This is a genomic window from Streptococcus halichoeri, from assembly GCF_009870755.1.
In the GTDB taxonomy this organism is placed as follows: domain Bacteria; phylum Bacillota; class Bacilli; order Lactobacillales; family Streptococcaceae; genus Streptococcus; species Streptococcus halichoeri.
The window spans coordinates 1-40662 of the sequence record NZ_WLZU01000019.1 but is presented as its reverse complement, the minus strand read 5'-3'; the positions used below and the strand labels follow the sequence as shown (position 1 = coordinate 40662).

Sequence of the window (40662 nt, the reverse complement as noted above, 5' to 3'; positions counted from 1 at the left end):
CTAGAAAAATCAATTCCTAGAGCTTTGTCTTCAATCTGAAATCGCTACTTAACGTGGCGATTTTTCTTTTTTGAGGGTTTGAAAAGCTATGATGGCTATGGAATAACTAACTACGGGAATGATTCATAAAAACTTCCAGCTTTCTAGGACAGTTATTTTTGCCTTAGTTCGACCTTCTTTGGTACAATAAAGCTATGCTAAATTTACAAGATTACGGAATAACCATGTGGGAAAAGGATAAGATTGCTGCGTTCAGGCGGACGCTTTTGCATTGGTACGACCAGGAAAAGCGTGATTTGCCTTGGCGACGAACGACCAACCCCTATCACATCTGGATTTCAGAGATCATGCTGCAACAAACCCAAGTGCAAACTGTGATTCCTTATTATGAACGCTTTTTAGACTGGTTTCCTCAGGTGGCTGACCTGGCCCATGCCCCCGAAGAAAAACTGCTCAAGGCCTGGGAGGGCCTGGGCTATTATTCGCGAGTCCGCAACATGCAAAAAGCCGCCCAGCAAATTATGGACGAACACCAGGGGCACTTCCCAAGTACCTACGAGGGCATTGCTAGCTTAAAAGGCATCGGCCCCTATACTGCGGGAGCAATTGCCAGTATTGCCTTTAATCTCCCAGAGCCAGCCGTTGACGGTAACGTCATGCGGGTGATGGCACGCTTGTTTGAAGTGGATTATGATATTGGCAATCCTAAAAATCGCAAGATTTTTCAGGCGATCATGGAAATCTTAATTGATCCAAAAAGACCTGGGGATTTCAACCAAGCCCTGATGGATCTGGGCACCGATATTGAGTCTGCGAAAAATCCTCGACCTGATGAAAGTCCCATTCGCTTTTTTAGCGCAGCCTATTTGCACGGCACCATGGATAAATACCCCATTAAGCTGCCCAAGAAAAAGCCACGACCCCTACACATTCAGGCCTTCATCATCCGTAACGAACAGGGACAGTTTTTACTAGAAAAAAATAATGCTGGTAGACTCTTAGGAGGCTTTTGGTCTTTTCCCATCGTTGAGACCAACCTAATCAGCAAGCAGCTCGATTTATTTGAGACGGATACTAACCACGTTCTTGAAACGATTTCTCAAAAGGCAGTTTTTCAGGATACCTATCAGCTAATGCCACAGTGGAGTGATGCGAGCTTTGGACCAGTCAAGCATACTTTTAGCCACCAAAAGTGGACCATCGAGCTTTTGGCAGGACACGTTAGTCAGCCAACGCTAAAGAGTGACCGGCAATTGGCCTGGGTAGCTCTAGCTGATTTTGACAACTATCCCTTTGCCACCCCGCAAAAGAAAATGGTCCAAGCCTACTTGAACCACCAAGAAAATGCCATAAAGTGAAGCTTAAACACTTCACTTTTTGTTTACCGTTAGGTTGATAAAAAGCTGGCAAGTTTGCTTTTAAAGCAGGCCTCAGCTTAAAAATAACACTATCAAAGTCCTTTAGACTAACTTTCTAAAGGCCCTCTTCTTCTCTGAGTATGAATCGAACAAAATCGGCTAAGCATCTAGCCTTCAAAACTTCAAGCACTCAAAAACCACACAGTAATTCTCACATCTTGATTGTTTTCAAGACAGAAAACCGCTGTGTGGTTTTATTTTGAAGCCCGTTTTTGCCCAGCCTCTTGAGATGAAAGACAAACCCTACTGAGTTTAGCTTTTTTACCCATTAACTTAATTCAGCGACAATGGCTTTGATTTGGTCTTTGGTGTGTACACCAGCGACTTGTTTGACCACTTCGCCGTCTTTTTTGAACATGAGTGTTGGGATGGACATGATGCCAAATTGCCTAGCAGTTTCTGGGTTTTCATCAACATCCATTTTAACAATTTTTAGCTGATCTTCGTCATACTCTCCAGCCAATTGCTCAAGAATGGGGGCTTGCATCAAACATGGACCACACCAGGTTGCCCAAAAATCAATTAACACAAGACCTTCTTTAGTTTCTGATTCAAATGTTTTGTCTGTAATAGCTTGTGCCATTTGCATTCTCCTTTACTATTTTATCGTATCCTTATTTTATGGGAAAATAGCCTATAAGGCAAATTTCTGCTACGGTATTTAGGCAACTAGCCTAGGTTAGCAATCGTGCAACCTGACCCACCGGCATTTTGAGGGGCATACCCAAAACTTTTAACATGCTTGTTGCGGCGCAGATATGTGATCACTCCCTCACGAATAACACCGGTGCCGATTCCATGAATAATATCGACTTGACTCATGTTGTTAACCAAGGCTTGGTCAATAAAGGCATCTAATGCCTGCATGGCCTCTTCGTAACGTTTGCCTCGCAAATCAAGGCGAGCCCGAGGTCCAGCTGATTGAGAAACTTTCTTGACAACAGACACTTGCTTCTTAGGTGCTTGCTTTTCTTGCTCTGGCTTAACCAGTTGAAATTCATCTTCAGTTAGGGTCATCTTTATCAGGCCGATCTGGGCCTCCCATTTATTATCCTTTAAGGCCTTAATCAAGGTCCCTCTTTGCCCATAAGCTGAGACGATGATATTATCCCCAAGCTGTGGGGCACGGGCCTTTTTGGCTTTTTTAAGCACCTTATTTTGACTCAAGTCTTGTTTAGGCACTAACTGTTTGAGCTGGCCTTTAGCCTCAATGATTTCATGTGGTTTTAATTGAGCCTTGGCATGCAGCTCCTTTAAAATCGCTTCGCTTTCTGATAGGGCCATATCGACAATTTCTTGTGCTTCGTCTCTAGCTTTTTGTAGTTCTTGGTCCCGTTCGTTGGCAAATTCCTTGTAGAGTTTTTTGAGTGCCCGGTTGAATTTGAGGTTCTCTTGTTCAACGCTTGTGATCCGCTCCAGCCGCTTGCGGCTCTCTTGAATCTGGCTCTCAAGCTGTTCAATAATTCGATTAACATCGCTATCAGTACCTGTCATCTGCTCAGCTTCTTGAACAATTACTTCTGAAAGGCCTAAGCGCCTAGCAATCTCAAAGGCATTGGAGCGACCTGGTACGCCCTGCATAAAATGGTAGGTCGGTTTTAGCGTCTGGCTGTCAAATGCCATGCTGGCATTTTCTACGTGAGGCGTCTCAAGGCCATAAGCTTTTAATTCGGGATAATGGGTGGTCGCCATCGTTTTGATTTGTGTTAAGCGCAGCTGCTCTAAAATGGCCATGGCTAAGCTAGCCCCTTCTTGGGGATCGGTCCCTGCACCAAGCTCATCAAAAAGCACCAAGGAATCCTGATCAGCCTTGTTTAGAATGGAAACGATATGCGTCATGTGGCTTGAAAAGGTTGATAGGCTTTGCTCAATAGATTGCTCATCTCCAATATCAGCAAAAATGCCGTTAAAAACGCTAACCACAGACCCTTGAGCTGCTAGTATCGGTAATCCCGACTGGGCCATGAGTTGGGCTAAACCTAGGGTTTTTAGCATGATGGTTTTACCACCTGTATTGGGGCCGGTAATGACGATGACGCTAAGATCCTGAGCAAAGTGAATATCATTAGGCACTGGTTTTTTTAACAAGGGATGACGAACGGCATATAATTGGATGGTTTTTGTCTGACTGATCGTAGGTAGACTGGCCTCGTGCTCAGCCATGTAGAGATACTTGCCCCGGACAAAGTCCAGATGTCCCAAGAGCCAAGCATTATTTGCAAGAACAGAGCTGTGCGGCCGTAGCATGTCTGATAAGTGGTGGAGGATCTGCATGATCTCATAGCGTTCATCAGCCTGCAACTGGGTTAATTCTTCATTTAGTTGAACCAGAGCCCGAGGTTCAATATAGATGGTATTGCCTGAGGCGGAAATATCGTGCACCACACCGGCAATACGGTTACGAAAGGTGTTTTTAACTGGTAAAACACTACGACCATTTCGACTAGCCACTAGGCTTTCAGAAAGGTAATCACGATGCTTTTTAACCATTTCTTGCAGCAACTGCCGGCTCTGCTGCTCATTTTTTGTAATCTGACGGCGAATTCGCTCTAGTTCTGGACTGGCAAAATTTTCCACAAAACCAGCTTCATTAATGGCCTGTAAGCTACCTTGGAGGTTAGGTATGGCCTCAAGGTTTTCAAAGAGCCGATCTAGTGCCTTGAGCTGCACATTTTCGAGCTGTTGGTAAAAACGCACAGCTTGTGCTGAAGCTAACAGGATCTGTTTTAGGTCTAAGAGTTCCTCGGTATTGAGATCAGCGCCTAGCTCCAGCCGCTTCACAGCTTGGCTAACATCGCTTAGCTGACCCAGTCCAAACTGATGATAGTCACTAAAAATCGCCTGCATATCGGCGATTTCAGCAAAGAAATGCCTGATCTTTTCTACTCGGTACTCAGGCTCAAGCTCCCACAGTTCCTTTTGCCCTGCTTCTGTTTGCAGGTAAGGTTGAAACTGTGCCTTAACCTTGGCAAATTCCAACTGTTCTAAAATTTTTCTTTCCATACTGCACATTATACCTTTTTTTCTGACTTGTTTCCTTATTGTGAGATAAAAAAGAGTGAGAGAGGACTCAAGACTGCTTTTTGAGTTCTCCTCACTTTCTAGCTAGATGCACGAGACTAACTGACAAAGGACTAGCTGTGTGGACCACCTCAGGCCTTCTTCGTGGCAATTATGCACCGCTTCAGCTAAGTCAGAGCTTCATTTCCCGTGACGTGATAAGGTCTGCCTGGCTTGATTTCCTCAACGCTTAGCTGCTGTTTTAGATAATGTTTGTTATCCACCATTTTTCCAACAAAGCTGTCATTAGGGGGCACTTATCAATCAAAAAGCGCGCCAGGAACTGCTGATGGAAGAGATTTTGAATTCTAGGCAAAGGAAGCGTTGCCAAAACAGATAGCACCATGCTCATGAACATCATCGAAACAAAGACACTGAGTAGTCCTGCTAGAAGGGCTGTTTTTGGGTTATCAAAGCGATGCACCGGCGCTAAATGTAAGACAAGGCCAAGCAAGCGAAGCAGAGCATAAGCCAGACAAAAAATCCCGACAAAAGCAACCCCAGCATAGTAGACCTTATCTAGATCAAAGAGACTGACTGACTTAAAAAAAGCCATTTGGGTCCCTTGCGCAGGGTTCACATAGGGCACCCAAAGCGCAATTTTTTGTGCTAAGTCTTGATAAAAATGCTTAGCGATAAATAAGCAAATCAGGGCCCCTACGAAATAGAAGCCTTGTAAAATCAGACCTCGACTATAACCAAGGTAAAACTGCCAGGCCATAATCAGGATAATTATTAAGGACAACATGATTACTCCTTATCCTCATTTGATTGCTTGGCTTTTTCTTGCAGCCCAATCACTGTTTTTTCTCTTAGTTCAGTGACTTCTTTTTCTAACGTTTCAAAAGCAATTTCACGATTTAATTGTACCGATAAGGTATTAATCGCCATTAATATAGCAATGGTTTCATCATCAGCCGCAGGGAGTTTTGCTTTAATAGCTTCATATTTCTCCCTTGCAACAGCTTCAACTTCTTCCATAAAAAGATTATCTTTGTCAGTCGTTAGGGTTAAGGTCTTTTCACCAAAGGTAAATTTATAACGGTTTTTACTATTCATAAGGACACCTCACCTAGCATTATACCTTAAATGAGAACTTTCGTAAAATAGGTAAGCTGTTAAGCTGCTTTTTTCATCCCAGCTTATCTGGAGCTACTTTAGATCAAAGAGCTAAGATTATTTGTCACCCAAATTTTGTATGCCTTATATGCCGAGGTCTGTTTGATAAGGCCATACTGACTTAGACATCATTTGGCTGAGCACTTGTTGGCAGATAACTTGGCTCAGCCAGCTTAGCCGATTGCATTAAGAAATGAAAAATCTCAAATGAACAGCCCTGAATGACTAAATAGCGGGCTGACTTTTACTCAGGAGGATGGCAGCTTTAAGCTATTTTTGGCCTCTAGTCCTGAATGTTTTCATCTGAAGATGGAAACAGAGAAATGCTTATCTCTTTGTTACTCTTTTTAATGACTAACTTTTGCCTTAGCTTTTTAAAACCGGACTTCCCCAAGAAAGAAATTTTGTGGTAAAATAAGCTTTATGAACACATCTGTTATCACCTGTTCGCCCAAAGAACTAAAAAGGCTTAGGCAGCAGCTAGAAGGTTATTTAATCGCAAACGCTAGCCCCTATGTCGCCTTTGCCGCAAAATATCAAGCGGCCACGATTACTGCCTATACTTCTGGCAAGGTTGTGATTCAGGGCAAAGCCACAGCCCAGATTGCCGCCGATTTGGGACTAAGTGCTAAAACCACAAGGACAGCTTCGTCTTCACTGGCAAGAACTTTTGACCAAGCCTGCCCACTGATTGGCAGCGATGAGGTTGGCAATGGCTCTTATTTTGGTGGGATTGCTGTGGTTGCAAGCTATGTCACTCCAACGGACCAAGCCTGGCTAAAGGAGATTGGCGTTGATGATTCCAAGAATCTCAATGACCAGCGCATCCAGCAGCTAGCTCCTCTATTAGAAGCAAGGATTCCGCATCAGGCTCTCTTATTATCCCCCAAAAAGTACAATCAATTGGTCGGAAAGGACAAGCCCTATAATGCTGTTTCCATCAAGGTAGCCTTACACAATCAGGCGATTTACTTGTTACTGAATAAGGGCTACACGCCGCAAAAGATTGTCATTGATGCTTTTACGTCGCAAAAGAACTACGAAAAGCATCTACGAGGTGAGAAAAATCATTTTCCCAATGCCTTAACCTTTATGGAAAAGGCAGAAAGTCAAGTACTAGCCGTTGCGGTCAGCTCGATTATCGCCCGCAACCTCTTTCTTGCTAATCTCAAACAATTAAGCGAGGAGCTCGGTTATCAGTTGCCTAGTGGCGCAGGCAAAGCCTCTGATCAGGTAGCTGCCGACCTACTGCGCGCCTATGGGATGGAAGCTTTGACCTACAGCGCCAAACAACACTTTGCCAACACCCGCAAAGCCCAACAATTAAGCAAATCATTTGATTAAACTAAAGGAGCACTATGAAAAACTTCATTAAAGAATGGGGATTCTTTATCCTCTTTGTTCTCATCTTAGGCCTCTCTCGCCTTTTTATCTGGCAACCTGTACGGGTGGATGGCCATTCTATGGACCCAACACTGGCTCATAACGAACGTTTAATTGTCATTAAACATGCTAAGATTGACCATTTTGATATTGTCGTCGCTAAAGAAGAAGAGCAGGGGCAAACTAAAGAAATCGTCAAGCGCGTGATTGGTTTACCTGGTGATACTATCACCTACAAAAACGACACTCTCTACCTCAATCATAAAAAAGTGCACGAACCTTACCTTGATCGCTTTAAAAAAGCCTTTAATAAAGATAAACTAGCCAGCACTTACGAATACAGTTCCCTCTTTCAAGAGTTAGCAGCTAATTCCAACGCCTTTACCACTGATAATCAAGGGCGCACTGAATTCACTGTGCATGTACCAAAAGGCGAATACTTCTTACTTGGTGATGACCGCATTGTCTCACGCGACAGTCGCGAAGTCGGTACTTTTAAAAAAGCTAACTTTGTTGGCGAAGTCAAGCTCCGGTACTGGCCGCTCCCTTCTTTTAAACTATTCCCTTAACCCCTAAGGCCTGCTGCTTAGCAGGTCTTAAACTATCTTCATTAGAAAGGTCTACCTATGGATTATTATTTTACCGGTACTGTTGAGCGAATTATCTTCGAAAATGCCAGTAACTTCTTCAAAATCCTTTTGCTAGAGCTTACCGACACTGATAGTGATTTTGCTGAGGCTGAGATCATCATTAAAGGCACCATGGCCGACATCATCGAAGGAGACGAGTACACCTTTTGGGGGCCGCTCATCCAGCATCCTAAGTACGGGCAACAAGTGGCCTTGAGTCGGTATGAAAAAGCCAAGCCCAGTGCTCAAGGCCTGGTTACCTACTTTGCCAGCAAACATTTTAAAGGTATTGGTCAAAAAACAGCTGAGAAGATTATTGCCCTTTATGGGAGCGATCCGATTGATAAAATCCTAAAGGACCCAAGCAAATTAGAAGCTATTTCTGGCCTTTCTAAGGCCAATCGCGAAGCTTTTTTAACTAAATTACGCATAAATTATGGCACCGAGCAGATTATTGCTGGACTGATTGAGCTTGGCGTCACCAACCGTCAAGCTTTTGACATTTATGATCACTACAAAGAAGAAGCCATTAAGCGCGTGACCAGCAACCCCTATGGCTTAGTTGAAGAGGTACCAGGCATTGGCTTTAAACTGGCTGATCAATTGGCTAAGTCCTTAGGAATTGCTAGTGATGCACCACAGCGGCTGCGCGCAGCCTTGTTACATACCCTATTAGAACGCTCACTTACACAAGGCAATACCTATATTGAAGCCCGCGATCTGCTCGAATACACGATTATCCTATTAGAGGAAGCAAGACCCATTGAATGTCAACCTGAAGCTGTTGCTTCTGCTTTGAACGAATTAATCCAGGAAGAAAAGGTCTATAACCGCGAGACAAGAATTTTTGATGCCAGTTTATTTTATGCCGAAGAAGGGATCAAAAACCACATCAAACGCTTACTGACCACGCCTTTAGACACAAGCTTTAGCCAGGACCAATTATCCAAGGCTATTGAGCATGTGCAAACCACTAATCACTTGGTCTATGACCAAGTCCAAAAAAACGCCTTGCTGCAGGCTCTTAACAGCAAAGTCTTTATCTTAACAGGCGGTCCTGGTACCGGCAAGACCACAGTCATTAAAGGCTTGTTGGAAGCCTATGCGCATCTGCATGACTTAGACCTTCACCAAAAGGATTTGCCCATCATCCTAGCAGCGCCTACTGGCCGGGCTGCGCGGCGGATGAATGAGCTAACGGGCCTTGCAAGTGCCACGATTCACCGCCACCTAGGCCTCAATGGTGACAATGACTACCAGGCACTTGATGAGTATTTGGACTGTGACCTACTAATCGTGGATGAATTTTCCATGGTGGATACCTGGTTGGCCAATCAACTGCTCGCTGCGGTCGCGTCAAACACCCAGGTCATTATCGTGGGCGATAGTGACCAACTGCCCTCGGTCGGACCAGGTCAAGTCCTAGCTGACCTCCTGCAGGTGCCAGCCATACCTCAGCTGGCTTTGCAGAAGATTTTCCGGCAGTCCGCTGACTCGACTATCGTTGAGCTGGCTAACCACATGCGCCAAGGTCACCTGCCCGGCGATTTCACCGCTAAAAAAGCGGATCGTTCCTACTTTGAGGCCCAAGCCGCCCACATCCCTGAGATGGTTACTAAGATTGTCAGCGCAGCCCTTAAAAGCGGGATTCCAGCTGAAGAAATCCAGCTCTTGGCCCCTAATTACAAGGGGTTAGCTGGGATCAATAACCTAAACAGTCTGTTACAAGAGCTGATTAATCCTTATGTTGCTGGTGATCAATTTACCTTTAATGATTTGACTTTTCGTAAAGGAGACAAGGTCCTTCATTTGGTTAATGACGCTCAGGCCAATGTTTTTAATGGCGATATTGGCTATATCACCGACCTTATTCCCGGCAAATACACCGAATCCAAGCAAGACGAATTGGTGCTGACTTTTGAGGGAGCCGAGCTAACCTACCCTCGGTCTGAGTGGCTGAAAATCACACTTGCTTACGCCATGAGCATTCACAAGGCCCAAGGAAGTGAATTTCAGGTGGTTATTCTGCCGATCACCCGCCAGAGCGGTCGGCTCTTGCAGCGCAATTTGATTTATACAGCAGTGACGCGCTCTAAAAGCAAGTTAATTCTGCTTGGTGAGTATCAAGCCTTTGCTTACGCAGTTAGTAAGGAAGGTGATAAGCGGCAAACTTATCTGGTTGAGCGCTTTCAGGCCCTAAAGGACCAAGAAGCAGCAAAGCCACAAGCTAAGAAAGGGACACCTAGGGAGCAAGCAAGCTCTCAGCAGCGCCCATTTGCCAAAGAAAGCCAAGACTACCGCCTCACCAGTGATAATCTGATGACGATTGATCCGATGATTGGGCTTACGGACGAAGATATTTTAAGTTTTTTTGAAAAAATATAAAATTGACTCCAATTTTAATGCGGACTATGTTATACTATTGTTGTATTATTACCATCAAACAATAATCGGAGGTTATTATGATTTCATACGAAAAAGTTCGCCAGTCGTTTCGCTCTCTAAATCTGGTTATTATTACCCTTGAGAGCATTTTTACGGCTTTGACCTTTTTGGGATTGATTTCCATCATTTTCTTAAAAACGAGTGGCGAGCTTGACACCAGTCAGATGAGCGCTGAGCAGGTCGCAGCCATCCAACAAAGCACGAGTCCCTTTACTATTTTTATTACAGTTGTGTCCTTGGCCTTGATGATTGCCATTATTGTTTTTGCGGCTCGCAACCTATCACGTCTCAAGAAAAATAGTGAGCTCATTTACCTGCCCTATTACCTTGGTTTTGGCCTGGTAGCTATTAATCTTATTTCAACGCTGGCTTCTGGACAAGCATTTAAACCAGCAGCTTTGATTGGCTATCTCATCCAATTGGCCTTTGTCGCGCTCTATTATTTTTCTTACAGCAAAGCCAAGACTCTAAATCATAAACCAGAACAAGCCTCAGAAGCTTAATCCTAAAAGAGCTGCCTTAGAAAAAGGACAGCTCTTCTTCAATCTTAGCTCTAAGACTAAAGGATACCTACGTTTGTCGGGTATCCTTTTTATAATTCCAATCGGATTGCTTCTATCGCCTCTTCGAGATTAGTGATGGTCACCCCGAGCAAACGGATACCTTTTTTAGTTTCATCAAGGCTTTGGTAAATGGCTTGCGCGACTTGTTCAATTTTATCTGTGTCTTGGGTGCTCTCTTCTAGTGTTATGCGCTTGGTTAGCGTGGAAAAATCACCATAGCGAACCTTTAGGACAATCGTCTTTCCCCGCTTATGCTGCTCTTTTAAGACTGCTGCAACCTTATTGGCATTTTTGCTGATCTCTAAGGTAATATCAGCATCAGCATACAAAAGCTTACCATAGGTCCGCTCACTACCGATTGACTTTCGAATCCGATTGGGCTTGACCTGAGCGTAACTGATGCCTCGCGCCTTTCGATAAAGATCAAAACCAAAACGCCCAAAGCGATCTATTAGTGTTGTCTCAGGAATTGCAAGTAAATCCTTACCCGTATAAACACCCATTTCATGCAATTTTGCCACTGATTTTTGCCCGACTCCATGAAACTTTTCAATGGGGAGCTTACTTAGAAAGGGCAGAGCATCTTCTGGTAAAATCAGGGTCAAGCCATGTGGTTTATCATAATCACTAGCTAATTTGGCCAGAAATTTATTATAGGAAACGCCGGCTGAACAGGTCAAGCCAAGTTCCTCCCAAATCGCCACCTGAATCAGCTTTGCTATTTTAATAGCTGATTTTAGCCCTAGTTTATTCTCAGTAACATCCAAGTAAGCTTCATCAATGGATACAGGCTCCACCAGATCAGTATAGCGTTTGAAAATCGCTCTTACTTGCAAACCTACAGCGCGGTACTTGTCATAATTCCCGGAAATAAAGGTAGCCTGCGGACAACGTTCAAAGGCTTCTTTTGAGCTCATAGCAGAGTGAATGCCATATTTTCGAGCTTCATAATTGCAGGTTGACACGACCCCGCGCCCGCCGCTTTCACGTGGATCACGACCGATAATCAAGGGATGCCCTTTTAAGGCTGGCTGATCGCGTTCTTCAACAGAGGCAAAAAAGGCATCCATATCAATATGGATAATCTTGCGTGATGTGTCATTTAATAATGGAAATACTAACATACCAGCCTCCCTCTCTCTATTATTATACCCTTTTAACACAGCATGGCCAAGAAAGGATCTTATGATACAGTTCACATCTGTTTTAAAAGTCTGTAATATAAAAGAATCTCATGCTTGTCAAGAAATATGCTTGGGAAAACGCTTTACCTGTGATACACTATAGGTGTAATGACAACAGATGGTCTTGTTACCACCAATATAAGGAGAGAGATTATGGCAACTGTAAAAACAAACACAGATGTTTTTGAGAAAGCTTGGGAAGGCTTCAAGGGTACTGACTGGAAAGAAAGAGCTAGCGTTTCACGCTTTGTGCAAGCTAACTACACCCCTTATGATGGCGATGAAAGTTTCCTTGCCGGTCCTACACAACGTTCCTTAAACATCAAAAAAATTATCGAAGATACTAAAGCCCAATATGAAGCCAGCCGCTTCCCTTATGATACACGGCCAACTTCTATTGCTGACATCCCAGCAGGCTACATTGACAAAGAAAATGAGCTAATCTACGGTATCCAAAATGATGAACTGTTCAAATTGAACTTCATGCCAAAAGGTGGGATCCGGATGGCAGAAACAACACTTAAAGAAAATGGTTATGAGCCAGACCAAGATGTGCACGAAATCTTCACCAAATATGTAACCACTGTTAATGATGGTATTTTCCGTGCCTACACCTCAAATATTCGTCGTGCTCGCCACGCTCATACGGTAACCGGTCTACCAGATGCTTACTCGCGGGGCCGTATTATTGGTGTATATGCGCGTCTTGCCCTTTACGGTGCAGACTACTTGATGCAAGAAAAGGTCAACGACTGGAATGCGATTACTGAAATTGATGAAGAATCCATTCGCTTGCGTGAAGAAATCAACCTCCAATACCAAGCTCTTGGTGAAGTCGCAAAACTTGGTGATTTATATGGCTTTGACGTACGTCGACCAGCTGAAAACGTCAAAGAAGCTATCCAATGGGTCAACATTGCCTTTATGGCTGTTTGTCGCGTGATTAATGGCGCTGCAACTTCCCTTGGTCGGGTGCCAATCGTCCTTGATATCTTCGCTGAACGTGACCTTGCCCGCGGCACCTTCACAGAATCAGAAATCCAAGAATTTGTTGATGATTTCGTCCTTAAATTACGGACAGTGAAATTTGCACGGACCAAAGCTTATGATGAACTCTACTCTGGTGACCCAACCTTTATCACCACTTCTATGGCTGGTATGGGAAATGATGGCCGCCACCGTGTTACCAAGATGGACTACCGTTTCTTAAACACCCTTGATAACATTGGTAACGCACCAGAACCAAACTTAACCGTCCTTTGGACTGATAAATTACCATATGCCTTCCGCCGTTATTGTATGACTATGAGTCACAAACACTCTTCTATCCAGTACGAAGGGGTAACCACAATGGCTAAAGACGGCTATGGCGAAATGTCTTGTATTTCATGTTGTGTGTCACCACTTGATCCTGAAAACGAAGAACAACGCCACAACATTCAATACTTTGGTGCTCGGGTAAATGTGCTTAAGGCTCTACTTACAGGTCTTAATGGGGGTTATGACGATGTTCATAAAGACTATAAAGTCTTTGATATTGAACCTGTCACTGATGAGATTCTTGATTTTGACACTGTTAAAGCTAACTTTGAAAAATCGCTTGATTGGTTGACTGATACTTATGTAGATGCCTTAAATATCATTCACTATATGACTGATAAATACAACTACGAAGCTGTCCAAATGGCCTTTTTGCCATCACAACAACGAGCAAACATGGGCTTTGGTATCTGTGGTTTTGCAAACACTGTTGATACCCTCTCAGCGATTAAATACGCTACTGTTAAACCAATCCGTGATGAAGATGGCTATATCTATGACTACGAAACCACAGGTGACTTCCCTCGGTGGGGTGAAGATGACCCTCGTTCAAATGAATTGGCTGAATGGTTAATCGAAGCTTACACGAATCGTCTTCGTAGCCACAAACTCTACAAGAATGCTGAAGCAACCGTTTCACTGCTTACCATTACTTCTAATGTCGCTTATTCTAAACAAACTGGTAACTCACCTGTTCACAAAGGTGTCTTCCTTAACGAAGATGGTACAACCAACTTATCTAAACTTGAATTCTTCTCACCAGGGGCAAACCCTTCCAACAAGGCACGTGGTGGTTGGTTACAAAACCTCAATTCCCTTGCTAGTCTTGACTTTGGCTATGCTGCAGATGGTATTTCCTTAACCACCCAAGTTTCTCCTCGTGCTTTAGGTAAAACCTTTGATGAACAAGTAGATAACTTGGTAACAATCCTTGATGGTTACTTTGAAAATGGTGGTCAACACGTCAACCTCAATGTCATGGACCTTAAAGATGTTTATGACAAGATCATGAACGGCGAAGACGTTATCGTACGTATCTCTGGTTACTGTGTCAACACTAAATACCTCACTCCTGAACAAAAAACCGAATTAACACACCGCGTCTTCCACGAAGTCCTTTCTATGGATGATAGCGCACAAGCTCTTACAGGTAAATAACATCTTAGGAGGCTGTGGACATTTGTCCCAGCCTCTACTTTTTCCTTTAATATTAAAATATGAAAGTTAAACAAACACGTAATACACTGGCACCAGTCTATCTTGATGCCCTGCGCCTGCGCCAGCAAGTTTTCGTCAAAGAACAAGGCGTTCCCCTAGCACTAGAAATCGATGACCAAGAAGCGCTCTGTCTGCATTTTGTCCTCTACGATGATCTAGATCAACCACTAGCAACCTGCCGGATTCTCCCAGATCCAGAAGGGGAAAAGGTCATACTCCAGCGGTTTGCCGTTGCTAAAGCCTATCGTAGACAGGGATTAGGTCACTACTTGCTGCAAAAGGTGATTGACTATTGCAAAGCGCAAGCTATGAGGCAAATGACGTTACACGCTCAGCTAACGGCACAAGCATTTTATGCCAACTTTGGCTTTTTGCCTCAAGGGGAGCCTTTTTTTGAAGCAGGTATTGAGCATCTTACTATGACAAAAGTCCTCTAAAAGGGGCTGCTAGCATAGCACTCCATCATTTGATTTTAAAAACTGCCATCACACAACAACCAAGCAAAGAGGCTCAAACAAGATCATTTTAAGTTTAGCAAATCTTGAACTTTCACTTCTATAGCTTGAAAAGCTTAAGAAAAAGCACACAAGGTCGTTTTCCACCAATAGGAATCCGCCTTTGTGTGCTTTTGATAATTACGCTTGGTTTTGCCCAGCTACTTTTAAAGCAACGCTTTTGTAATCGCCGCCATCAGCAAGTCACGATCCTTGGCCCATTGCCTACGATCATCGCCATAGTAGGTCCGATTCGTCAAAAAGATAGCAGCCTGACCTGTTTGATTGAGCATGATAAAAGGCCCCGTATAACCAGTATGATCTAACCATTGCCCCGAAAGTCGCCAAGCAAGTGAACGTGGCCGATCTCCTTGACTATTATAGTCTTGAAAGAGCTGAGCCCAAAAAGTAGAAGCTTGGTAGGCCGCGACAAATTTTTCCAAATCCAAAAGAGTCGAAAACAACCCAGCTGAGCCCGTATCTACCCCCAAAACCTTAGCCTTAGGATCATGGACATAACCATCTGATATGCCTTGCACCGTTGGGACTGCTGCTAAACGTGGACCAAAACTGGTCTGGGTCATCCCAAAGGGAGTAAAGATGTTTTGAGCAAAAAGCTGAGCTAAATCCTGCTCAAAAAGGTATTCCAGCATAAAGCCCAGCAGAACAAAATTAACATCGGTATAGTGAAAACTATGGTCACCAGTCACCCGCAACTGATTCATGGCCGCACGTAATTCCTTGGCAGACAAAGTATCCCGATGCAAAATAAAAGGATCCAAGCCAGAAGTATGCGTCAGCAATTGACGAATCGTTACACTAGAATCATGAAAAGCCGGGTAATAAGCCGTCAAGGGCACATCCAGCTCAAGACGTCCCGCAGCATAAAGCTGGATACATAGTGTCCCCACACCAAGAACTTTGGAGACGCTAGCTAAATCATAGAGGGCATCCTTATCCAAGGGCTCTTGGCCATCACGCGTACCAAAAGAATACTCCTGCCAGCGTTGCTGACGAAAAAGGGCTAAATTAGCCCCTGGGTATTTCTTTTGCTGAATGTGCTTCGTGATAAGTGTTATAAGTTCTTGGGTCATTTGACTAACCAAATTTCAATAAGGTTGGGATCAGAAACAACCAAGACCCGCTCCTTCTTATCTAAATAGACCGTAAGCCCTTTGGCTTCAAAATCAGCTTTGACAGCAACCAGGTCGGTTGCTTGAGGAACATTTAATTCTAATATTTCTAAATCCCATGTCATTGTTGGTTCAATGGCCAAATCAGGTCCTTGAGCAAGCACAAAATCCAAAGCAATCGGAAATTGGTCTGCAAAAAGCTTTTGGTAAAAGGTCAGACAGGCTTGCTGATCAAGGACATTTAAAGTAATTTGTTCAAAGCTAAAATCATTTAGGCCTTTAAAATCAGGGTCTTGTGTAAACTGAGGAGCATCAACTTCATGTAAGGTTTTAAGATCCTCTTCGGCATGCAGGATAAAACGATCTCCCTCAGGCGATAAGACTTCAATGGCATAGCCCTTGTGGCCTTGGTAAACCGTCCTTGCTAGCTGACGTGTGATTAACTGTTCAATGCCTTTGGTATCACGGGTTTTAATGGTAATAGTATTGACTTTCTTTTTTCCATTTACCGCGCGGGTTCGAAAGGCTGGCGATTCTTCAATGATAAACCGTTCTTTACCATCACCATAAGAGGTGAAAATGGCAATAGCATTTTCTTCAGATACTAGCTTTAAACCTAAGGCCTTTTGGTAGAACTCGATATTTTTTTCTCGATCATTAACACGCAATACCGGGGTATTGAAGACAAGATTTTTTAATAAAGCCATGTTTTCCTCCTAATTCTCTGTTATTATAGCTAATAAATCGCATTTTGACAAGAATTATTGCGTTATAAACAGGATTGACCACTTAAGATTTTTTTTGTAAACTAGATGCTATGAATGAAATGCTCATCTTACGATTAATTCAAGTTTTGCTGATCATGGCAATCCTTTATATCAGTTATACCCTTTATCACCATTTAACCGTGCACAAGATCAATCCTTTTAACCGGTTTATGACCGGTTTTTTGGTTGGTCTTTTGACAGATGCCCTAGATACACTAGGGATAGGTTCCTTTGCTACCACTACGACCCTCTTTAAAGTAACTAAGCTAGTTGATGATGACAGCAAATTGCCCGGAAGTATGACGGCCGCGCATGCCATTCCTGTCCTAGTCCAATCCTTGTGCTTCATTTTTGTAGTTAAAGTGGAAGTGGTGACCCTAGTTAGTATGGCTGCTGCCGCTTTTTTAGGGGCCTTTTGGGGAACAAAAATCACCAAAAATTGGCATACCCCAACAGTCCAAGGAATCCTTGGCGGCCTGCTCATCCTGGCTTCACTGATTATGATTTTTCGCATGGTCTTAAATCCTGGTGCTGATATTAATCACTCTCAGCACGGCTTACACGGCATCTGGCTCTTGGTAGGAATCATCTTTAATTTTACGATTGGTGTTTTAATGACCATGGGGCTTGGTAACTATGCGCCTGAGCTGATTTTCTTCTCACTCATGGGTCTTAGTCCAGCAGTAGCCATGCCTGTAATGATGCTTGATGCCGCCATGATTATGACTGCTTCTAGCCGTCAATTCATCAAAATGGATCGGATTTCTTGGAATGGCTTTGCAGGTATGGTTGTCGGTGGGGTCTTAGGAGTATTACTCGCTGTTTTCTTCTTAACCAACCTTGACATTGACAGCTTAAAAGTATTAGTGGTCATTATTGTTATGTTTACCGGTGCGATGTTGCTGCGCTCTTTTGTCATCTCTAGCCTAGCACAGCAAAAAAATATGTAACCAAAAAACCAGCCCACTCACAACAGCAAGACAAAGCCGCTTAGCACCAGCCTTGAACCTACAGACAAATCATTTAAAAACGCCAAGAAAGCTCATTACAATCAGCTCTTCTTGGCGTTTTTAACTCCTGCCATTAATAGCAGCCGCAAAAAAAGGCCCAGCTGGGCCAATTCATAAACTCTTAAAAGCCTGGTGGGCTTCTTAGTGCAGGTAAAGATATTTAAATAAAGCAACAGCAACGATGGCAGCTAAAATTGGCGCAAGGACAGGCACCCAGGCATACCACCATTTCGAATCTGCTTTTGCCTGACCAAGTACTGATTTAGGCAAGAAATGGTGAACAAGCCGTGGTCCAAGGTCGCGAGCTGGATTCAAACCAGGACCTGTCGGCCCACCAAGTGAAGCCACTAAAGTCATCACTAAGAAACCTATACCTAAGTGAGCCACTGCTAGTGATCCTGTAACATAAGGTGAAATCTGTGTAGCAGCGGTGGTTTGATCATAACCTGCCTCCACCAACTTACCTACCAGCTCAACACCAAAATAATTCTTCGTCAAGGCCAAAGCCCCAAAGAACAGGACAAATGAGCCAACAAACTCATTTAAAAAGCCATTAAGATAGGATGCTTTGCGGCTAGCTTTGGTTCCATCATCAACTGCTGCAATAGTTGAAAATGATCCCAGAATGTGGTTAGGATTTTCAGTTTTAGCAAAGTAGGGTTGATAGACAGTGACCACCACGATTTGACCAAAAATAGCACCTAACACTTGTGCAATGATATAAGGTAAAACATGCGCCCATGGGAAAAGACCAGATACAGCTAAACCAAGGGTAAATGCTGGGTTAATATGGTTTCCTGATACATTCCCAAACATAAGAGCAGGCATCATCACCCCAAAGCCATAACCTAAAGCAATAATGACCCAGCCAGCTTTGTGGCCTTTTGTACCTTTTAAATCAACATTTGCTACAGCACCATTCCCCAAAATAATCAAAAAGGCTGTCGCAATAAACTCCGTAATGTATTTCACAGTCCAAGTAATTTCAATCAATCCTTGTTCCTCCAATAATTTTTGTGTTAAACACATGTACCATTCTATCAAGGAAGTGACATATAGTAAAGCTTATTAAAAATTAAAATCGCCTTCTCTCAAAAGCACAAGACTCATTTTCACCATAAAAAAGAACGCAACCTGGACTGGCCCCAAAAAGTTGGACGAAAAATCTAACTTTTTGGAGTGGAGTCCAATGCCGCATTTTTTAGTCTGAGCTAGATGGTTTTTGTTTTATCACGAACGACTAGCATATCAACCTTGGCATGGCGCAAAAGGTATTCAGATGTTGAGCCAATGATTAAGCGTTCAAAGGTATTTAGACCTGTTGCTCCTACCATGATTAGATCAACTTCTTCTTTTAGAGGAATATCTTTAGCAAGCAAGGTCTTTGGATTCCCAATTTCAATAATTTTCTTAATATTGATCAATCCTTTTAATTTTGCCTGATTTTCAAAATAAGCCAAAACATCCGCTGACTCTTGCTCTTGGCGGTCAAAGACATAATCACTGACCGCTCCGCCTTCATTTTGATAGGCGTGCACATCAATAATATGCGTCAAAAGTAAACACGCCTGATTTCTTAGTGCCACATTGATAGCTTTTTCTACGGCCAGTTCCGATTCATAAGAACCATCAATGGCGACCATGATTCGTTGATAATGTTGGGTCATCCTTAGCCTCCTTTATAAATCATTTAGACTGTTACGTCTGAATTTGTGTTTGTTTTTAAAAAATACATTAAAGTACATATTACCGGAATCACTGCTGCTAAGCAAAAGAGATAGCGAAATGATGTTACACCTGTTCCAAGAAAAGCATCCTTAATCAAACCAAGAATGTAAGGTCCAGCCCCTAAACCAAGATCAAGACCAATCATATAGGTTGACATGGCTGTGTTAAAACGGTGCTCTTCAACTCCTCTGATAGAAGCTGCTTGACCACAAGACATAAAGGTTCCATAGCCAAAGCCAATTAAGGCGCCAGATAACAGGTAAGTAAAGCCATCTACAGCACTGCCTAGGAGAACAAGCCCACCAGCTAGGAAGAGATAAGATGGGTAAAGGACCCATTTTTCCCCTTTAGTATCCATTAAACGCCCCATTGCAGGTCGCGTCACAGTAATGACTAAGGCATAGACAATAAAGAAATAGGCTCCGACACTGGTTAATTGAATTTGTGTGGTGTAAAGTTTTTGAAAACCTAGCACTGATGCATAGGCAATCCCCATCATAAAGGCAATCGCAGTGATAAATAATGCCTTTTTTTCGATAAAACTATCAACTGTCCAGGATTTGGTCTTAGCTAATTGCTCTTGATTTAGCACGATATTGCGGACAGGGAAGATAAAGGCTCCCAAAACCACAATAGCAATCAATAGACTACATAAGACAATGACCATTTTAAAATTAATATGGAGATTATCCAACATAAAAGTCCCAACAAAGGGCCCAATGGCTGCCGCTAAACTGGTGGATAATCCATAAAAATTAATCCCTTCTCCGCGTTTTTGTGCTGGAATATAAGCAGTTACGATGGTGTTCGTTGCCGTTGAGACCACTCCGTAACCAAAGCCATTTAAAAACCGAACCAAATACATAATGCCAATACTTGGCATAAAAAAATAAGCCAAAGTTGTCAAAAGGTAAAAAATAGCACCCCCTCGCAAGACTAATTGACGCCCAAAAACTTCGAGCTGTTTGCCAAAAATCAAACGTGCAAGCAAAGTCCCTAAAATATAGATGCCTGTAGCTAGACCGGCCTGACTAGTACTAGCCCCTAATTCCTTGGTCGCAATAAAAGCAATGATAACAGTAAAGAGGTAATACACCATGTAAACAATAAAGTTTAAGAGGGTAATGGCAACAAAATGTTTGTTAAATAGTTTTTCTTCCACTGAAATAAGAACTCCCTTTTCAATTTTATTTTCATTTTTATTTTCAAAAACATTTTACAAAAATTTGAGAAGTTCCGATATTTCAATGGTATAATAGATGTGCTAGTATCAGATCACGTTAGCAAATGTTAAGCAGGTCTGCTAAATCGAAACATTGGGAGAAGAGAGTGAATCATCAGATTTTACAAGATTACATCAACAGACACGACTTTCCAATTATTGAAAAAGCCTATCATAAATATTTAACATTTGAAAGCCTAGAAGAAGATTACACCTATATTCTCAAAGATGGGATTGTCAAACAAAGTGTCCTCTCTAAATACGGGACGGAATTTAATTTACGCTATGTCACTGGCTTAGAGATTACTTCGATTCTCAATACGCATTATTCCCAAAACATGGGTGAGCCATATAATGTGCGCATTGAATCGCAGACAGCCCATTTTTATAAGGTGCGGCGGGCCCAATTTCTAAACGATATTGAGCATGATTTGGAGCTCCAAGGCTATGTTAAAGATTTTTACCATAGTCGACTGGAAAAATCTATGAAAAAAATGCAATGCATGTTAACCAATGGACGGATCGGAGCCATTGCTACCCAACTCTATGATCTCAGCAAGATGTTTGGCGAACAAAAAAGCAATGGTGATATTTATATCAATTTTGTGATTACCAACGAAGACCTGGGCAAATTCTGTGGGATTTCCGCTGCCAGTAGCGTCAGCCGGATTTTAAAGCAATTAAAAAATGATAAGGTCATCCGCATTGATAAACAGCACATTATCATCACCAATAGTGAAAAATTAATGGATTATATTGTTTTTTAAGCACATCAGAAAAGGAGTTGCCATGCGCTATAATCAATTCAGTTTCATTCCAACACCAACTCAAAATGCCCTAGAAGAATTACATCAACTAGGTTTTTTGCTAGACCAAGATAAGAGTGACAAGGAAAATGTCGAGATTTTTATCCGCCGGACTTTGTTTCAACAAGCTGATAGCAACTATGGACTCAGTCTATTAGTGGCTGATGCACAGACTGATGCTCTTAGCTTTTTTCAATCGCAAGCTGACTTGACCAGTGAACACTGGCAATACCTAGCCTTACAATTACTAGGCTTTGTCCCCTTTGTTGACTTTACCGATGCCGGAGCTTTTTGCCAAAGCATTCAATTTCCGATTGATTTTCAAAGTGGTCACGTCATTTTAAACCTCTATCAGCTCTTAGCAACACGAACGAAAAATGGGATGACTTTGGTAGATGACTTAGTCAGTCAAGGCTTGCTGCTGGCTGATAATACTTATCATTTCTTTAATGGCAAAGCACTTGCTACGTTTGATACGAGCCAGTTAATCCGTGAAGTTGTCTATGTGGAAGCCCCCCTTGATACCGACCAAGATGGCCAGCGCGATCTCGTGAAAACTCTGATTATTCGCCCTAAAACGTCTGAGCCAATCCCTACAGTCATGACCGCCAGTCCCTATCATCAGGGAATTAATGAGGTTGCCAATGATAAAAAGCTACACCAGATGACAGGAAAGCTAACGGTTAAAACGCCACAAAGCATCCAGGTAACCACCCGCGCCTTTGAAACGCTCGCTGCGCACATAGTGGACTTGCCAAGCGGCCAAAGCCAAGAAAGCTTTAGCCATATTGACTCTTATAGTCTAAATGATTACTTTTTGGCGCGTGGCTTTGCTAATATTTACGTAGCAGGTATTGGAACAGCTGGCTCTACTGGCTTTATGACTAGCGGTGACTATGCCCAAGTGGAAAGTTTTAAGGCGGTCATTGATTGGCTCAATGGGCGTGCTATCGCTTATAGTAGCCCTGCTAAAAAGCAATTGGTCAAAGCCGACTGGGCATCTGGCAAGGTTGTTACTACCGGCAAATCCTATCTAGGCACCATGTCAAATGGGCTAGCAACTACCGGTGTTGAAGGATTAGAAGTGATCATTGCCGAGTCGGCAATCTCTAGTTGGTATGACTATTACCGCGAAAATGGTCTCGTTTGCAGTCCCGGCGGCTATCCTGGTGAAGATCTAGATGTCTTGACCGAATTAACCTACTCCCGTAATCTGCTGGCAGGTGATTATTTACGCCATAATAAGTGGTATCAACAGGAATTAGCCAAGCAAAGTCAGGCCCTTGATCGCGCAAGCGGTGACTATAATCAATTCTGGCATGACCGCAACTATCTGCCATTTGCCAATAAGGTGCGCTGCGAGGTAGTCTTTACGCATGGCCTTCAGGACTGGAATGTCAAGCCAAGCCAGGTCTATCACATGTTCCATGCTCTGCCATCTTCCATCAAAAAACACCTCTTTGTCCATCACGGCGAACACGTCTACATGCACAATTGGCAATCTATTGACTTTCGCGAGTCAATGAATGCTTTGCTTTGTCAAAAATTATTGAATCAAAGCAACCACTTTAGCTTGCCTGAGGTTATCTGGCAGGCTAATGATCATGAACAAAGTTGGAAAGTTCTTCCGACCTTTGGTGGAGACAGCCAAGTTAAAATGGCTCTTGGTCAAGAGGTGGTAAGCCTGGCTAATCACTATCCAGATAGCAAGAGGTTTGAGGCCTATTGTCAAGATTTTAAAACCTTTAAGCAGGACTTATTTGCACAGCGTACACCACAAGTCCGCGTTCCTTTACAGTTAACACAAGACTTACTGGTAAATGGCCAAGTCAGCCTAAGCTTACGGCTAAAATCAAGCCACAACTTTGGCCTCTTATCTGCCCAATTGCTCGAAACGGGACACAAGAAGCGATTCAAGGATATTCCTTCTATTATTGCTCATCAGGCTCTTGATAATGGGCAACATTTCCAAAGAGAGGCCCTTAAAGAATTGCCGCGAGTGGTAACACCTTACCAGGTCATCACCAAAGGCTTTATGAACCTGCAAAATCGATTCGACCTACTCACCGTTGAAAGCGTTGAGCCAAACCAATGGATGACACTCACACTGCATTTACAGCCTAGTATTTATCAGCTTAAAGCAGGCGACCAAGTTGATTTGATTTTGTATACGACTGATTTTGAGCATACGATCCGTGATAATCAAGACTATAGCCTGACAATTGACCTTGGTCAGTCTTATATTCAGTTCCCTACCTTAGAGCCCTAGGATAAGCCTGTCAGCTCAGCTATGCTATTAGTGCTTAAAAGGCTGCTCGTTAGAGCCGTTAAGAAACGAAAAAAACCTGCTCAATGCTGGGACGACCTTAAGCCATGGATGGTCACTATTCCCAAGAGAGCAGGTTCTTTTGCTTAATAGTTTCACTTCAATAAAACCGAAATGTCATCTAAAAAAATATCATCAACAGAAACCGACAAGGCCTCAGTGATGGCTCTTAGCTTTTCATATTTGGCACGACGTAGTAAATTAATATCTTTTTCATACCTCGCAATCGTTCTGATCGAAACCCCACTACGATCTGCTAATTGTTCCTGGGTCATGCGACGAGCCTGACGTAATTCTTTCAATGGTGACAAAACCCTTAACACCTCCTTGATTAAATTATTATGTTATTACCATTATAAACTTCGGTTTTTATGAAGTCAATTGTTTTGTGGTTCCTTTTTATTCAATTCTTATAATCAAACTTCATTTTTTAGGCGTTTTATGATATGATAAGGTTCATATCATAATGAGGAGGCTAATATGCGTCAAAGTCCCAATTATTTTGCTAGCAACCTAAAGTACCTTAGATTAAAGGCACAAATGGAACAATTAGAACTTGCTAAGAAAATCGGTCGCAAAAGTGCTTCATCAATCAGTGAATGGGAAAAGGGGAAATATACTCCTAAATCCGACCTCTTGAGAGAAATTGCAATTGTCTTTGATGTCACTCTGAGTGCTTTGATGGAAACCGATTTACGTCAGGGCGTTACTTATGAAACCAATCACCGCGATCTGGATAATTTAGCAATGATTTCTGAAAAGCTGACCCCAGATAATTACAACCAACTCCTTCAATATGGCCAGCAACTCCTAGATGATCAAACACCCAACAATTCAAAGAAAAATAAGTAAGATTACTCTATCACCCTTTTTTTCTGTACTTGCTTATTGCCTATAGCCACAAGTAGCTAGTAATGGCTCGCGCACACCCATTTTTAGGCACTGTCAGACAGATTCTAATGCAGCCTTTGTATCTAAGCATAAGGTCAAGGCGAGACATACAGTCCTATGCACCGCAGCAAGTCTTGCAGGATGTGCTAACACAGCTGCGCCTTTAGCGAATTACTACGTACTACTTCAAAAATACCCAAGGAGCTTTTATTGCTTGACGACATGAGCTATCAACTTCGATTGAAGAAAAAAGTCCATTGTGACCTTTTTCTTCAATCTTTTTTACTATCTCGCTGAAAATAAAAAACTCCCAGAATACTGTCATGTCAACAGTTCTAAGAGTAGTGACCTGGTCTAGCCACAGCATTCGCTACTAAAAATTGGTGCCTTAGAGGATTTATCTTCGTAACTTAATTTCATTAAAAACACCCCAATCGTTAGATTTATGATATGTACCCTTTTTACTGGTCTAATCCAGTGTAAGGGGGACATATCAATTGCCTAACTTTTGGGGTGCGGTTCAGATGCAGACTCTGTCTTTTTCTTGTGCTATTGACTTGCTTGTTTTTTAGTAGGACTTAAAAATATGATTATCAAATGGTTTGGATAATTGACCTAGTAATTTTTGTTCGGGACTGACCAAATGTCCATAGACATAAACTTGCTCGCCTTCTAAGACAATCTCATTATAACCCGTCCGATTGGAAAAAATTGATTCATCTGGAAATTCATCTGTGCCAAAAGCCATTGATTCAGCCATAATTTGAGGGATGCCCTGATAAGTCGCCATACTGCCCATATGAATATGCCCTACAAAAATAGCCTTAATATCACTTGCAGCGATAATCTGATCAAAGTCAGCCGGACGACTAGTAGCAATCGTTTTATCTTCCCACATTAATGGATGGTGTAACAAAACAATAGAGCCTTTTTCGCTTGGTTTAGCCAAGGCATGTTTTAACTGCTCTAATTGTTCTTGACTTATATACCCTTCATGATCGCTATCTTGGGCACTATCTAAACTGATAATGCGTAAGCCCTCAAATTCAGCAACATTAAAATAAGTCAGACTGGCATTAAGGGGAATTTCCATCCCTTCAAAAAATGCTTGGCGTTGATCGTGATTACCCCGACAAAAGAAATAAGGAAGCTCTCCCATATAGTCTTTCCAAATGGTTCGCAATAAGGCATAATCTTCTGCTTGTCCTTCATGAGTTAAATCTCCAGTAATTAAGGCAAAATCATAGTCTTTGGGATTAAGACTGCTTAACAAAAAGCGAAGATTATCGGTTGGGTTAAAAGTGTCTGAAAAAAGATTATCAGTGAACCAGTCAGAATGATAATCACGACGAATATGAGTATCCGATAAATGTAAAAACTTCATGTTAAACCTCCTCAGGGTAGCCTAAGTTAAGTGTTGTTTCAGCATCAAAAAAGTGCAGCTTGTCTTGTGAAAAGTTAATGCCCACCTGCTCGCCAATGGTAAATGCCTTACTATCATGTAAGACAATAATGTCTTCTTGACCAATAGTAACCGTGTAAGCAAAATGTTGACCAAGTAATTCACTGTATTTTATTGTCCCCTTTAAGATACCACCCCCTTTGTCTAAATGGAGGTGTTCTGGACGAATACCAACATACATATATTCTTTATCAACTAAATGACGGCTCCAGGCACGAGAGAGCCCCACTTTCTGCTCATTATCATTAATATAGAGATTGCCTTTTTCTTGCTGTCCTTTTAGGATAGACATGCCAGGCGATCCAATAAAGGTTGCTGTAAATAAATTAGCTGGTCTAGCATAAACCATTTCAGGCTTATCAACCATCTGAATTGCCCCGTTATTAAGTACAACAATGCGGTCGGCCAAGGTCATAGCTTCCATTTGGTCATGGGTAACATAAATAAAGGTTTGTCTGTACTTCTCATGTAACTTAACTAGTTCTTTTCTAGCATCTAATCGCAAACGAACATCCAAATTAGACAAAGGTTCATCCAAAAGAAAATAGTCTGATTTTTTAACAATAGCTCTCGCAAGGGCCACACGTTGGCGTTGACCACCTGATAATTCCTTAGGGTAACGATCTTTATAAGAACTTAATTCCAAAATGTCTAATGCTTCTGTCAGACGCTCTTGAATCACTTCTTTTTTGACCTTATTAGCTTTTAAAGCAAAGCTAATATTTTCCCCAACAGTCATGTGAGGATAGAGAGCGTAATTTTGAAAAACCATGGCGACATTTCGTTCACCACATTCTAGGTGATTAGCTAGCTTGCCCCCCATATAAAGCTCCCCAGAAGTAATGCTTTCTAGACCAGCAATCATACGTAATAAGGTTGATTTTCCAGAACCAGAAGGCCCTAAAAGAACGAGGCGCTCACCTGCTTCAATTTTTAAATTGATATTCTTTAAAACAGCTGTTGTTCCATACGCTTTATAAAGTGCTGATAATCTGATATTTTTTCCCATAATAATTCCTATTTAATTCCTGATGAAATAAAAGTTGAAATAATATATTTTTGAAAACAAATATACAATAGTAGAGGAACGAGCATACTCATCAAGCTAATAGCCATCGCCATGGTAAAATTGGTCCCTCCTTCTGAACTGATATACATTTGCATGGCTAATGGTAAGGTAAATTGTTTGACCGACTTTAAGATCAAGACTGGCCAGACAAATTCATTCCAAGATGTGATAAAAAACCAAATACCTGTTGATGTCAGCGAATGCTTAATAAGTGGAAAAACAATTCCCAGCATAATCTTCTTTTGAGAAATATGATCTAAATGAGCTGCTTCTATCAAGCTCCTTGGAATACCCCGCATGGTCTGCGTTAATAAAAAGATCCCCATGGCATCAGCGATTTGTGGTAAAATAACACCCCAAGATGTATCCAGCAGGCCTAGCTTTGATATCATCAAATAATTGGGAATCATAGTCACTGTAAATGGAATGAACAGGGTTGAAATCATAAAGATATATAAGAGGCGTTGCCCCTTAACCTTAAAATAAACAAAAGCATAAGCTGCAAAGAAGGCTAGTACTAATTTTAATAAGGTAATGGCCGTAGCAATAAAGAAAGTATTCCAAGTAATACTGATTAAGGGTAAACTATCAAATAATTTTCGAAAGTTCTCTAAGGTAAAAGGATTAGGAATAAGCGATAATACAGTATGATAGGCAACTTTCAGTGGTTTAAAAGCATTTGCTACTATGAATGAGATGGGATAGAGAACAACCAAACAAATGCCCAACATGAAAAGATGATAGACAAATTTAGATTTAGTTTTCATAAAAGACCTTACTTTCAATATATTTAAAGGTTAAAAGCAATAAAACCGCAAACAAGACTAAAGTCATCATTGAAATAGCCGAGGATTCGCCTATTGTATACAGTTCAAAAGCTTTCTGATAGGAATGATAAATCAAATTTGAGCTAGCATAATGTGGACCCCCCTTGGTAATAATTTTGATAGGAGTAAACACATACTGTAATCCTTGCACAATCGTAATAATTAAAATATAGATACCTGTGGCGCTTGAGATGGGCATGATAATTTTAATGAACAGTGTCCAAGCTGGTATCTTATCCAACTTAGCAGAATCAATAATCTCACGGTCAATCCCCATGATAGCAGAATATAATACAATAAAGTTATAACCAAAGACCTTCCATGAGGTCATAAGTGCGATAACAGCAATAACCCAGCCATTAAGATTACTCCAGATTGGCATTCTAATGCCAAAGACTCTTAAAATAATGGCTACCGGACCCGATATGGGATTTAATAGCCAGGTAAACACCATAGATACCACTACCAAAGAAACAACAGCTGGGACAAAGAAGAGTCCTGTATAAAACTTTTTCCACTTCTTAATCATCACATCCATGACATAGGCAACGATATAAGGCAAAAAGCAAGAAAAAAGGACAAATATTAGCAGATAAAAGAAGGTGTTGATAGCAATTTTATGAAAAATAGGGTCAGATAAAACCTTGATATAATTTTTCAAACCAACAAATTCTTTATGAGATGAAACTAGATTCCACTTAAAGAAGCTTAAATAGAAGGTGTTAACTAAAGGGTAAAATACAAAAACTCCTAAAAAAAGCAGAGAAGGGAATAAAAAGACATAACCCATATACTGTTTCTTAAACATAACATCTCCTTAACAAGAGAGGTTGAGCTTATTGGTTCAACCTCTTTTTATCTTATTTAACTGTATCAATCATCATGAATTATCATGATTAATTAATCAACGCGTTGATATCAGTTTGAGTTTTCTTCAGGGTATCAGCAACATTAGCACCCCCTAAGATTTGGTCACGCATTTCGATCATCTTTTGTTCTGCTTCAAGACCCGATTCACCTGGGAAGGACGTCCAACTTACCATACTATCCATTTGTTCAATGGCTGGTGTCATCATCTGGTTTTTTTGTAAAAATTGCTTCAAACCCTTCTCAGAGTCAGCCACATCTTTGCGTGGCGGAACATAACCCGTTCCTTCGGTCCACTTAGCCATGGATTCAACCCTGTAGAGATATTTAATAAAATCCCAGGTTGCTGCTTTTTTAGCTTTTTTCTTTGCAGTAATCGCTAACATAGCACCACCAGCCGGTAATTTTACTTTCTTACCCTTCCACGATGGCGATTTTACAGCCGTAACATCAAAACTGGCATTGGTTTGCACATTGTTTCTTTGAGCAATAGTTGTGTATAACATGGCTACTTTGCCATCAATGAAACTTTGAATTCCTTGTTCCCATGTGGTGTGAAGAGCCGTTTTATCTTTGACTACCATATCTTGATAAAGTTGGTAAGCTTCTTTGCCATTTTTACTATTAAAGCTTGCCTTTCCTTTTGACATGATTTTGGCACCGTTACTTTCTAAAAGGCCTTGTTGAGCCCATGAGTCTGCTGGTTCTTGAATATAAAGACCATAATTTCCTGTCTTTTCTTGAACCACTTTTGAATATTTTTTAACTTCTTCCCAGGTCTTTGGTCCATTTTCATCCAAACCAGCTTTTTTCAAAAGGTCTTTATTAAGGTAAAGAACTGGATTACTGATAGAATACGGAATTCCAATATAGCCTTTCTTATTCTTAGACAAATTCATAATATTAGGTAAGAAATGATCTTTAAAGTAAGAAGCATGATCAGGATCAACTGATTTGACTAATTTTTCCGGATCTGTGTAATCAAAGTTTTCAGAAAAATAATCTTTAAAAGCCCAGCCAACTTGAACAATATCTGGAGCTTTACCTGATGAAACTTCTGCTTGAAGATTTTGCATCAAACCCTTATACATATCAGGATTATATTTAGCAACTACTTTGACCTTATTTTGCGATTTATTATAGTTATCAACTAACTCTTTAACTGTTTTTCCACCCTGTGTTTCAGCATTAACATGCCAATATTCAATAGTAACTCTTTTACCAGTATTAGAGGTTTTAGCCTCAATACGTTTGTTACCAAAGGAAATAAGGGATAGAGTGGCTACTGCAAGTACCATAGAACAAAAAAACGTTTTAAACTTTCTCTTTTCCATTTACAAACTCGCTTTCTATTTCTCCTAAATTCGTTATCACTTACATTTACACCTCCATTATACAAAGGAAGTGTAAAGAGTTTTTAAGATTTCAATAAAGTTTCTGTAAAGTTTATGTAAAGAGGTCTATAACGTCTATCTTAAAATGGGTACGGTAAAAGAGAAAAAAGGCCTGAGCCAATTTTAATGTCCTAAATATTGTGAAAGTGGATTGAAAGACCCAAGAAAAACTAGAGTCACAGCAAGCTTGTTTGTAGTCTAGGCTCTAAGCAAATAAAAAGAGGCCTTGTCTGATTCCAGCAGAGCTAAACCAACGATTGCCAATCATCCCTGGTAATAGTGCTTTTCAATGTAAGCCGACAGCCATTTATAAGTAGCAAATAAAAGCAGTAAAATCAAGGCATAGAGCCAAAAGGCAATTGTGATTTCTCCAAACTCCAACAAACGATAAGCAAAAGGGAGACTAGCCACAAACACCACAAATAAGAAGCCATCAATCACTAAGCGTCGCTTGTTAGCTCTTTTAGTACCCGCGTAGCTAAAATGTATCAAGGTATTAACCAACCGTACCGAGAGCAAGCCCAGTACTACAAGACTTAAAAAATCTACCGTACTAAGATGCACCACTGGCCAACTGGCTTGCTTCCAGACTAGCCATGTCCCTAGTGACGCCAACACATCACGGATAAAATAAATCAGCAAAAAAATCAAGACCACCAACACGCTTGTCTGCAAGCGTTCTAAACGCTGTTCCTTGACCGATTGTTGCGGCATCTGAGCAATAGCCCTATCCATAAAAGCTCGCGGATTAGACCCAATCACCTCATCTAAGTGCGCCCCTTTTTCTTGCCCATCCAGCAACAAACGCGTCACTTCTTCACGAACCACTTCTTGATTATAGGCATTAATCTTAGCTCCTCTCAAATAGATAATCATATCCGTATGGGTCTTTGCATAATTAGCCTTAAGTTGCTTTTCTAAAACATTATTGGCCCTTTGGAGCTCCTTAAGCTTGGTCATAATAGTCTCTCCTTATCCATAGTTTAGCTAAAGCATAGCAAAGCTAATACCAATTTCTCCTAGCTGTAGCCAGCTATCACAAGACTAGCTAGGATTGACCAGCCTCTTCGCATAGTGCTACAAAAACAAGCTTACAACTCACCGTGAATTCCTACTGGCTTAGATAAGCCCAATAAGCATATAGGCACAACTCCCCTCACAATAAGATTTTTAAGCCAGCCTTGGCTATTTAGGAGTAGGTGACAGATGGCGCTGGTCGGTTAGCTACTATTCGTCATTATAAAAAGCTAGATGAACTGGTAGCTTTAGCAAGCTATCTCTGTCTCTATTGTAAAGCAGAAGCAAAGAACTTGTCAAAGTCTTATGCTGAAATCTGGCTCTTGCCTATTGACAAAGTTCTCAGGAGGTGTTATTCTTAAATATAATTAACCGGTTAAGTATTTTCACCCCAATAGAAGGAGAAGAAATGAATCACAAAACATTAACCCTAATGAATATCATGGCTGTTAGTACACTAGGCCTTGCCTTAGCTGGTAGACCAAGCCCTGTTAAAGCTCATGAGCTAACACCAAGTGCACTGACAAGTCCTAGCAAACAAGGTTTTAGCTACACTGCCACTGTATTAGCACAAGATGGTAAAACACTCTCTGGTAGACAAGTTACCTTGACCGATATTACCAATGGGGCTGGTGGTCGTCAAATTAGTGTAACTACTAATACTAATGGACAAGCCACCTTTACCAATCTGGAGTTGGCACGAAATTATAGCGTCGCAGTTGATGGCATCAATCAAGGTTACACCGTTCGTACCGACCAAGCCGGAGCACAGCTTCAAGCAAGTTTCTACGCTACAGCCAAAAACGGCGAAGCAGCGCCAAGTTACAGTAAAACACCCCTAACTGTTACGGTTTATAATGAAGAAGGCGAAGCTGTTCCTGGACAAAGCGTTACCTTAAAAAATAAACTAGGCCAAGTAGTCAAAACGCTCACTTCTGACCAAAATGGTAAAGCCGTCTTTTCAGAAGGCCTTCTTGAAGGAAGCTTTTACGACATCACGGTTAATAACCTAGCCTATGTTGCCCATGCTATGCCTGGCGAAGATCGCTCTTACTATCTAAAATCAGAAGAAATAAAGCCCGCACCTACTCCTCAAAACAAGAACCAGGCAGCAGATAAAACAGCCACTGATACCAACCATCACAACCAAGCAGCCACTGATAAAGAGCTGCCACAACCTCCAAAAGACAACTCCAAAAACACGAACAAAGCTGCTAACCAGTCCGCTAACAAACAAACTCCAACAGAACCAGCTACAAACATACTCGCAGCTGACACTCATGCTAAAAGCAAAACCAGCTTACCAGGTACAGGTGATCATAACACCAGCCTCCTAGCTTGGTTAGGAGCAATCAGCCTAGCAGTCTTAGGATTAGGCTTAGTAGCCACTAAAAGAGTCAAAAAATAAACTATCTTAACCTTAATGCCCCCGGACATTAAGGTTTTTTGATGTAACTATTTAGAAAAGAAGGCTTAGCTGGCAGTAAGGGAACGTTTAAAAGAGGACGTCCAACTACCAGTAAGAGATGACCAAAAAGGCTAACGATGAGGACTTTGAGATGACACTAAAAAGAGAGCTCGTCAATGATGCCAATTTCGGCTCTATAATATCTGTAGTGGGTAAATCCACTCTGGAGATGATGGGCCTTTTTCATGCAGACAAAAAGTTCCATATGACTTATAATGAAAAGCGACAAAACAACTCATTAGAAAGCATCATATGGAACACCTTAAGAATACCACAGAATTAATCGGAATTAAAGACAAAAATATAGCGTTAGACAACGTTTTTAAATGGGAAACGCACATTGAAGTCTATGCAAGGCTGGATTATGAGCCTAAAGAGTGTCCGACTTGTGGTGGAAAACAGATAAAATACGACTTCCAAAAGCCGGCGAAAATCCCATTTCTTGACATCAATGGCTTTCCTAGTCTGATCAGGCTTAAAAAACGTCGGTTTCAATGCAAAAGCTGTCGTAAGGTTACCGTCGCCAAGACTAACTTGGTGCGAAAGAACTGCCAAATCTCTGAGCCTCTTAGATTGAAGATCCCCTATTCCTTGAGTTCTCACTGCCATTATAATGTTATTTAACACGCCTATACCCCTAACTCCGTTTTGGCAGCCTAGCTTTATATGGTATAATGGGTAAGTATTAAAACTTAGGAGAAGCAAATCTTATGATGAATATGCAAAACATGATGAAGCAAGCTCAAAAATTGCAAAAGCAAATGGAGCAAAAGCAAGCGGATTTGGCTGCGATGCAATTTACGGGAAAATCAGCGCAAGACTTGGTCACTGCAACCTTTACTGGGGATAAGAAATTAGTCAGCATTGATTTTAAAGAAGCGGTTGTTGATCCAGAGGATATGGAAACGCTGCAAGATATGACCACACAAGCCATCAATGATGCACTTGCGCAGATTGAGGAGGCGACCAAGAAAACGCTCGGCGCTTTTGCTGGCAAATTACCATTTTAAGGAAATAAAAAACTAGTCTGATGCACATGTACTGACCCCAAAAGTTAGATTTTTTCTGTCCAACTTTTGGGATGCAGTTCAACATTTCAGGCTAGTTTTTGCTTTACTAAAAATCTGGTTGTCTTTTTTGAGATCCATACAAAGGGGTCTCCTCTGCTAGCTTCTTTGGACTTCTTTGGATTCTCCTGCATCCGCTGCAAACTTTCCCGGCATCTATGGAAGCGCTGTCACATCCTGCCCCCTTGCAAGCGGCTCGGGACACGGTCTACCAATAATTTCTTGCTCTCCACACACAGGCAGGCAAGACTCGCTCAGCCCGCTTTTACCTTTTGGAGGGAAAATAGCTGCGCTTTTAATCAAAAAAGGCGCCCAAGGCAGCAAAAGGATTATCAGTGGCAGCTTCTTCTTGCTGGGTGAGATAGGCCTTGTTGCCATCTAACTCTAAAAAAGTCTCATAGACACGCGCTGTCATCCTGGCATCTTCTAGGCTATTGTGGCCACGGCCTTTTATTCCTAAAAACTCGGCTACAGTGGTTAATTTTAAATTGGCAATGCCATTTAAGTCAGTGCTACGACGGTCAAAGGCTTCATCGTACAGGTCCACCTGGTATTGATCAGCGACATCTAAGCCATTTTCTGCCAAGATAGGTAGATCCGATTTGTGAGAATTATAACCAATCAAGGCTAGGTCCCCTACGAAGCGGCTAAAATCAGCAATAACCTGGTCAACCTTGGGAGCATGCGCAATCTTATCTGCTGTAATCCCTGTTAGGCCATTAATAAAACTCTGCAAAGGAACATCGGTATAAACAAAACTATCAAAGGCGGCTATTTCTTGATGATTATGGTATTTGACGGCCGATAGCTGAATGAGATGGCTTTGCTCCTTGACCGTATTGAATTCTAAATCAAAGGCAATATAATCAGATAATGTAATCATTTTTCTTCCTTATTCTTCAAAAAATAAGGAACCAGGTACAAAGAAAAACCCGGCTCCTGTGATGTGTACAAGACAATAGTATCTGGCAGTTAGTGGCGAACTGGCTTTTGCCTCATTAAAGCCACCTACTGCTGCACCAAGTATGAGGAGGGGCCAAAACCTGCTGGCTTTTATCTAACTCCCTACACTTTATTCTTTAAGAAACGGCTCAAAAAGCGCTTCTTGCCAGTAGCTACGGCCTGAACTTCTTCCACCTGGTTACGGGCCTCGGTGGCCTCTGCCTTAGCTTCTTCTAATTCTAATTTGAGGGTTTCTTTATCCGCCATAGCTTTAGCGGTTAATTGCTGCTGCTGATCCAGTTGCTTGTCTTTTTCAGCAATTTGCACATCCTTAACCCGCATCTGCTCATCTTTGGCTGCTAGTTGTTGGTCCTTGGCCTTTAGCTGATTGTAAAGTCGGGTAATCTCCGTGTTTTTTTCGTCCACTAAGATTTCCAAAAGCTCGCGTTGCTTGGTTTCTTCACTAATAGGTTCGTCATCAAAGATGGTTTTTTTGTAGATTTCTTCCAACTTAATAAGGCCACTACGTTTAACCACAGTGACACCCTTATCGTTTTTATCAAGGTCTTCTTCTGGAAGTGATTTGACACGGTTATTAACCGCCTGGCGGCTAACCCCCAAGATCTCAGCTAGTTCGCTAACTGTCTTTTCAATTGCCATAATGCCCTCTTTATTCCTGGATATTCTTATTAAAAATAGTATCACAAACCCCTTATTCTGTCAATTTGGCCTTGTTTACAGTTGAGGCTCGACGTATGAAAAAGCTCTCGCGGTATTTTTGTGCTCTAAAGCCATTTTTGAATTGGTCAAAAAGCTAGCTGGCGATCTTATCTAACCTCCTTTTTCCAAATCATTGTGGCAAATAGCCCCCTAGACGAACTAAAGCATACCTTGCTTCCGCGACAACTCAAGACTTTCTTTTGAAAGGACATCACTTTCAAGAAAATATCATTTTTTACTTCTTAAATGCTTCATAGAGCTGTCGATACAACGCTTTATTTTCTTTTTTCTGAGAATTAAATGCTTCTTTGCCGTAGTCAAAATTGGCTACTACAAATCCCTCATCAACATCAGAAAAAGTGATAACGTCTATTCCAATTAATTTGTTATGCTTAGCATCTTCTATCGTGCTATCTAAGTTATGGTTAAATTGTTTAACATCTTCTTCGCTAACTCCAAAACCCACAGCCGTTCCATCTGCAATGATGTTTGCAAAGACTTCTTTTGAAGAGGCGGCTTCTTTTACCTTTACTTGATATATGGCTTCTTTCGTTTCAAATTGCTTTACTTTATTCCATTTTTTGGTATCACTAGACGAAATAGTATAGACTGTTAGAGCTACGCTAGGTTTATTTGGATTTGCTTTTTTTATGACTTGTGTTCCAAATAAAAACACAGCGATTATTCCAGCAATTAATAGTAATGCTATATACATTTTCTTTTTCATATGTGACTTCCTATATCTTTCATATCAATGATAACATCCACTTTATTATAGACAGCTGGATCATGTGTTGCTATAATAACATAGTTATTTTCGGCTGTTTCACTCAATAATAACCTAATGATTTCTTCTCCAATCTCGCCATCCAAAGCCCCGGTGGGTTCATCTGCTAAAATAATGTGACGTGGCTTCATTAACATTCTTGCAATCGCTACACGCTGAGCCTGTCCTCCAGATAATTCATAGATTTTTTGATTTAAATAATCACTAGAAAGTCCTACTTTTTCAAGTGCCTCAGATATTACTTTTTTTGTCTTTAGTGATGAGTCTTAAATTATCATATACTGTTTTGTTGTCTATTAAAGAATAATTCTGAAAGACATACCCAATGATATTTTTAAAGAAGGTTCTTTCTTTTATTTTCCAAATATCCTGTCCATCAACCAGAACTTTTCCACTGTTTATTTTTTCGAGTCTTCCGATAATGTTCAGTAGTGTACTCTTACCTGAACCAGAACCCCCAATCAAGGCATAGCTCTTTCCCGCTTCAAATGTTACATTCAAATTGGTCACTATCTCTTTTGAACCGAATGTTTTTGTAACCTGCAACAGTTCAATTGCCATTAGTCATCTCCTTTTAAAATGTGCGTGTATGTTTCAGATAATTTTCGAAAACTCATTAGTGTCGAAATGATTACAACGATTAAAGAAACAATGCCAATATACAATAACTCTATTTGTCCTGTCATCATAAATGTCAATAGGATAACCATTGTCATCGTCATTATAAAATATTTGAGGCTTGAGATAGCTATCCGTGTTTTTGAGAGGCCTAAAATGATTTTTTTCACATAGTCATTTTGCTTTGAAGAAATAAAGAGTTGAATATATTGGTAAATGAGTAGCAATACAAGACCGTAAATCATCTTCTGCAAGATTTTTGACAAGAAAATTTGGTGCTTTAAGGATTGAATATTCAGTTTTACAATTTGGTAAACGTCTACTGGATTGATTGAAAAATGCAACTTAACGCTCAAATCATTAATGCTCTTTATCGCTTTCGGGCTAAAAAGGGAGTTGTTTACGATATTGCTAGCCAAAGAAAAATCGTTGTTTGCGATCATTTTATCAGTGTCTAGCACAACGACTATATTATCTGTACTGTCTGCTGCACTTGCCAAAGGTAACGGAGCTTTCGTTTTTCTGATAGTTGTCCCATTCTCATTGAAATAAAACAATTTTTTCCCATTAGGAATGATTTGCACTGCAAGGTTTTCTTTTGTATAGTTTGTGCCAGTAAATTGTTCTGCCACAACGGTATTTTCGATCGATTTCTTATTCTCTTTATATTTATGAGGAATATAGATGGTTGCTACCTTATGATCTAAAATGTGATAGGCTGTTCCATTAACGTTGTTTTGAACAGTAGCACCTGTTTGGTTGATATAAATCAGCTCTTTATTGACTTCTGGCGCTGTTATCCCATCACTTTTCATCTTTTCAGAAAAATCTTCCGCAAAATGAGAACTTTTCAGGTAATCTGGAACATATACTGAAGAGGGTTTGATATATAAAAAATCTAATTTTTTTAAGGCTCTAGCTATTTGTATATACTTAGCTCCTGAATCCTTTACTGCTCCATTGGTAACTGAGGCATTTTCAATACCCAAAAACTCTAGCCTTTTCCAGTCTTTTACTGTGTCCCATGGTTGTAAATTAATGATTTGGCTGGTTATTCTTGCTTGACTAATCTTTGTTTCTTGTAAAAAAATCCCTGAAACAATTATGATAGTAGAAATAATGACAAGCCATATGACAAAAATGAGTTTATTTTTTGCCTTGTTTTTTATGATTTCAATAGGTTTTTCAACCTTAATAGTCAGCCAAAATAGAACAAAGCTAATCAGGTCAATGATTTGAAACAAAATCACATTCGTTAACAGCATCGAAAAGACTAACTTAGAACTGTAGGTGAACAAACCGCTACCCCAAAAATGACTATAAAAGATCATCAGTACAGCAACCATAACCAATTCAAGGGTAAACGAACTAACATAATCTTTTCTGAGATTGCATACAGGTAAGCCCAAAGACCGTCTTATCACCCCTTCTTTAATCTGTCTCATTCTAACAACAACTAAAACCACTAATAAGGTTAAGTAAAGTGATAGCATTAACAGTAACCTTAAAGTACCAGTGAACGGTAACATTCCTCCTATATACCAGGGATAAGCCATATATACCGTTTGCAATCCGGTAGCCTTAAGAAGCTTTAAACTCGTTGCATCAATTTTCCCTAAGGTATAGTACATCCCTGTTATTGGCACAGACTTTAGCTGGTCAGAGTTTGTATCAGCGACATTTAGATAAGCCACCTGACCCGAATCTTGAACGATGGGCTTATAAATGGCTACTTTTTTCATTTTTGAGAGGTTACTAATCGTTTTGTATATCTCGTTATTAGAAAGGTTACTTTTCCCTTGAATTGAAAAGGCACCATCAATTGGTAAAGGGACAGGTTTTTGCGTATCACTAATATTGATAGCACCTATTGCAGCAATTAAGCAAAAGAAGAATCCAATGGCACATAATTTAAATTTCATAAGCAACTTCCTATATTACAAAAGACCCTATAATCATCATTTATTGGGTCTTTAGTTTTCATACACCATTTTTAAAAATTAAGGCAATTCTAGTGTACATTTAATTTTCATGTCATCATACAGCGTTTTTATTAACATCGTGTCATATTTTATGCAATATTGCAAGACGGTTCATTAACGATAGATTGATGAAATTAAGCCTTTTTCGAATTGTTTTTGTGCTCTAAAGCCATTTCTGAATTGGCAAAAAAGCGGGCTGGCCATCTCATCTAACCTACGTTCCAAATAGATGATTTCACAAGAGACAAGCTCTTAACCAAGCTAAAGGATCAGTCAGCTTACTAGCAGCAGTCATCGCACTTGCCTTTTTGCCCACGTTTACATTACTATTAAATCCCCTATCTTTATGCTAAAATAAGGCTATGACAAAATACGACACAATTATTATTGGTGGTGGTCCGGCTGGAATGATGGCCTGTATTGCAGCTAGTTCTTATGGCGATAAAACCCTCTTAATTGAAAAAAATCGCCGACTGGGTAAAAAATTAGCTGGTACTGGCGGTGGGCGCTGCAATGTGACCAATAGTGGCAGTCTTGAGGATCTCATTGCTGGTATTCCTGGTAATGGACGCTTTTTATACAGTGTCTTTTCCCAATTTGACAATCATGATATTATCGCTTTCTTTGAAGATAATGGCGTCCAACTCAAGGAAGAAGACCATGGACGGATGTTCCCGACAAGTGATAAATCCAAAACCATTATTGAAGCTTTGCAAAGCAAAATAACTGAGCTAAATGGCCAAGTCTTAACCAATAGTGAGGTCGTCTCTGTCAAGAAACAAGAGGACGACCTATTCTTAGTCAGAACAGCCGAGCAACGTTTTCACTGTTCAAAATTAATAGTGACCACAGGGGGCAAATCCTACCCCTCAACCGGCTCTACTGGCTTTGGGCACGACATCGCACGACACTTTAAACTAGAAGTAACTGAGCTAGAAGCTGCTGAAAGTCCCCTTTTGACTGATTTTCCCCACAAGGCGCTCCAGGGTATTTCCTTTACCGATGTCACCTTATCGTGCAAACAGCATCACATTACCCATGATTTGCTCTTTACCCATTTTGGCTTGTCTGGCCCTGCCGCCCTGCGTCTGTCATCCTTTGTCTCGGGCGGCGAAATCGCACAGCTGGACATGTTACCCCAGCTCTCCTATGATGACTTAGCAGCCTACCTGGTTAAACACCGTGACAAGTCAATCAAGAATGCTTTAAAAGGCTTGGTGCCAGAACGCGTTGCCGAATTCATTGCTTCAGCTTATCCCGACAAAGTCAAGCAGCTGACCAAACACCAAGAACGTGCCATCCAAGACAAGCTTAAGGCGCTAGCCATTCCGATTACGGGAAAGATGTCTCTGGCCAAGTCCTTTGTGACCAAAGGCGGCGTCAGCCTCAAGGAGATTAATCCCAAAACCCTAGAGAGCAAGCAAGTTCCTGGCTTATATTTTGCCGGTGAGGTGTTAGATATTAATGCCCATACTGGTGGCTTTAACATTACTGCTGCCCTTTGTTCAGGCTGGGTTGCAGGCTGCCCTCATGCTTAAACCTATTGAAAGAAAACTAGGCTAGGTTTTCTTTTTGTATCTGCAAGTCCATAGCAATGGCTGAATCATTCCCGTAGTTAGTTATTCCATAGCCATCATAGCTTTTCAAACCCTCAAAAAAGAAAAATCGCCACGTTAAGTAGCGATTTTTCCCTTTTGTGAGCCTCAATGAAACGTCAAAGCGTTAT

The 40662-nt window shown here is 41.1% G+C and carries 35 protein-coding genes and 2 pseudogenes; 15 read left to right on the top strand and 22 right to left on the bottom strand.

Features of this window, described 5'->3' with window-relative positions; all coding sequences use genetic code 11:
• Positions 1 to 194 precede the first annotated feature (194 nt).
• Positions 195 to 1358 carry an A/G-specific adenine glycosylase gene (gene mutY, locus GWD08_RS05995; RefSeq protein ID WP_159564761.1) on the top strand — a complete coding sequence of 388 codons (1164 nt, stop codon included), beginning with the start codon at positions 195 to 197 and terminating at the stop codon, positions 1356 to 1358.
• A gap of 328 nt (positions 1359 to 1686) precedes the next feature.
• On the opposite strand, the gene trxA is transcribed toward mutY, so the two are convergent.
• The 4 genes from trxA to GWD08_RS05975 form a co-directional block, all read right to left on the bottom strand.
• A complete protein-coding gene (gene trxA / locus GWD08_RS05990) occupies positions 1687 to 2001 on the bottom strand; it encodes a thioredoxin (protein WP_159545420.1) in 315 nt (104 codons plus the stop codon).
• 86 nt (positions 2002 to 2087) lie between these two features.
• The gene (locus GWD08_RS05985; RefSeq protein ID WP_159564759.1) at positions 2088 to 4421 is read right to left on the bottom strand and encodes an endonuclease MutS2; all 2334 of its coding nucleotides are present in this window, start codon (positions 4419 to 4421) and stop codon (positions 2088 to 2090) included.
• A 259-nt stretch (positions 4422 to 4680) separates the two neighbouring features.
• On the bottom strand, positions 4681 to 5226 hold the full coding sequence (locus GWD08_RS05980) for a CvpA family protein (protein WP_159564757.1): 546 nt from the start codon (positions 5224 to 5226) through the stop codon (positions 4681 to 4683).
• Between the two features lie 2 nt (positions 5227 to 5228).
• Positions 5229 to 5537 (bottom strand): hypothetical protein, encoded by a 309-nt coding sequence (locus tag GWD08_RS05975; protein ID WP_159545414.1) that lies wholly within the window; start codon positions 5535 to 5537, stop codon positions 5229 to 5231.
• A 483-nt stretch (positions 5538 to 6020) separates the two neighbouring features.
• Here GWD08_RS05975 and rnhC point away from each other — a divergent pair, with 483 nt between their 5' ends.
• The 4 genes from rnhC (at position 6021) to GWD08_RS05955 (ending at position 10557) form a co-directional block, all read left to right on the top strand.
• Positions 6021 to 6941, top strand: a complete 921-nt coding sequence (gene rnhC, locus GWD08_RS05970; protein WP_159564755.1) for a ribonuclease HIII — start codon at positions 6021 to 6023, stop codon at positions 6939 to 6941.
• 14 nt (positions 6942 to 6955) lie between these two features.
• Positions 6956 to 7549 carry a signal peptidase I gene (gene lepB, locus GWD08_RS05965; RefSeq protein ID WP_159545410.1) on the top strand — a complete coding sequence of 198 codons (594 nt, stop codon included), beginning with the start codon at positions 6956 to 6958 and terminating at the stop codon, positions 7547 to 7549.
• Positions 7550 to 7606: 57 nt separating this feature from the next.
• On the top strand, positions 7607 to 9994 hold the full coding sequence (gene recD2, locus GWD08_RS05960) for an SF1B family DNA helicase RecD2 (protein WP_159564753.1): 2388 nt from the start codon (positions 7607 to 7609) through the stop codon (positions 9992 to 9994).
• 77 nt (positions 9995 to 10071) lie between these two features.
• Positions 10072 to 10557: a hypothetical protein gene (locus GWD08_RS05955; protein WP_159564751.1), complete on the top strand. Its 486-nt coding sequence runs from the start codon at positions 10072 to 10074 to the stop codon at positions 10555 to 10557.
• A gap of 89 nt (positions 10558 to 10646) precedes the next feature.
• On the opposite strand, the gene dinB is transcribed toward GWD08_RS05955, so the two are convergent.
• Complete coding sequence (gene dinB / locus GWD08_RS05950; protein WP_159545404.1) at positions 10647 to 11741, bottom strand: DNA polymerase IV; 1095 nt, start codon at positions 11739 to 11741, stop codon at positions 10647 to 10649.
• 213 nt (positions 11742 to 11954) lie between these two features.
• On the opposite strand from dinB, the gene pflB reads away from it, so the two are divergent.
• Both pflB and GWD08_RS05940 read left to right on the top strand, forming a co-directional pair.
• Complete coding sequence (gene pflB, locus GWD08_RS05945; RefSeq protein ID WP_159550023.1) at positions 11955 to 14279, top strand: formate C-acetyltransferase; 2325 nt, start codon at positions 11955 to 11957, stop codon at positions 14277 to 14279.
• Between the two features lie 59 nt (positions 14280 to 14338).
• On the top strand, positions 14339 to 14776 hold the full coding sequence (locus GWD08_RS05940; protein WP_159564749.1) for a GNAT family N-acetyltransferase: 438 nt from the start codon (positions 14339 to 14341) through the stop codon (positions 14774 to 14776).
• A gap of 224 nt (positions 14777 to 15000) precedes the next feature.
• Here the strand turns inward: GWD08_RS05940 and GWD08_RS05935 are convergent, their stop codons facing one another.
• Positions 15001 to 15927 carry a serine hydrolase domain-containing protein gene (locus GWD08_RS05935; protein WP_159564747.1) on the bottom strand — a complete coding sequence of 309 codons (927 nt, stop codon included), beginning with the start codon at positions 15925 to 15927 and terminating at the stop codon, positions 15001 to 15003.
• On the bottom strand, positions 15924 to 16673 hold the full coding sequence (locus GWD08_RS05930; protein ID WP_159564745.1) for a CppA family protein: 750 nt from the start codon (positions 16671 to 16673) through the stop codon (positions 15924 to 15926). Before GWD08_RS05930 ends, GWD08_RS05935 begins: the two co-directional genes overlap by 4 nt.
• Before the next feature lie 110 nt (positions 16674 to 16783).
• Here GWD08_RS05930 and GWD08_RS05925 point away from each other — a divergent pair, with 110 nt between their 5' ends.
• The gene (locus GWD08_RS05925; RefSeq protein WP_159564743.1) at positions 16784 to 17683 is read left to right on the top strand and encodes a sodium:solute symporter; all 900 of its coding nucleotides are present in this window, start codon (positions 16784 to 16786) and stop codon (positions 17681 to 17683) included.
• Between the two features lie 201 nt (positions 17684 to 17884).
• Here the strand turns inward: GWD08_RS05925 and gla are convergent, their stop codons facing one another.
• The 3 genes from gla to GWD08_RS05910 all read right to left on the bottom strand — a co-directional run bounded on the left by gla (position 17885) and on the right by GWD08_RS05910 (position 20633).
• A complete protein-coding gene (gene gla / locus GWD08_RS05920; protein ID WP_159564765.1) occupies positions 17885 to 18736 on the bottom strand; it encodes an aquaglyceroporin Gla in 852 nt (283 codons plus the stop codon).
• Positions 18737 to 18954: 218 nt separating this feature from the next.
• Positions 18955 to 19410 (bottom strand): universal stress protein, encoded by a 456-nt coding sequence (locus tag GWD08_RS05915; protein ID WP_159564740.1) that lies wholly within the window; start codon positions 19408 to 19410, stop codon positions 18955 to 18957.
• Between the two features lie 23 nt (positions 19411 to 19433).
• Positions 19434 to 20633: an MFS transporter gene (locus tag GWD08_RS05910; protein WP_159564738.1), complete on the bottom strand. Its 1200-nt coding sequence runs from the start codon at positions 20631 to 20633 to the stop codon at positions 19434 to 19436.
• A gap of 167 nt (positions 20634 to 20800) precedes the next feature.
• Between GWD08_RS05910 and GWD08_RS05905 the strand changes: the two genes are divergently transcribed.
• Together GWD08_RS05905 and GWD08_RS05900 are read left to right on the top strand one after the other, a co-directional pair.
• Positions 20801 to 21460, top strand: coding sequence for a Crp/Fnr family transcriptional regulator (locus GWD08_RS05905; RefSeq protein ID WP_159564736.1), 660 nt, complete (start codon positions 20801 to 20803; stop codon positions 21458 to 21460).
• A 22-nt stretch (positions 21461 to 21482) separates the two neighbouring features.
• Positions 21483 to 23768 (top strand): Xaa-Pro dipeptidyl-peptidase, encoded by a 2286-nt coding sequence (locus GWD08_RS05900; protein WP_159564734.1) that lies wholly within the window; start codon positions 21483 to 21485, stop codon positions 23766 to 23768.
• Between the two features lie 152 nt (positions 23769 to 23920).
• On the opposite strand, the gene GWD08_RS05895 is transcribed toward GWD08_RS05900, so the two are convergent.
• Positions 23921 to 24136, bottom strand: coding sequence for a helix-turn-helix domain-containing protein (locus GWD08_RS05895; RefSeq protein ID WP_269437392.1), 216 nt, complete (start codon positions 24134 to 24136; stop codon positions 23921 to 23923).
• 169 nt (positions 24137 to 24305) lie between these two features.
• On the opposite strand from GWD08_RS05895, the gene GWD08_RS05890 reads away from it, so the two are divergent.
• Positions 24306 to 24677 (top strand): helix-turn-helix domain-containing protein, encoded by a 372-nt coding sequence (locus GWD08_RS05890; RefSeq protein ID WP_159545382.1) that lies wholly within the window; start codon positions 24306 to 24308, stop codon positions 24675 to 24677.
• A gap of 607 nt (positions 24678 to 25284) precedes the next feature.
• On the opposite strand, the gene GWD08_RS05885 is transcribed toward GWD08_RS05890, so the two are convergent.
• The 6 genes from GWD08_RS05885 to GWD08_RS05860 form a co-directional block, all read right to left on the bottom strand.
• Positions 25285 to 26100: a metallophosphoesterase family protein gene (locus GWD08_RS05885; protein ID WP_159564732.1), complete on the bottom strand. Its 816-nt coding sequence runs from the start codon at positions 26098 to 26100 to the stop codon at positions 25285 to 25287.
• A 1-nt stretch (position 26101) separates the two neighbouring features.
• On the bottom strand, positions 26102 to 27187 hold the full coding sequence (locus GWD08_RS05880; RefSeq protein ID WP_159564730.1) for an ABC transporter ATP-binding protein: 1086 nt from the start codon (positions 27185 to 27187) through the stop codon (positions 26102 to 26104).
• An 8-nt stretch (positions 27188 to 27195) separates the two neighbouring features.
• On the bottom strand, positions 27196 to 28014 hold the full coding sequence (locus GWD08_RS05875; protein WP_159564728.1) for a carbohydrate ABC transporter permease: 819 nt from the start codon (positions 28012 to 28014) through the stop codon (positions 27196 to 27198).
• A complete protein-coding gene (locus tag GWD08_RS05870) occupies positions 28004 to 28882 on the bottom strand; it encodes a carbohydrate ABC transporter permease (RefSeq protein WP_159564726.1) in 879 nt (292 codons plus the stop codon). Before GWD08_RS05870 ends, GWD08_RS05875 begins: the two co-directional genes overlap by 11 nt.
• Positions 28883 to 28970: 88 nt before the next feature.
• A complete protein-coding gene (locus GWD08_RS05865) occupies positions 28971 to 30275 on the bottom strand; it encodes an ABC transporter substrate-binding protein (protein ID WP_159564724.1) in 1305 nt (434 codons plus the stop codon).
• Positions 30276 to 30599: 324 nt separating this feature from the next.
• Positions 30600 to 31295, bottom strand: a complete 696-nt coding sequence (locus GWD08_RS05860) for a hypothetical protein (RefSeq protein WP_159564722.1) — start codon at positions 31293 to 31295, stop codon at positions 30600 to 30602.
• 466 nt (positions 31296 to 31761) lie between these two features.
• Between GWD08_RS05860 and GWD08_RS05855 the strand changes: the two genes are divergently transcribed.
• From GWD08_RS05855 to GWD08_RS05845, 3 genes and pseudogenes are all read left to right on the top strand, one after another.
• On the top strand, positions 31762 to 32760 hold the full coding sequence (locus GWD08_RS05855; RefSeq protein ID WP_159564720.1) for an LPXTG cell wall anchor domain-containing protein: 999 nt from the start codon (positions 31762 to 31764) through the stop codon (positions 32758 to 32760).
• A gap of 312 nt (positions 32761 to 33072) precedes the next feature.
• A pseudogene (locus tag GWD08_RS05850) lies at positions 33073 to 33402 on the top strand (transposase family protein); the annotation flags it as partial.
• A gap of 128 nt (positions 33403 to 33530) precedes the next feature.
• Positions 33531 to 33830 carry a YbaB/EbfC family nucleoid-associated protein gene (locus GWD08_RS05845; RefSeq protein WP_159545368.1) on the top strand — a complete coding sequence of 100 codons (300 nt, stop codon included), beginning with the start codon at positions 33531 to 33533 and terminating at the stop codon, positions 33828 to 33830.
• A 352-nt stretch (positions 33831 to 34182) separates the two neighbouring features.
• Here the strand turns inward: GWD08_RS05845 and GWD08_RS05840 are convergent, their stop codons facing one another.
• From GWD08_RS05840 to GWD08_RS05820, 5 genes and pseudogenes are all read right to left on the bottom strand, one after another.
• On the bottom strand, positions 34183 to 34770 hold the full coding sequence (locus GWD08_RS05840) for a 3'-5' exonuclease (protein WP_159564718.1): 588 nt from the start codon (positions 34768 to 34770) through the stop codon (positions 34183 to 34185).
• Between the two features lie 182 nt (positions 34771 to 34952).
• Positions 34953 to 35489, bottom strand: a complete 537-nt coding sequence (locus GWD08_RS05835; RefSeq protein WP_159545364.1) for a DUF536 domain-containing protein — start codon at positions 35487 to 35489, stop codon at positions 34953 to 34955.
• A 295-nt stretch (positions 35490 to 35784) separates the two neighbouring features.
• Positions 35785 to 36276: a hypothetical protein gene (locus GWD08_RS05830; protein WP_159548568.1), complete on the bottom strand. Its 492-nt coding sequence runs from the start codon at positions 36274 to 36276 to the stop codon at positions 35785 to 35787.
• A pseudogene (locus GWD08_RS05825) lies at positions 36273 to 36897 on the bottom strand (ATP-binding cassette domain-containing protein). Before GWD08_RS05825 ends, GWD08_RS05830 begins: the two are co-directional and overlap by 4 nt.
• Entirely contained in the window at positions 36897 to 38876 is a 1980-nt protein-coding gene (locus GWD08_RS05820) for an ABC transporter permease (RefSeq protein WP_167547769.1), read from the bottom strand. Before GWD08_RS05820 ends, GWD08_RS05825 begins: the two are co-directional and overlap by 1 nt.
• Before the next feature lie 422 nt (positions 38877 to 39298).
• Between GWD08_RS05820 and aao the strand changes: the two genes are divergently transcribed.
• Positions 39299 to 40474: an aminoacetone oxidase gene (gene aao / locus GWD08_RS05815; protein WP_159548562.1), complete on the top strand. Its 1176-nt coding sequence runs from the start codon at positions 39299 to 39301 to the stop codon at positions 40472 to 40474.
• Positions 40475 to 40662 lie beyond the last annotated feature (188 nt).

Excerpts from the sequence above, each read along its gene's own strand:
- mutY (WP_159564761.1), top strand. The coding sequence starts at position 195 with ATGCTAAATTTACAAGATTACGGAATAACCATGTGGGAAAAGGATAAG.
- trxA (WP_159545420.1), bottom strand. The coding sequence starts at position 2,001 with ATGGCACAAGCTATTACAGACAAAACATTTGAATCAGAAACTAAAGAA.
- GWD08_RS05985 (WP_159564759.1), bottom strand. The coding sequence starts at position 4,421 with ATGGAAAGAAAAATTTTAGAACAGTTGGAATTTGCCAAGGTTAAGGCA.
- GWD08_RS05980 (WP_159564757.1), bottom strand. The coding sequence starts at position 5,226 with ATGTTGTCCTTAATAATTATCCTGATTATGGCCTGGCAGTTTTACCTT.
- GWD08_RS05975 (WP_159545414.1), bottom strand. The coding sequence starts at position 5,537 with ATGAATAGTAAAAACCGTTATAAATTTACCTTTGGTGAAAAGACCTTA.
- rnhC (WP_159564755.1), top strand. The coding sequence starts at position 6,021 with ATGAACACATCTGTTATCACCTGTTCGCCCAAAGAACTAAAAAGGCTT.
- lepB (WP_159545410.1), top strand. The coding sequence starts at position 6,956 with ATGAAAAACTTCATTAAAGAATGGGGATTCTTTATCCTCTTTGTTCTC.
- recD2 (WP_159564753.1), top strand. The coding sequence starts at position 7,607 with ATGGATTATTATTTTACCGGTACTGTTGAGCGAATTATCTTCGAAAAT.
- GWD08_RS05955 (WP_159564751.1), top strand. The coding sequence starts at position 10,072 with ATGATTTCATACGAAAAAGTTCGCCAGTCGTTTCGCTCTCTAAATCTG.
- dinB (WP_159545404.1), bottom strand. The coding sequence starts at position 11,741 with ATGTTAGTATTTCCATTATTAAATGACACATCACGCAAGATTATCCAT.
- pflB (WP_159550023.1), top strand. The coding sequence starts at position 11,955 with ATGGCAACTGTAAAAACAAACACAGATGTTTTTGAGAAAGCTTGGGAA.
- GWD08_RS05940 (WP_159564749.1), top strand. The coding sequence starts at position 14,339 with ATGAAAGTTAAACAAACACGTAATACACTGGCACCAGTCTATCTTGAT.
- GWD08_RS05935 (WP_159564747.1), bottom strand. The coding sequence starts at position 15,927 with ATGACCCAAGAACTTATAACACTTATCACGAAGCACATTCAGCAAAAG.
- GWD08_RS05930 (WP_159564745.1), bottom strand. The coding sequence starts at position 16,673 with ATGGCTTTATTAAAAAATCTTGTCTTCAATACCCCGGTATTGCGTGTT.
- GWD08_RS05925 (WP_159564743.1), top strand. The coding sequence starts at position 16,784 with ATGAATGAAATGCTCATCTTACGATTAATTCAAGTTTTGCTGATCATG.
- GWD08_RS05915 (WP_159564740.1), bottom strand. The coding sequence starts at position 19,410 with ATGACCCAACATTATCAACGAATCATGGTCGCCATTGATGGTTCTTAT.
- GWD08_RS05900 (WP_159564734.1), top strand. The coding sequence starts at position 21,483 with ATGCGCTATAATCAATTCAGTTTCATTCCAACACCAACTCAAAATGCC.
- GWD08_RS05890 (WP_159545382.1), top strand. The coding sequence starts at position 24,306 with ATGCGTCAAAGTCCCAATTATTTTGCTAGCAACCTAAAGTACCTTAGA.
- GWD08_RS05885 (WP_159564732.1), bottom strand. The coding sequence starts at position 26,100 with ATGAAGTTTTTACATTTATCGGATACTCATATTCGTCGTGATTATCAT.
- GWD08_RS05880 (WP_159564730.1), bottom strand. The coding sequence starts at position 27,187 with ATGGGAAAAAATATCAGATTATCAGCACTTTATAAAGCGTATGGAACA.
- GWD08_RS05875 (WP_159564728.1), bottom strand. The coding sequence starts at position 28,014 with ATGAAAACTAAATCTAAATTTGTCTATCATCTTTTCATGTTGGGCATT.
- GWD08_RS05870 (WP_159564726.1), bottom strand. The coding sequence starts at position 28,882 with ATGTTTAAGAAACAGTATATGGGTTATGTCTTTTTATTCCCTTCTCTG.
- GWD08_RS05865 (WP_159564724.1), bottom strand. The coding sequence starts at position 30,275 with ATGGAAAAGAGAAAGTTTAAAACGTTTTTTTGTTCTATGGTACTTGCA.
- GWD08_RS05860 (WP_159564722.1), bottom strand. The coding sequence starts at position 31,295 with ATGACCAAGCTTAAGGAGCTCCAAAGGGCCAATAATGTTTTAGAAAAG.
- GWD08_RS05855 (WP_159564720.1), top strand. The coding sequence starts at position 31,762 with ATGAATCACAAAACATTAACCCTAATGAATATCATGGCTGTTAGTACA.
- GWD08_RS05845 (WP_159545368.1), top strand. The coding sequence starts at position 33,531 with ATGATGAATATGCAAAACATGATGAAGCAAGCTCAAAAATTGCAAAAG.
- GWD08_RS05840 (WP_159564718.1), bottom strand. The coding sequence starts at position 34,770 with ATGATTACATTATCTGATTATATTGCCTTTGATTTAGAATTCAATACG.
- GWD08_RS05835 (WP_159545364.1), bottom strand. The coding sequence starts at position 35,489 with ATGGCAATTGAAAAGACAGTTAGCGAACTAGCTGAGATCTTGGGGGTT.
- GWD08_RS05830 (WP_159548568.1), bottom strand. The coding sequence starts at position 36,276 with ATGAAAAAGAAAATGTATATAGCATTACTATTAATTGCTGGAATAATC.
- GWD08_RS05820 (WP_167547769.1), bottom strand. The coding sequence starts at position 38,876 with ATGAAATTTAAATTATGTGCCATTGGATTCTTCTTTTGCTTAATTGCT.
- aao (WP_159548562.1), top strand. The coding sequence starts at position 39,299 with ATGACAAAATACGACACAATTATTATTGGTGGTGGTCCGGCTGGAATG.